69 protein-coding genes, 1 riboswitch and 1 other annotated feature (1 of these 71 only partly in view) are annotated in these 56595 nt (G+C 35.3%); of the genes, 21 read left to right on the plus strand and 48 right to left on the minus strand.

Features of this window, described 5'->3' with window-relative positions; genetic code table 11:
• From hisB to ilvE, 12 genes are all read right to left on the minus strand, one after another.
• On the minus strand, positions 1–434 hold the 5' portion of the coding sequence (hisB, locus tag M1D66_RS19850) for an imidazoleglycerol-phosphate dehydratase HisB (RefSeq protein ID WP_001249960.1). The gene continues 151 nt to the left of window position 1, outside the view; 434 of the gene's 585 nt are visible here — the first part of the coding sequence; its start codon is at positions 432–434; its stop codon lies off the left edge, out of view.
• A complete protein-coding gene (hisD, locus tag M1D66_RS19855; RefSeq protein ID WP_242554712.1) occupies positions 434–1723 on the minus strand; it encodes a histidinol dehydrogenase in 1290 nt (429 codons plus the stop codon). The genes hisB and hisD overlap by 1 nt, the downstream gene beginning before the upstream one ends.
• 11 nt (positions 1724–1734) lie before the next feature.
• Positions 1735–2370: an ATP phosphoribosyltransferase gene (gene hisG / locus M1D66_RS19860; RefSeq protein WP_242285232.1), complete on the minus strand. Its 636-nt coding sequence runs from the start codon at positions 2368–2370 to the stop codon at positions 1735–1737.
• Complete coding sequence (locus M1D66_RS19865; RefSeq protein WP_000170296.1) at positions 2346–3608, minus strand: ATP phosphoribosyltransferase regulatory subunit; 1263 nt, start codon at positions 3606–3608, stop codon at positions 2346–2348. Before M1D66_RS19865 ends, hisG begins: the two co-directional genes overlap by 25 nt.
• Positions 3609–3916: 308 nt before the next feature.
• Positions 3917–4498, minus strand: coding sequence for a 3-isopropylmalate dehydratase small subunit (gene leuD / locus M1D66_RS19870; protein ID WP_000433189.1), 582 nt, complete (start codon positions 4496–4498; stop codon positions 3917–3919).
• Positions 4476–5870 carry a 3-isopropylmalate dehydratase large subunit gene (leuC, locus tag M1D66_RS19875; RefSeq protein WP_000518097.1) on the minus strand — a complete coding sequence of 465 codons (1395 nt, stop codon included), beginning with the start codon at positions 5868–5870 and terminating at the stop codon, positions 4476–4478. Before leuC ends, leuD begins: the two co-directional genes overlap by 23 nt.
• Entirely contained in the window at positions 5870–6934 is a 1065-nt protein-coding gene (gene leuB, locus M1D66_RS19880; protein ID WP_242554713.1) for a 3-isopropylmalate dehydrogenase, read from the minus strand. Before leuB ends, leuC begins: the two co-directional genes overlap by 1 nt.
• Before the next feature lie 77 nt (positions 6935–7011).
• Positions 7012–8532 (minus strand): 2-isopropylmalate synthase, encoded by a 1521-nt coding sequence (gene leuA / locus M1D66_RS19885; protein WP_000815753.1) that lies wholly within the window; start codon positions 8530–8532, stop codon positions 7012–7014.
• A 1-nt stretch (position 8533) separates the two neighbouring features.
• A complete protein-coding gene (gene ilvC, locus M1D66_RS19890; RefSeq protein WP_001151741.1) occupies positions 8534–9544 on the minus strand; it encodes a ketol-acid reductoisomerase in 1011 nt (336 codons plus the stop codon).
• A gap of 26 nt (positions 9545–9570) precedes the next feature.
• Positions 9571–10080: an acetolactate synthase small subunit gene (gene ilvN, locus M1D66_RS19895; RefSeq protein WP_000822952.1), complete on the minus strand. Its 510-nt coding sequence runs from the start codon at positions 10078–10080 to the stop codon at positions 9571–9573.
• Positions 10077–11777 carry an acetolactate synthase large subunit gene (gene ilvB / locus M1D66_RS19900; RefSeq protein ID WP_086385523.1) on the minus strand — a complete coding sequence of 567 codons (1701 nt, stop codon included), beginning with the start codon at positions 11775–11777 and terminating at the stop codon, positions 10077–10079. The genes ilvN and ilvB overlap by 4 nt, the downstream gene beginning before the upstream one ends.
• Before the next feature lie 72 nt (positions 11778–11849).
• Positions 11850–12077 (minus strand) — a binding site (T-box leader).
• A gap of 15 nt (positions 12078–12092) precedes the next feature.
• Positions 12093–12989 (minus strand): branched-chain-amino-acid transaminase, encoded by an 897-nt coding sequence (gene ilvE / locus M1D66_RS19905; RefSeq protein WP_242554714.1) that lies wholly within the window; start codon positions 12987–12989, stop codon positions 12093–12095.
• Between the two features lie 414 nt (positions 12990–13403).
• Between ilvE and M1D66_RS19910 the strand changes: the two genes are divergently transcribed.
• On the plus strand, positions 13404–13643 hold the full coding sequence (locus M1D66_RS19910; RefSeq protein WP_086385521.1) for a DUF3911 family protein: 240 nt from the start codon (positions 13404–13406) through the stop codon (positions 13641–13643).
• Positions 13644–13730: 87 nt separating this feature from the next.
• Positions 13731–13970 carry a YkuS family protein gene (locus tag M1D66_RS19915; RefSeq protein WP_000101022.1) on the plus strand — a complete coding sequence of 80 codons (240 nt, stop codon included), beginning with the start codon at positions 13731–13733 and terminating at the stop codon, positions 13968–13970.
• A gap of 352 nt (positions 13971–14322) precedes the next feature.
• Here M1D66_RS19915 and M1D66_RS19920 read toward each other — a convergent pair whose 3' ends face one another.
• Together M1D66_RS19920 and ytfJ are read right to left on the minus strand one after the other, a co-directional pair.
• Entirely contained in the window at positions 14323–14412 is a 90-nt protein-coding gene (locus M1D66_RS19920; RefSeq protein ID WP_000608227.1) for a hypothetical protein, read from the minus strand.
• A 108-nt stretch (positions 14413–14520) separates the two neighbouring features.
• Complete coding sequence (ytfJ, locus tag M1D66_RS19925) at positions 14521–14988, minus strand: GerW family sporulation protein (protein WP_000204234.1); 468 nt, start codon at positions 14986–14988, stop codon at positions 14521–14523.
• 187 nt (positions 14989–15175) lie between these two features.
• Here ytfJ and M1D66_RS19930 point away from each other — a divergent pair, with 187 nt between their 5' ends.
• Entirely contained in the window at positions 15176–15550 is a 375-nt protein-coding gene (locus tag M1D66_RS19930; protein ID WP_000136546.1) for a hypothetical protein, read from the plus strand.
• Positions 15551–15585: 35 nt separating this feature from the next.
• Here M1D66_RS19930 and M1D66_RS19935 read toward each other — a convergent pair whose 3' ends face one another.
• The gene (locus tag M1D66_RS19935) at positions 15586–16929 is read right to left on the minus strand and encodes a TrkH family potassium uptake protein (RefSeq protein WP_000383526.1); all 1344 of its coding nucleotides are present in this window, start codon (positions 16927–16929) and stop codon (positions 15586–15588) included.
• 1278 nt (positions 16930–18207) lie between these two features.
• Here M1D66_RS19935 and M1D66_RS19940 point away from each other — a divergent pair.
• Positions 18208–19443, plus strand: a complete 1236-nt coding sequence (locus M1D66_RS19940; protein ID WP_000814812.1) for a dicarboxylate/amino acid:cation symporter — start codon at positions 18208–18210, stop codon at positions 19441–19443.
• A gap of 22 nt (positions 19444–19465) precedes the next feature.
• On the opposite strand, the gene M1D66_RS19945 is transcribed toward M1D66_RS19940, so the two are convergent.
• Positions 19466–19621, minus strand: a complete 156-nt coding sequence (locus M1D66_RS19945) for a hypothetical protein (RefSeq protein ID WP_000184928.1) — start codon at positions 19619–19621, stop codon at positions 19466–19468.
• A 154-nt stretch (positions 19622–19775) separates the two neighbouring features.
• Positions 19776–20195 (minus strand): MarR family winged helix-turn-helix transcriptional regulator, encoded by a 420-nt coding sequence (locus tag M1D66_RS19950; protein ID WP_000081432.1) that lies wholly within the window; start codon positions 20193–20195, stop codon positions 19776–19778.
• 160 nt (positions 20196–20355) lie between these two features.
• Between M1D66_RS19950 and M1D66_RS19955 the strand changes: the two genes are divergently transcribed.
• Together M1D66_RS19955 and M1D66_RS19960 are read left to right on the plus strand one after the other, a co-directional pair.
• The gene (locus tag M1D66_RS19955) at positions 20356–20787 is read left to right on the plus strand and encodes a regulatory YrvL family protein (protein ID WP_000544068.1); all 432 of its coding nucleotides are present in this window, start codon (positions 20356–20358) and stop codon (positions 20785–20787) included.
• A gap of 33 nt (positions 20788–20820) precedes the next feature.
• Entirely contained in the window at positions 20821–21408 is a 588-nt protein-coding gene (locus M1D66_RS19960) for a thioredoxin family protein (protein WP_002023667.1), read from the plus strand.
• A gap of 29 nt (positions 21409–21437) precedes the next feature.
• Here M1D66_RS19960 and uppP read toward each other — a convergent pair whose 3' ends face one another.
• Positions 21438–22229, minus strand: coding sequence for a bacitracin resistance undecaprenyl-diphosphatase (uppP, locus tag M1D66_RS19965; RefSeq protein ID WP_000796256.1), 792 nt, complete (start codon positions 22227–22229; stop codon positions 21438–21440).
• 186 nt (positions 22230–22415) lie between these two features.
• Between uppP and M1D66_RS19970 the strand changes: the two genes are divergently transcribed.
• From M1D66_RS19970 to M1D66_RS19980, 3 genes are all read left to right on the plus strand, one after another.
• Entirely contained in the window at positions 22416–23774 is a 1359-nt protein-coding gene (locus M1D66_RS19970) for an MATE family efflux transporter (RefSeq protein WP_000665544.1), read from the plus strand.
• 76 nt (positions 23775–23850) lie between these two features.
• Complete coding sequence (locus M1D66_RS19975) at positions 23851–24024, plus strand: hypothetical protein (protein WP_000341062.1); 174 nt, start codon at positions 23851–23853, stop codon at positions 24022–24024.
• An 18-nt stretch (positions 24025–24042) separates the two neighbouring features.
• The gene (locus tag M1D66_RS19980) at positions 24043–24192 is read left to right on the plus strand and encodes a hypothetical protein (RefSeq protein WP_000743742.1); all 150 of its coding nucleotides are present in this window, start codon (positions 24043–24045) and stop codon (positions 24190–24192) included.
• 81 nt (positions 24193–24273) lie between these two features.
• On the opposite strand, the gene M1D66_RS19985 is transcribed toward M1D66_RS19980, so the two are convergent.
• Complete coding sequence (locus M1D66_RS19985) at positions 24274–24798, minus strand: biotin transporter BioY (RefSeq protein ID WP_242554715.1); 525 nt, start codon at positions 24796–24798, stop codon at positions 24274–24276.
• 83 nt (positions 24799–24881) lie between these two features.
• On the opposite strand from M1D66_RS19985, the gene M1D66_RS19990 reads away from it, so the two are divergent.
• On the plus strand, positions 24882–25784 hold the full coding sequence (locus M1D66_RS19990; protein WP_113303946.1) for an aminoglycoside phosphotransferase family protein: 903 nt from the start codon (positions 24882–24884) through the stop codon (positions 25782–25784).
• 2 nt (positions 25785–25786) lie between these two features.
• On the opposite strand, the gene M1D66_RS19995 is transcribed toward M1D66_RS19990, so the two are convergent.
• The 5 genes from M1D66_RS19995 to amaA all read right to left on the minus strand — a co-directional run bounded on the left by M1D66_RS19995 (position 25787) and on the right by amaA (position 28941).
• Entirely contained in the window at positions 25787–25948 is a 162-nt protein-coding gene (locus tag M1D66_RS19995) for a hypothetical protein (RefSeq protein WP_000651086.1), read from the minus strand.
• A gap of 185 nt (positions 25949–26133) precedes the next feature.
• The gene (locus tag M1D66_RS20000; RefSeq protein WP_000544574.1) at positions 26134–26907 is read right to left on the minus strand and encodes a hypothetical protein; all 774 of its coding nucleotides are present in this window, start codon (positions 26905–26907) and stop codon (positions 26134–26136) included.
• 24 nt (positions 26908–26931) lie between these two features.
• Complete coding sequence (locus tag M1D66_RS20005) at positions 26932–27378, minus strand: flavodoxin (protein WP_000041153.1); 447 nt, start codon at positions 27376–27378, stop codon at positions 26932–26934.
• Positions 27371–27547 (minus strand): hypothetical protein, encoded by a 177-nt coding sequence (locus tag M1D66_RS20010; protein WP_000929023.1) that lies wholly within the window; start codon positions 27545–27547, stop codon positions 27371–27373. The genes M1D66_RS20005 and M1D66_RS20010 overlap by 8 nt, the downstream gene beginning before the upstream one ends.
• A gap of 224 nt (positions 27548–27771) precedes the next feature.
• Positions 27772–28941 carry an N-acyl-aliphatic-L-amino acid amidohydrolase gene (amaA, locus tag M1D66_RS20015; RefSeq protein WP_025688941.1) on the minus strand — a complete coding sequence of 390 codons (1170 nt, stop codon included), beginning with the start codon at positions 28939–28941 and terminating at the stop codon, positions 27772–27774.
• 337 nt (positions 28942–29278) lie between these two features.
• Between amaA and M1D66_RS20020 the strand changes: the two genes are divergently transcribed.
• From M1D66_RS20020 to dltD, 5 genes are all read left to right on the plus strand, one after another.
• Positions 29279–29425 (plus strand): teichoic acid D-Ala incorporation-associated protein DltX, encoded by a 147-nt coding sequence (locus M1D66_RS20020; protein ID WP_000440293.1) that lies wholly within the window; start codon positions 29279–29281, stop codon positions 29423–29425.
• Positions 29426–29437: 12 nt separating this feature from the next.
• Entirely contained in the window at positions 29438–30952 is a 1515-nt protein-coding gene (gene dltA / locus M1D66_RS20025; protein ID WP_000770505.1) for a D-alanine--poly(phosphoribitol) ligase subunit DltA, read from the plus strand.
• Positions 30949–32124, plus strand: a complete 1176-nt coding sequence (dltB, locus tag M1D66_RS20030; protein ID WP_242554716.1) for a D-alanyl-lipoteichoic acid biosynthesis protein DltB — start codon at positions 30949–30951, stop codon at positions 32122–32124. The genes dltA and dltB overlap by 4 nt, the downstream gene beginning before the upstream one ends.
• A 68-nt stretch (positions 32125–32192) precedes the next feature.
• Positions 32193–32432 (plus strand): D-alanine--poly(phosphoribitol) ligase subunit DltC, encoded by a 240-nt coding sequence (gene dltC, locus M1D66_RS20035; RefSeq protein WP_000807310.1) that lies wholly within the window; start codon positions 32193–32195, stop codon positions 32430–32432.
• A complete protein-coding gene (dltD, locus tag M1D66_RS20040) occupies positions 32429–33604 on the plus strand; it encodes a D-alanyl-lipoteichoic acid biosynthesis protein DltD (protein WP_001030268.1) in 1176 nt (391 codons plus the stop codon). The genes dltC and dltD overlap by 4 nt, the downstream gene beginning before the upstream one ends.
• Positions 33605–33625: 21 nt before the next feature.
• Here dltD and M1D66_RS20045 read toward each other — a convergent pair whose 3' ends face one another.
• Positions 33626–34714 (minus strand): NAD(P)H-dependent flavin oxidoreductase, encoded by a 1089-nt coding sequence (locus M1D66_RS20045; protein ID WP_006928844.1) that lies wholly within the window; start codon positions 34712–34714, stop codon positions 33626–33628.
• A 115-nt stretch (positions 34715–34829) separates the two neighbouring features.
• Between M1D66_RS20045 and M1D66_RS20050 the strand changes: the two genes are divergently transcribed.
• The gene (locus M1D66_RS20050; RefSeq protein WP_088344747.1) at positions 34830–35750 is read left to right on the plus strand and encodes a S66 peptidase family protein; all 921 of its coding nucleotides are present in this window, start codon (positions 34830–34832) and stop codon (positions 35748–35750) included.
• Between the two features lie 33 nt (positions 35751–35783).
• Here the strand turns inward: M1D66_RS20050 and M1D66_RS20055 are convergent, their stop codons facing one another.
• The 3 genes from M1D66_RS20055 to M1D66_RS20065 form a co-directional block, all read right to left on the minus strand.
• Positions 35784–36182, minus strand: a complete 399-nt coding sequence (locus tag M1D66_RS20055; RefSeq protein ID WP_000435265.1) for an SseB family protein — start codon at positions 36180–36182, stop codon at positions 35784–35786.
• A gap of 86 nt (positions 36183–36268) precedes the next feature.
• The gene (locus tag M1D66_RS20060) at positions 36269–36823 is read right to left on the minus strand and encodes a cysteine hydrolase family protein (RefSeq protein WP_000184429.1); all 555 of its coding nucleotides are present in this window, start codon (positions 36821–36823) and stop codon (positions 36269–36271) included.
• Positions 36824–36833: 10 nt separating this feature from the next.
• Positions 36834–37247 (minus strand): carboxymuconolactone decarboxylase family protein, encoded by a 414-nt coding sequence (locus tag M1D66_RS20065; RefSeq protein ID WP_012593181.1) that lies wholly within the window; start codon positions 37245–37247, stop codon positions 36834–36836.
• A gap of 123 nt (positions 37248–37370) precedes the next feature.
• Here M1D66_RS20065 and M1D66_RS20070 point away from each other — a divergent pair, with 123 nt between their 5' ends.
• Positions 37371–37823 carry an Lrp/AsnC family transcriptional regulator gene (locus tag M1D66_RS20070; protein ID WP_001175498.1) on the plus strand — a complete coding sequence of 151 codons (453 nt, stop codon included), beginning with the start codon at positions 37371–37373 and terminating at the stop codon, positions 37821–37823.
• Between the two features lie 100 nt (positions 37824–37923).
• Entirely contained in the window at positions 37924–38106 is a 183-nt protein-coding gene (locus M1D66_RS20075; protein ID WP_000707107.1) for a DUF3913 family protein, read from the plus strand.
• Positions 38107–38134: 28 nt separating this feature from the next.
• Here M1D66_RS20075 and M1D66_RS20080 read toward each other — a convergent pair whose 3' ends face one another.
• The 11 genes from M1D66_RS20080 to M1D66_RS20130 form a co-directional block, all read right to left on the minus strand.
• Positions 38135–39148 (minus strand): CPBP family intramembrane glutamic endopeptidase, encoded by a 1014-nt coding sequence (locus M1D66_RS20080; protein WP_000558812.1) that lies wholly within the window; start codon positions 39146–39148, stop codon positions 38135–38137.
• Between the two features lie 247 nt (positions 39149–39395).
• Complete coding sequence (locus M1D66_RS20085; RefSeq protein WP_000475428.1) at positions 39396–40172, minus strand: ABC transporter permease; 777 nt, start codon at positions 40170–40172, stop codon at positions 39396–39398.
• Positions 40172–41074: an ABC transporter ATP-binding protein gene (locus M1D66_RS20090; protein ID WP_242554717.1), complete on the minus strand. Its 903-nt coding sequence runs from the start codon at positions 41072–41074 to the stop codon at positions 40172–40174. The genes M1D66_RS20085 and M1D66_RS20090 overlap by 1 nt, the downstream gene beginning before the upstream one ends.
• Positions 41075–41088: 14 nt before the next feature.
• On the minus strand, positions 41089–41880 hold the full coding sequence (locus M1D66_RS20095; RefSeq protein WP_000080435.1) for an ABC transporter permease: 792 nt from the start codon (positions 41878–41880) through the stop codon (positions 41089–41091).
• Complete coding sequence (locus tag M1D66_RS20100; RefSeq protein WP_000137743.1) at positions 41877–42575, minus strand: ABC transporter ATP-binding protein; 699 nt, start codon at positions 42573–42575, stop codon at positions 41877–41879. The genes M1D66_RS20095 and M1D66_RS20100 overlap by 4 nt, the downstream gene beginning before the upstream one ends.
• The gene (locus M1D66_RS20105; RefSeq protein ID WP_000687512.1) at positions 42572–42952 is read right to left on the minus strand and encodes a GntR family transcriptional regulator; all 381 of its coding nucleotides are present in this window, start codon (positions 42950–42952) and stop codon (positions 42572–42574) included. The genes M1D66_RS20100 and M1D66_RS20105 overlap by 4 nt, the downstream gene beginning before the upstream one ends.
• Positions 42953–43168: 216 nt before the next feature.
• Positions 43169–44137, minus strand: coding sequence for a class 1b ribonucleoside-diphosphate reductase subunit beta (nrdF, locus tag M1D66_RS20110; RefSeq protein ID WP_001203028.1), 969 nt, complete (start codon positions 44135–44137; stop codon positions 43169–43171).
• An 81-nt stretch (positions 44138–44218) separates the two neighbouring features.
• Positions 44219–46303, minus strand: coding sequence for a class 1b ribonucleoside-diphosphate reductase subunit alpha (gene nrdE, locus M1D66_RS20115; protein ID WP_001215839.1), 2085 nt, complete (start codon positions 46301–46303; stop codon positions 44219–44221).
• A complete protein-coding gene (gene nrdI / locus M1D66_RS20120; RefSeq protein WP_000959447.1) occupies positions 46290–46649 on the minus strand; it encodes a class Ib ribonucleoside-diphosphate reductase assembly flavoprotein NrdI in 360 nt (119 codons plus the stop codon). Before nrdI ends, nrdE begins: the two co-directional genes overlap by 14 nt.
• A gap of 477 nt (positions 46650–47126) precedes the next feature.
• On the minus strand, positions 47127–47444 hold the full coding sequence (locus M1D66_RS20125) for a hypothetical protein (RefSeq protein ID WP_000502205.1): 318 nt from the start codon (positions 47442–47444) through the stop codon (positions 47127–47129).
• A 100-nt stretch (positions 47445–47544) separates the two neighbouring features.
• Positions 47545–47739 carry a hypothetical protein gene (locus M1D66_RS20130; RefSeq protein ID WP_000356684.1) on the minus strand — a complete coding sequence of 65 codons (195 nt, stop codon included), beginning with the start codon at positions 47737–47739 and terminating at the stop codon, positions 47545–47547.
• Positions 47740–48073: 334 nt separating this feature from the next.
• On the opposite strand from M1D66_RS20130, the gene M1D66_RS20135 reads away from it, so the two are divergent.
• Positions 48074–48652, plus strand: a complete 579-nt coding sequence (locus M1D66_RS20135; protein ID WP_000619542.1) for a GNAT family N-acetyltransferase — start codon at positions 48074–48076, stop codon at positions 48650–48652.
• A 35-nt stretch (positions 48653–48687) separates the two neighbouring features.
• Here the strand turns inward: M1D66_RS20135 and M1D66_RS20140 are convergent, their stop codons facing one another.
• The gene (locus M1D66_RS20140) at positions 48688–49290 is read right to left on the minus strand and encodes a histidine phosphatase family protein (RefSeq protein ID WP_242320615.1); all 603 of its coding nucleotides are present in this window, start codon (positions 49288–49290) and stop codon (positions 48688–48690) included.
• Positions 49291–49378: 88 nt separating this feature from the next.
• Positions 49379–49561, minus strand: a complete 183-nt coding sequence (locus M1D66_RS20145; RefSeq protein ID WP_002004691.1) for a hypothetical protein — start codon at positions 49559–49561, stop codon at positions 49379–49381.
• A 233-nt stretch (positions 49562–49794) separates the two neighbouring features.
• Between M1D66_RS20145 and M1D66_RS20150 the strand changes: the two genes are divergently transcribed.
• Positions 49795–49980, plus strand: a complete 186-nt coding sequence (locus M1D66_RS20150) for a YkvS family protein (protein ID WP_001165082.1) — start codon at positions 49795–49797, stop codon at positions 49978–49980.
• Positions 49981–50028: 48 nt separating this feature from the next.
• On the opposite strand, the gene queF is transcribed toward M1D66_RS20150, so the two are convergent.
• The 4 genes from queF to queC are packed head-to-tail and all read right to left on the minus strand — an operon-like array spanning position 50029 to position 52407.
• A complete protein-coding gene (gene queF / locus M1D66_RS20155) occupies positions 50029–50526 on the minus strand; it encodes a preQ(1) synthase (protein ID WP_001986050.1) in 498 nt (165 codons plus the stop codon).
• An 18-nt stretch (positions 50527–50544) separates the two neighbouring features.
• Positions 50545–51261 carry a 7-carboxy-7-deazaguanine synthase QueE gene (gene queE / locus M1D66_RS20160; protein ID WP_242555035.1) on the minus strand — a complete coding sequence of 239 codons (717 nt, stop codon included), beginning with the start codon at positions 51259–51261 and terminating at the stop codon, positions 50545–50547.
• On the minus strand, positions 51254–51745 hold the full coding sequence (gene queD, locus M1D66_RS20165) for a 6-carboxytetrahydropterin synthase QueD (protein WP_242554718.1): 492 nt from the start codon (positions 51743–51745) through the stop codon (positions 51254–51256). The genes queE and queD overlap by 8 nt, the downstream gene beginning before the upstream one ends.
• Positions 51745–52407 carry a 7-cyano-7-deazaguanine synthase QueC gene (gene queC / locus M1D66_RS20170; protein ID WP_242554719.1) on the minus strand — a complete coding sequence of 221 codons (663 nt, stop codon included), beginning with the start codon at positions 52405–52407 and terminating at the stop codon, positions 51745–51747. The genes queD and queC overlap by 1 nt, the downstream gene beginning before the upstream one ends.
• A gap of 93 nt (positions 52408–52500) precedes the next feature.
• Positions 52501–52544: riboswitch (PreQ1 riboswitch) on the minus strand.
• 206 nt (positions 52545–52750) lie between these two features.
• On the opposite strand from queC, the gene kinB reads away from it, so the two are divergent.
• Positions 52751–53959, plus strand: coding sequence for a sporulation sensor histidine kinase KinB (gene kinB / locus M1D66_RS20175; protein ID WP_048655979.1), 1209 nt, complete (start codon positions 52751–52753; stop codon positions 53957–53959).
• Positions 53960–53970: 11 nt separating this feature from the next.
• On the opposite strand, the gene M1D66_RS20180 is transcribed toward kinB, so the two are convergent.
• The 3 genes from M1D66_RS20180 to M1D66_RS20190 all read right to left on the minus strand — a co-directional run bounded on the left by M1D66_RS20180 (position 53971) and on the right by M1D66_RS20190 (position 56554).
• Entirely contained in the window at positions 53971–54087 is a 117-nt protein-coding gene (locus tag M1D66_RS20180) for a DUF6254 family protein (protein ID WP_000038355.1), read from the minus strand.
• Between the two features lie 101 nt (positions 54088–54188).
• Complete coding sequence (locus M1D66_RS20185) at positions 54189–54722, minus strand: DinB family protein (RefSeq protein ID WP_000941961.1); 534 nt, start codon at positions 54720–54722, stop codon at positions 54189–54191.
• Positions 54723–54859: 137 nt separating this feature from the next.
• On the minus strand, positions 54860–56554 hold the full coding sequence (locus M1D66_RS20190) for a M3 family oligoendopeptidase (RefSeq protein ID WP_242554720.1): 1695 nt from the start codon (positions 56552–56554) through the stop codon (positions 54860–54862).
• Positions 56555–56595 lie beyond the last annotated feature (41 nt).

A 56595-nucleotide genomic window follows, 5' to 3' on the forward strand; every position in this document is an offset into this window, starting at 1 on the left:
GCAGCATGTGCAACTGCTCTAAAAAATTCTTCCGTCAATTCTGTATCAAAATCCCCGAGCTTCGGATTTGTTAATTCCCCTTGAAATACACAATATGAGCGTCCACTTATATCAATTGCGACAAATCCTAAAGATTCATCCATCGGTACATACGCAGAACCGTAACGATTAATTCCCTCTTTGTTTTGCAATGCTTCTTTCAAGCAATTTCCGAGTACAATTCCAACATCTTCAACGGTGTGATGTGCATCGACAAATACATCACCTTCTGCTTCAACTTGCAATCCAAATCTTCCATGTCTAGCAAATAAAGTAAGCATATGATCGAAAAAACCAACCCTCGTTTGAATAGATACATTTGTACTTTCATCAAGCTGCAAACTTAATTTAATTTTTGTTTCTGTCGTCTCACGTACTTGACTGGACTGACGCATTATTGTTCCTCCTCAAACCTTATTTGGATTGCTCTCGCATGTGCATGTAACCCTTCTTTATTTGCAAGCTCTACAATATGATGCTGTACATTTTTTAATGCTTCCTCCGTATAAGAAATAAAACTTGATTTTTTCACGAAATCATCGACTGATAACGGAGAAAAAAATCTTGCCGTTCCGCTCGTTGGTAATACATGATTCGGTCCCGCTAAATAATCCCCGAGCGGTTCAGGTGAATATGACCCAAGGAAAATAGAGCCTGCATGTTTCACATAATCTAGAGCATTCATTGGTTCTTTTATATGTAACTCTAAATGTTCTGGAGCAATTTCATTTGATAACTTTAGTGCCTCCTCTAAAGAAGGAACGATAAAGATGGCTCCATTTCTATTTATTGATTCACGTGCAATTTCACTTCTTGGTAACGTTTCTAACTGTCTTTCTACCTCTTTTTCTACTTCTTTAGCTAGTTCTATATTCGTTGTAATACAAATCGCCGTTGCTCTCTCATCATGCTCTGCTTGCGATAATAAATCCGCTGCGATATATTTTGCATTACCTGTTTCATCCGCGACAACTACAATTTCTGATGGACCAGCAATCATATCGATATTTACTATTCCGTATACTTCTCGTTTCGCTAGAGCGACGTACAAATTTCCCGGTCCAACTATTTTATCCACTTTCGGAATCGATTCCGTCCCGTATGCTAAAGCAGCAATTGCTTGTGCGCCACCTATCGTATAAATTTCATCTACTCCCGCAAGATCTGCAGCAGCTAATATATGCGGATCAATTCCTCCTTTCCTCGGCGGTGTTACCATTACAATCTTTTTCACACCTGCGAGTTTCGCCGGCAATACATTCATTAATACTGAAGAAGGATATGAGGCTGTCCCACCCGGTACATATACACCTACATTTTCTAACGGCCGAATGAGTTGCCCTCTAATTATCCCTTTACTTTCACAATCGAATATTGAGTGCTTCTTTTGCTTTTCGTGATACGAAACAACGTTTTTCTTCGCCTCTTTTAAAGCTTCTAAAAATGAATTCTCTACAAACATACTCGCTTGCTGTATTTCTTCTTCACTTACACGAAAATCTTTCATCTCTACACCATCAAACTTTTTTGTATAGAAAGATAAAGCCTCATCTTTCCCTTCCCTTACATGTCTAATGATTTCTCTTACACTTCTTTGAACAGTTTCTTCTATTATATTAGCGTTTTCTCTTAGCACTTTTATTTTAGATAATGCCTCCTTAAATTCTTCATAAATGATTTCCATTTTAAATCCTCCTATTTCCTTGATAAGATTTCTTGCTCCATCATATTTATAATGCTGAATATTTCGTCTTTTTTAGTTTTTAAGGCTGCCTTATTTACAATCATCCGAGCCGATATACAGTACATTTCCTCAAATACAATGAGTCCATTCTCTTGTAATGTTTTTCCTGTTTCAACAATATCTACAATCGCATCTGCCAATCCAAGAAGAGGAGCGATTTCTACAGAACCTTCTATCTTAATAATTTCTACATCCTCTCCCTTATCATGATAATAAGTAGAAGTAATATGGGGGTATTTCGTAGCGATTCTTTTCTTCCGGTAACTCTTCGGATTATACGTAGGAATAGAAGCAACACAAAACTTACAAATCCCCACTCCTAAATCCAGCATTTCATAAATATCTTTCTCGTTTTCCATTAAAATATCTTTTCCAACGATGCCAATATCAGCTACCCCATGTTCTACATAAGTAGCAACATCAATCGCTTTTACTAAAATAAATGAAACATTTGTATTTTTACTTTGAAATACAAGCTTCCGACCTTTATTTTTGAGCTCGGAACAATCAATTCCAATCTGCTCAAAAAGTGGAATGACATGTTTTTCTAATCTTCCTTTCGTTAACGCAATTTGAATGTTACGCATGAAGCCTCTCCTTCTTTCTGGACTACCCATTTCTCATTCCATACATATTCCACTAAGTATTCATTCTTTGCCTCAACGACCGTTCCTATTTTATTTTTTCTTGCAAATTGAAAGGTATCGCTTAAATTAGAGAATAGAGATAACCAAGCATTTTTCCCATCCTTTCGAAGTAAATTTCGTAGCCTTTCTGCTTCCGCTAATCTATTTAACTCATAATGAATCACAATATCAATTTGATTTCGTTCATATGGTTCTTGCTGCTCTTGCAGCGCCTTCACAATTTGATTTACTTGTACCGCGAGTCCAACAGCTGGCAGCATTTCTCCAAAATTCCCAATTAGCTCATCGTACCTTCCGCCACTAACGATTTCTTCTCCAATTTCATATATATATCCTTTGAAAATAACACCCGTATAGTAATCTAAGTGTTGAATCATGCCCAAATCAATTGATATGTAAGAACCATATCCTAACATTTCAATTGTTTCATACATTTCTTTTACTCTTGCAATTGCCATTTTCATTTCATTACTTGAAGCAAGCTTTTCTGCTTCCTCAATAACTTCTAAATTTCCAAATAGCCTTGGCAATTTCTCAAGTAATCTTACTGTCTCATCGCATCGATCTAATTTCTTTTCTCCGATAAAATTTGAGAGGGCTGCATAATTTTTACTTTCTATATACGTTCTAAGTACCCTTTCTTCTTCATCCTGGATGGAGAGTTTTTTTACAATACATTTATATAACTGTACTTGCCCAATCTCAATTGTAAAAGATTGCACCTTCAACTTTTGAAGTGCTTGAATGACACTTATTACACATTCAATTTCAGCTCTTACATTATCAATACCGATAACTTCAATACCACTTTGTACGATTTCATTATATTTTCCAGAATGGGATTCATTCGCTCGAAATACATTCCCGCTATACGTCACTTTAAGTGGCGTATCCCATCTCTGTGTTCCAATAACTCTCGCTAAAGGAATTGTCATATCTGGACGTAAAACGATAATCCTTCCCTTTTCATCAAAAAATTTATACATCTTCTCTTCATCTATCGGTCTATTTTGAAATGCAAAAACATCATAAAATTCAATTGTAGGTGTTCTTATTTCCTCATAACCTCTCTCTAAAAAAGTAAGCCTTAATTTTTGTTCTACTTCTTCAATTAACGTACATTCTTCGAATAAATAATCTCTCGTTCCATTCGGGTTTGCTCGTTTCCATTTTGTCATCTAAATTTTCACACCTTTCCCCTTCTAATGTATGCCTATTTCATTCCCCTAAGCCGAAAATAAAAAGAGCCTTGTAGACAAAATACCTACAAGGCTCTTCAGTAGAGTGTAGGTACAACGGGAATAACCCTTGTACCTACACGTTTTCACGCTAGGTTCAAGGGTTTCATGTATGATGATGTAGTTGTGTAAGCATTGTAATAGATTGCACGATATTCATAATACTTACTCCCTTTCTCCTCTGATTTTCACATAGTATATAACAGTTAATTTTGAATGTAAATACTTTTTTAATATTCCGTCATTTTTTAATGTAAAGCCACTTTTCTTTCATACTCTTTTATTTCTTGTTCATATTGCATTGTAATACTAATTTCATCTAAACCATTTAATAACTTCTCTTTCCACATTTTCTCGATCGTAAAATGGAATCTATGCGTATTCGTTGTCATTATTTCATTTTCTAAATCAACTGTAATTTGTTCCCTCGCATCTGTTTTAGCAAGTTGTTCACGCATATCTTTATCCATTACAATCGGTAACATGCCATTCTTCATACAATTCATATAAAAGATATCGGCAAATCCTCCAGCGATAATAACGCGGAAACCATAATCAGCAAGTGCCCATGGAGCATGTTCTCTTGACGAGCCACATCCAAAATTATCACCTGTGATTAATATGCTGGCTCCTTTTCTTTCTTGTGCATTAAGCGGGAAATTAGGGTTTTCTTGGCGATTATTATCATATCGCCACTCATCAAATAAAAACTTCCCAAACCCAGTTCTTTCAATTCTCTTTAAATATTGCTTCGGAATAATTTGATCTGTATCAATGTTATCATTCATCAGTACTGCGGCAGTACCTTTATGAATACGAAATGGCTCCATCATAACTCTCCTTTCTAATATCAACAAAATGACCATATAACGCAGCGGCTGCCGCCATTGCCGGGCTAACTAAATGCGTTCGTGCTCCCTTTCCTTGCCTTCCTTCAAAATTGCGATTGGACGTAGAGGCACAATGTTCTCCTTCAGGCACTTGATCTGGATTCATACCTAGACACATTGAGCATCCGGGCTCTCTCCATTCAAATCCAGCTTCTTCAAATATGCGATGTAATCCTTTATGCATCGCTGCTTCTCTTACCCTTTGAGATCCAGGTACAACAAGTGCTCGCACACCTTCTTTTACTTTTTTACCTTTCACGACAGATGCAGCAATTTCTAAGTCAGAAAGCCTGGAATTTGTACAAGATCCAATGAAAACATGTTGAACTGGAATGTCATACGTACTTTGTCCGGGACTCAATCCCATATAAGAAAACGCTCTTTCATCATTTGCATCATGCTTTTCTGGCAATTTCTCATCGATCCGAACACCCATACTAGGATTTGTTCCCCACGTAACGTACGGCGCTAAATCCGTAACATCTACTAGAATATGTAAATCATAAACTACATCTAAATCTGTATAAAGTTCTGACCATTTTTTCTTAATAGATTCATAGTCTTTCGGTGCATATTTACGCCCTTTTACGTAAGCAAACGTTTTTTCATCTGGTGCAATAATGCCAGCCTTTGCTCCCCCTTCAATTGCCATATTGCAAAGCGTCATCCTCTCTTCCATATCCATAGCATGAATGGCCTCTCCGTAAAATTCCATTACGTAACCTGTTCCAACTGCTACTCCGTACTTTGAAAGAAGGTGTAAAATAATATCTTTCGCATAGACACCTTGCGGTAACTTTCCTTTTAACTCAATGCCCATCGCTTTCGGCTTTCGTTGCCATAACGTTTGCGTTGCCAATACATGTTCCACTTCACTCGTACCAATACCAAACGCTAGTGCGCCAAAAGCACCGTGTGTTGCTGTATGACTATCACCACAAACAATCGTTTTTCCTGGCTGTGTGAGTCCAAGTTCTGGTCCTATTACATGAACGATCCCTTGCTCTTCATCTCCGATATCCGCTAATGGCACCTGAAATTGTTTACAGTTTTCCCGAAGTGTATCTAGTTGCTGCTTCGCAATGCGGTCGGTAATATTCCAAACATCTTTCGTTGGAATATTATGATCCATCGTTGCAAATGTTAAATCTGGTCTGCGGACTGTTCGATTTGTAAGCCGCAAGCCTTCAAAGGCTTGCGGTGACGTTACTTCATGAACAAGATGTAGATCGATATATAATAAATCCAATCCATTTTCATTAGTCGCAACTACATGTCTTTCCCAAAGCTTATCTAGTAACCTTTTCCCCATTATCTCCCTCTCCCTACTAACGCTTGCTCTTCCATTTCTTGAATAACTGCCTTTGTAAATGAAGTTGTCGTTTCAGTCCCCCCGATATCTGCTGTACATTTTCCTGATTTAAGGACTGCAGAAACTGCTTCTTCAATTGCATATCCTTCTCTCGTTAATCCGAACGATTGCCCAAGCATCATTGCAACAGAACGCATCATCGCAATTGGATTTGCCTTATTTTTCCCCGCAATATCCGGTGCCGATCCGTGAATAGGCTCGTATAATGAAGGGCCCTTTTCAGCGTGACTTGCTGATGGAAGCATTCCTAATGATCCAGCTAATACTGAGGCCTCATCACTTAAAATATCACCAAATAAATTTTCCGTTACAATAACGTCAAATCTTCCTGGATTCCGAATTAATTCCATAGCCGCTGCATCTACTAAAATGTGTTCTACTTCCACATTTGGGTAGCGAAGTGCTACCTCTTCTGTCACAGTTCTCCATAATTTACTAGACTCTAAAACATTTGCTTTATCAATAGATGTTACTTTTTTCTTCCGCTTATTTGCTAATTGAAAAGCATACGAAACGATACGTTCAATTTCATGGCGATGATACGTAAGTGTATCTGTCGCCACTTCTTCCGTTCGCTCTTTCGGATAAGAAAAATAAATTCCGCCTGTTAATTCACGAACGACAACGAAATCAATTTCATCAGCGTTTTTTAATGGTGATAAATGTGCAGTTGCACTTTCTACCGTTACAGGGCGAACATTCGCAAATACACCGAGTCCTTTTCTTAATGCTAATAATCCTTTCTCAGGCCTTTCTTTCGCACTATCCCACCTTGGTCCACCTACTGCTCCAAGTAAAACCGCATCACTCGCTAAACAGGCGGCAAGTGTTCGCTGTGGTAATGGTTGCCCAGTTAAATCGATAGCAACACCACCAAAGTACTCATCTTGCAAATGAAAATGATGTCCATATAGCCTTTCTACCATATGCAATACTTCCTTCGCACTCCCCATTACTTCTGGACCGACACCATCACCAGCTAAACAAACGATACGTTTTTCCATTTTTAACACTCCTTTTAACCGAATTTTCAGAACTTTAATTTGATAGGTGAGGAAAGCTTCTCTCACCTATCAATTATTTATTTCACAAGCGCTATAAGAGATTTTAATTTCCCTGCTGCATGGACATAAGCTCTCGCCGACGCTTCCAATACGTCTTGCGCAACTCCGAAACCTGATATTTGGTGACTACCTTCTTTTAATTCAACATGAACGTGAGCAAGTGCATCTTGACCTTGTGTAATAGATTGTATGCGATAATCTGCCAATTCACATTCTAATCCTAAAATCCTTTGAATCGCATTGTATATCGCTTCAATACTACCAGAACCAGTGGCTGCATCTTCATATACATTTCCTTCCTCATCCTTCAGCACAACTGTTGCGCATTGTGTACTATTTGATACGAAATGCACTTGTAATTGCGTAATGTTATATTGCTGAGCTGCAAATGCTGCTTCACCAAGCATAAGTGCGCGTAAATCTTCTTCAGTAATTTCCTTTTTACGATCAGCCAATTTTTTAAATGCTTCGAATGCCGCATCTCGCTCTTCATTTGTAAATTCATAACCAAGCTCTTTCATTTTTTCCGTAAACGCATGACGGCCAGAGTGTTTCCCAAGTACAAAGAGATTTTGAGATTCTCCTATAAGCGCTGGTTCGATAATTTCATAAGTTGTTACTTCTTTTAAAACCCCGTCTTGGTGGATGCCCGATTCATGAGCAAATGCATTCGCTCCAACGATTGCTTTATTTTTCGGTACAACCATACCCGTTAACCTGCTTACTAATATACTCGTCGCCTTAATTTCTTTTAAAGTCATCGAAGGCTCTGCTTTATAAAAATCTTTTCTAATATGAAGAGCTACCGCAACTTCTTCTAACGCTGCATTCCCTGCTCTTTCTCCAATGCCATTAATCGTTCCTTCTACTTGCAATGCTCCCCCTTCAACCGCAGCTAACGAATTTGCTACTGCCATACCAAGATCATCGTGACAATGACAAGAAAAAATCGCTTTTTCATATGATGGAACGGATTCTTGTAAGTATTTAAAAAGAGAATAATACTCTTCCGGATTTGTATATCCAACTGTATCGGGAATATTAATTACATTCGCTCCTGCTCGAATCGCAATTTCTACTGCTTCAGCTAAAAATGCTCTCGATGTTCTTGTCGCATCTTCTGCAGAAAATTGTACTGTCGGAAATAATGATTTTCCGAGCGTAACCGAGCGATGAATACTATTTAACACATCTTCTTTTGACATACAAAGTTTATATTTCATATGAATATCACTCGTAGCTAAAAATACGTGTAGACGAGGAGATACAGCGCCTTTCACAGCTTCATATGCTCTTCGAATGTCACTTTCTTTCGCTCTAGCTAAACTCATAACCGTAGCATTTTGAATTGTATTCGCAATACGTTTTACCGATTGGAAGTCGCCTTCGGAAGCTGCCGCGAATCCAGCTTCCATTACATGAATACCAAGCCTCTCTAATTGTCTAGCAATTTGTAATTTCTCTTGTTCATTTAAATTTACTCCTGGTGATTGTTCGCCATCACGAAGCGTTGTATCCATGAACAAAACCTGCTTCATATTATTTAACCCCTACCTTTACTCGCGGCTGTACGAAAGGCATCATTTCACGTAATTTACGTCCAACTACTTCGATTTCATGTTTATTCTCTTTCTCATTTGTCGCATGGAAATTTGGTCTTCCTGCTTTATGTTCTGCAATCCACCCTCTTGCAAATGTACCATCTTGAATTTCTGCTAATACTGCCCCCATCGCTTTCTTCGTATCTTCAGTCACAACGCGTGGTCCTGATACGAAGTCTCCCCACTGCGCTGTATCTGAAACTGAATATCTCATATTTTCAAGTCCACCTTCGTACATAAGGTCAACGATTAGCTTCAGTTCATGTAAACATTCAAAATATGCAAGTTCAGGCTGATATCCCGCATCAACTAACGTTTCAAACCCTGCTTTTACAAGTGCAGTCACTCCGCCGCAAAGTACAGCTTGCTCTCCAAACAAATCTGTTTCTGTTTCTTCTTTAAACGTCGTTTCTAGTACACCAGCTCTCGTTGCTCCAATTCCGTCAGCATAAGAAAGTGCTTTTTCAGTCGCAACTCCTGTTGCATCTTGATATACTGCAAATAATGCAGGAACAGCCCCGCCCTCGGCGAACGTACGGCGTACGAGATGCCCTGGTCCTTTTGGCGCTACTAGAAATACATCTACATTAGCTGGTGGTTTTACTTGATCAAAGTGAACATTAAATCCATGTGCGAACACGAGAGAGTTTCCAGCCTGTAAATTTGGTGCAATTTCAGCTTCATATACTTCTGGTTGTAATTCATCAGGCAATAGAATCATTACTACATCAGCTTTTTCCGCAGCTTCTGCTACTGTATATACAGAAAACCCATCTTCATTCGCTTTATCCCAAGACTTACCTTTTCTTAAACCTACTACTACATCAAATCCGTTATCACGTAAATTTTGCGCATGCGCATGACCTTGCGAGCCATATCCGATGATTGCTACTTTCTTTTCCTTTAATACATTTACTGTTACATCTTTCTCATAATAAACTTTTGCCATTTTCATTTCCCCCTATATTTAAATGATTATTGAATTAACATAACTTGCTTATCTTGTTTTTTCATACTACGTGTAAATGCTGTTACACCTGTTCTAGCAATTTCTTTCAAACCGTATGGACGAAGTAATTCAATTAACGCTTCTACTTTGTCTTGCGTACCTGTTACTTGCACAACTATGGAATCCTTCCCAACATCTATTACAGCGGCTCGAAACGGTTCAATTAAACTATATAATTCTGCCCTCGCTACAGAAGTTGCTACTTTAATAAGAGCAAGCTCTCTAGCAATCATCGCTTCTTCTGTAATATCTGATACTTTCAGAACATCAATTTGCTTATGCAGTTGTTTAATTAACTGCTCCACTTGCTGTTCACTTTCAACGTGTACAACAATCGTCATTCGCGATATATCTGATGATTCTGTATGACCTACTGAAATACTTTCAATATTAAAATGTCTTCGTGTCATAACCCCTGTAATTCGGTTTAACACACCACTTTGATTTCGAACTGTCGCTGTAACAATTCTCTTCACCCTTTTTCCACTCCCTCCATTTGGTGAACACCTTTTCCTGGCGCAACCATCGGCATAACCTTCTCTGATTGAAGTACACGACAATCAATTACGACTGGCTCTTGTAATTCGATCGCATGCTGGATTTGCTTCTTTGCAAGAAGTGGATCGTCAATACGAACACCTTTTATGCCATATGCATTTGCAAGAGCGACGAAATCTGGTTGGCATGGTAATAAAGAATGTGAATATCTTTGATTGTAAAATTCATCTTGCCATTGTCTTACCATTCCTAAAGCTTCATTATTTAAAATAAATACTTTAACGGGTAAAGCGTGTTCTTTTAATACACTTAATTCTTGCAGAGTCATTTGAAACCCAGCATCACCAACAATTGCAATAACTAATTCTTCAGGCTTTGCAATTTGCGCACCGATTGCTGCTGGAAATCCGAACCCCATCGTTCCTAATCCACCAGAAGTTACCCATTTATCTGGATTTTTCAGTGGATAATATTGCGCTGCCCACATTTGGTGTTGCCCAACGTCTGTTGTTACAATCGCTTCTCCCTTCGTAATTTCATATAGCATATCAATCGCATATTGAGGTTTAATACTTTCAGAATTTCTTTTATAAGAGAATGGATATTTTTCTTTTCTATTCTTTAATAAAAAGAGCCATTCATGATGATTTTCTTTCTTTCCTTCTGATTGAAGCAATACTTCTAACGCCTGCTTAGCACTTGCAACAATAGGAATCTCTGTTGGCACATTTTTCCCGATTTCTGCTGGATCAATATCGATATGTGCAACAGTCGCCCCTTTAGCAAAAAAAGCTAAATTTCCAGTAAGACGATCATCAAATCTCGCGCCTATATTAATGAGTAAGTCGCATTCATATAATGCCATATTGGCTGTATAAGAACCGTGCATTCCCCCCATCCCTAGAAATAGTTCATCATCTGGTGGAAAACCACCAAGTCCAAGTAATGTATGCACAACAGGGATTTCATATTTACGAGCAAAACTTGTCAATTCTTTCGAAGCTTTCGCATGCAATATACCCGCTCCAGCTAAAATTAATGGTTTTTTTGCGGTTTCAATTACTTTGAGTAATTTGTTTATTTGAAGTAGATTCGGTTCATAATTAGGGTTATATCCTGGTAAATCCATTTGTACATTGCTACATCGCTCACCTTTCTCGACTACCATATCTTTCGGAAGGTCAATAACGACTGGTCCTGGTCTTCCTGTTTTAGCAATATGAAATGCTTCTTTAATAATTCGAGGTAAATCTGAGGCCTTTCGCACTTGATAGTTATGTTTTGTCACTGGCATCGTAAGTCCCATAATATCTGCCTCTTGAAAAGCATCGCTCCCAATTAACGTTGTTGCTACTTGGCCTGTAAATACTACAAGTGGCAATGAATCAATCATCGCATCAGCTAGACCCGTAATTACATTTGTAGCACCTGGTCCACTCGTTGCAATTACAACCCCTGGATTCCCTGTAATTCTGGCATACCCTTCAGCAGCGTGAATTGCCCCTTGCTCATGCCTTGTTAAAATATGCGGAATTTCACAATCATACAATGCATCATAGAGAGGTAGAACGGCACCACCCGGATAACCGAAAATCACTTCTACGCCTTCCGTTTCTAGCGCTTCTAACAATAGCTGTGCACCAGTTTCCAGTTTCTCTTCCGTTTTTGAAGACATTGTTCTTATAAGCCCCCTTTTTCAACCTTTTATACAATAAAAAAATCCTACGTCCACACTCCAGCTATGTGCTGAAGGGACGAAAGATTTCGCGGTACCACCCTTCTTTGCAAGAATACTCTTGCCTCAGTGATCCATAAATGGATCTAGCTAATAACGGAGCTACCGTCTAAGCCTAGACAAATGCTTTAGCTTAGCACTCAAGGGCGATGTTCGTCGACGTGAACCATCGGTTTTCAGCAACCACCGACTCTCTGTGAGGCTTCACAATCAACTACTCCTCCCTATCAACGCTTTCTTATGTTAAAAAAGTTGTTATCCAACTTTATTTTCTTCGTAAATTTTCTCTCCATCTTCTACAACTAACTTACGAAACACTTCTAATAAACGGTTCGTATGTGGACCTGTTCGCCCTAAGCCAATCGTTCTACCATCTACTGTCGTAACAGCAATCACTTCAGCAGCTGTTCCTGTTAAAAACACTTCATCAGCTACATATACATCATGTCTTGTAAATAACTCTTCTCTTACGTCATACCCAAGTTTTTCGCCGATTTCTAAAATGGCGTTTCGTGTAATACCTTCTAATGCTCCAGCAGAACTTGGTGGTGTAATTAATTTATTTCCTTTAACAATAAACACGTTATCTCCTGATCCTTCAGCTACATATCCTTGATCATTTAACATAAGCGCTTCTTGTACTCCAGCTAATTTCGCTTCAATACGAACTAAAATATTGTTTAAGTAATTTAAAGATTTTACTTGAGGGGATAAAACATCGGGACGATTTCGGCGCGTTGCAACTGTTACAACTGGAATCCCTTTCTCATAATATTCTTGTGGGAATAAAGATAATTGTTCTGCAATTACTACTACATTCGGCTTCTTACATGAATCGGGATCCAATCCAAGATTTCCTGCTCCTCTTGATACAACAAGGCGAATGTATCCATTAGATAATTTATTTTGTCGAATCGTCTCAACAACAATATTTGTTACTTCATCTAATGAATATGGAATTTCTAAAAGGATTGATTTTGCTGATTCATACAACCGGACAAGATGCTCTCTCAAACGGAAAACATTACCGCTATAAACTCTAATTCCTTCAAACACTCCATCGCCATATAAATAGCCATGATCATATACTGAAACTTTTGCCTCATCTTTTGGAACAAATTCTCCATTTAAGAAAATCCATTGCTCATTCACTAGAAGCGCCTCCTATGTTCTATGAATTTTTTATTGTTTCCTAGTTTACTCTCCTTTCTAAATAAATCAAGTGAATTTTTAGAAAATTTATAATTTTTAATCATACGTACTTCTTTACTTATACTGATTTAACAACATTGTTAACGTTTACAAAAAGTCAAAAAATTTTTTTCGCCAATTTCCACTAAAAAAATATTTGTTTAAAAGAAGGATTTTCATCAATTGATACGAATCTATTGTATTCAATAAACGGACGTCCGATTTTATAAATCCGGAAATATATAACGACTTTTGCTGAAAAAGGGGGAAAATAACAAAAATAGCGCTGTCTAAAAATAACATTCATATTTTTCATTTCGTAATCATAATCCTATTTTTAAAAAACAATTTGTCAAAATAAAGGAGGAAATAAATATGGCGTGTGTACAAATTAAAGGAACGAGACAAGAGGTAGTAGAAATGCTGCAATTATTTGATCTAATGGATACGAAAGGTTTTTGTAAATTCGATAATTACGTAGAGGTAGAACCAAATATGAAAGAACATAATCATTTTATTGCTTCAATCGACATCCATTCAAATACTTCTTCAACACAAGATACATTAAACGATCAATTCGTTAGTCAAATGCTTACTGGCGTATATAACGACTAAACAAAGATTTACTTCCTACCGTCTTTTCATAAATATATGCAGTGAACTTGAGCATACTAGCAATTAGATGGTAGGGAGGTGAGAATTATGGCTAGAATTGGCGTTGAAAACTCATTAACAGACGTTCAACAAGCTCTTCAGCAACAAGGTCATGAAGTTGTTACACTTAACTCAGAACAGGATGCACAAGGGTGTGATTGTTGCGTTGTAACTGGGCAAGATTCTAATGTGATGGGCATTGCAGATACATCAATTAAAGGATCAGTCATTACAGCTCACGGTTTAACAACGGATGAAATTTGTCAACAAGTTGAAAGTCGCACTTAAAAAATGAAAGAGGACTCCTTTTAAAAGGAGTCCTCTTTTTTATATTCACCTAACGGGAAAGTAACATATACTGGATGAAAGCCCTACCTCTCTCTCATCATTACGGTTCCACTGACCGCTCCTTGATTCACTAGTATACATATATAGCTTACAAATACAATTTATAGGGTTTGTTCACAAAAGTTGTTGATAAAATTACCCGATCTTTCGCAAACTTTTCGTATTGCATTCATAAGAGATATTTACTTTACACTAGCTGTAACCGAGACACGAATTAAAATTCTAACACCAATACAATAACTTGTCAACTTTTTTCCGCAAATTAAAAACAGACATTAACGGTTTGTCTGTTTTAGAATGGAGCTTTTTCTTTTATTACATATACAACAAAGCCGCTTACTAACATAAATAAGCCAACTACTAAGTTTTTGATATTAATCATAAATTCCTCTCCCTTATTCCACACATCATATATATTTACATTTCAATTATTCCGATCATCCTAAAGCGCACTTTTTCTAATATATCATAATTCCTAAAAAATGCAAGTTCACTTTTGACGACCATTCACAAATTTATCTACAGTGCTTGGTACAGTATTTAAAGCCTTTTCAATTAAATGTGTACTGCTGTTGAGATGTAATACTTGCACCCCATTAGAACCAACTACTAAAAAAGCTACTGGACTAATGGAAACCCCAGCCCCGCTTCCTCCTCCAAATGGATGCCCTTGTTTGTTCTCTTTATGCTGATTTTGCCCACCGTTATGTTTTTCAGTAATGAAATCCCCTTTAAAATCACTTCCACCAGCTCCAAAACCAAAAGCCACTTGAGATACTGTTAATACTACATTTCCGTCAGCTGTTGAAACCGGGCTCCCAACAATTGTATTTACATCTACCATCTCTTTTAAATTTGTCATTGCCGTTTTCATTAAATTTTCAATTGGATGTTCCATTATGTATTGCACCCTTTCCTCATTATTCCTTTTTATATTTTCCAAAATAGAGGAAGTCATACTAACTTTTCCTATTTCAAGAAAACATTTTCCTCCTTTTAAAAGATACTACTCCCTGTAATGCTCCGGTATAGTGAAACTTTAATCAGTGGGATGTGCACGTTTCTCGACTCCCACAAATAGCGGGATAAAAAAGAAAAAGAGATACATACTACTATTGAACCTTGTTATGAAAGGAGTCATGACTTTGACTGAGAAATTTGATGATTATAAAAGAAGAGATAGAATAGATAGTGATTATAGTGACTATAAAGAAGAGTACGCCGCTGAGGTTGCACCACAACGCATTGATTATGATTACGATGATAAAGACGATAAAGATGTTGTAAAATCGTCCGCTGCTGGATCAACTGCTGGTTTTATCGCTCTTGCGCTATCTATCTTATCGCTATTTACATTTCCAACACTATTTGGTCTTGTTTCTGTTTTACTCGGTATTTACGCTTATAATCGCGGAGCTACTGTAACTGGCGGTATCGCTGCAGTTGTCGGTGGAATTGCTGCACTTATCGCAATTTTATTCCGAGTAGCACTTATTGGTCTATTGTTCTCCCTGTTCTAAAAAAGAAAAAGGTATCTCGCTTAACGCGGGATACCTTATCCTGTAAACACATCTTCCGATGGATATTTTATTTTTTGTTTTGCTGGTCGCGCTAAAGAGAACACAAGTGTTAATGGTCCAATTAATCCGCAGAACATAACAAACATAATAATACATTTTCCGAATGCCGATAGCTTTGCAGTAATTCCCATCGTTAATCCGACTGTGCCAAACGCTGATATTGTCTCAAATAATAATTGAATAAAGCTGAAGTTTTCTGTAAGCATTAATATGAATACCGCTGCTAAAATAAGTATTTGACTGGCAACAGCAATCGCTAAGGCCCTCGTTACTGTCGACATTTTAATTGTACGCTGAAATAAAACAATTTCCTCCTTTTTTCTAAAGAAAGAAAGGACAGATGTAATTAAGATAACAAACGTCGTTAATTTAATTCCTCCACCTGTCGATACACTTCCTGCACCAATAAACATTAAAATCATCGTAAATAATATAGATGATTCTTCCATACCTCCATAGTCAACCGTATTAAATCCAGCTGTCCGCGGAGTAATACCTTGAAAGAAGGAAGCCCATAGTTTTTCATTTAAAGATAAATTCCCTAACGTCTTCACATTATTATATTCCAATACAAAAATTACAATCATTGCTATAACATTTAGCACTACTGTTCCAATAATCATTATTTTTGAGTGAAGTGATAATTTTCGAAAACTGCGGCTATACCATATATCAATTAATACGGTAAAACCGAGTCCCCCAATTACAATTAAAGAGCAAATCCCAATATTAATAATGGGATCCCCTACATATCTTGTTAAATTATCTGGCCATAAAGCAAATCCTGCATTATTATAAGATGCAATTACATGAAAAATACTATAATATAAACCTTTTCCAAAACCAAACTCTGGAATAAAGCGAAACGATAAAAAGATGACCCCAATAAGTTCAATACAAATCGAAAATATAAAGACACGCTTTACTAATTTTACAAGACCACCTATATTTGTTTGATTAAATGCTTCTCCAATTAATAAACGATGGCGTAATCCGATTTTTTTACCTAGTACCCAAACAATTAAAATGGCAATTGTCATAAGGCCTAGACCACCTGTTTGAATTAAAAACATAATAACAATTTCGCCAAACATCGTAAATGTACTTGCTGTATCCACTACTCCCAAACCAGTTACGGTCGCTGCTGACGTTGCTGTAAAGAAAGCATCTACCCAACTAATATGTACTTTCGTTGCGAATGGTAATTTTAATAACAAACCGCCAACCACAATTAAGCAGAAAAAGCCTAATGCTAATATTTGTGGTGGGTTTAATCGTATAAGACGATTATACAGCCCTTGTTTTTTTGTTACGTCCATATCACTAACTCCCTTATTAAAGTGAAGCTTTCCCCTCATACAATAAAAAGCTTTTTAAAAGCCCTTAAATAATTGGGACAAACCTTATATTCTCATAATATAGTTGAGCATAATCCTTTTTTTCATAGATTACAACTTTTATTTATATTCAGATTCCTTTTCGTTTTATGCTGGAAAACTCTATATCCTAACTCAATATTGCTAGCAATAACAATTTCATATGTACTATTTTTCAAATCCCCATATCTTTCACTCTATGTTCACATAGAGGTCACATCCACCTTTTATAGTATGTGTATCGAAGCTGTTCCTCCCTAATTTATAAGACATTCCCCAGTGTCTTTGAATAGCTTCCATCCCTAATTAAATTGACATAAATTGTCCCCTTCCTTGACCATCTTATATATGATGGTCTTATTTTTTTGTTTTCTCTATCTTTTATTCCGCTATTTGTGGGCAATAAACGCCCGATTGGTTAAGGCTAATAATCAACAGGGGATGAACAAAAAACACTCATTAAATTTTCATTTTATTTAAAACTCCCTCTCTCTTTCACTCTATATTCACACAGAGGTCACATCCACCTTTTATAGTATATGTATCGAAGTTGTTCCTCCCTAATTTATAAGACATTCCCCAGTGTCTTTGAACAGCTTCCATCCCTAATTAAATTGACATAAATTGTCCCCTTCCTTGACCATCTTATATATGATGGTCTTATTTTTTTGTCTTTCTATCTTTTATTTAAAACTCCCTCTCTCTTTCACTCTATGTTCACACAGAGGTCACATCTACCTTTTATAGTATATGTATCGAAGTTGTTCCTCCCTAATTTATAAGGCATTCCCCAGTGTCTTTGAACAGCTTCCATCCCTAATTAAATTGACATAAATTGTCCCCTTCCTTGACCATCTTATATATGATGGTCTTATTTTTTTGTCTTTCTATCTTTTATTTAAAACTCCCCCTCTCTTTCACCCTATGTTCACATGAGAGTCACACCTATCTTTTATAGTATATGTATCGAAGTTGTTCCTCCCTAATTTATAAGACATTCCCCAGTGTCTTAAAGCAACTTCCATCCCTAATTAAATTGACATAAATTGTCCCCTTCCCTTGACCATCCTATGTGATGGTCTATTTTATTTTCCAAACACAAAATCGGTCTATCTACACTTAAACAAAAATGAAAAATTCAGAAAATATTGTCAAATTAGGTATTTTTTCGGTATAATTACTTTAGAAAGAAATTTCGCAAAAACAAAAGGGGGGATTTTATTGAAACAAACAAAAGCAATCTTAATCGCATTATTTCTAGGTCTAGTTGTTGGACTCACTCTAAATTTAGCTGCTCCATCTATCTTTGAGCCACTAAATCAATATGTGTTCAACCCAATTGGTCAATTGTTTATTCGACTTATTAAAATGCTAGTTGTTCCTGTTGTGTTCATTTCTATCGTACTTGGTGCTGCCGGCCTTGGAGATCCGAAACAACTTGGAAGAATCGGTTTAAAATCAATTTCATTCTTTCTCGTAACAACTGCGGTTGCCATCTCTATAGCGGTTACATTTGCACTTATTATAAAACCAGGAGCTGGCGGTAGTTTTAAAACAGAAGGTCTTAAGTATGAAGGTGCAAAAACTGAAACATCTTTCGTCGACACATTGCTAAATATCGTACCAGATAACCCAGCAAAAGCGATGGCTGACGGAAACATGTTACAAATCATTGCCTTTGCCGTATTGATTGGACTCGGTATAGCTATTTTAGGAAAACGAGTTCAAGGTATCCATTCATTACTTGAACAGGGCAACGAATTAATGATGTATCTTGTTAATCTCGTTATGAAATTAGCCCCAATTGGAACATTCGGTTTGCTCGCTTCATCCGTTGGTAAAATGGGGCTTGCAGGCGTCGCTGCGATGTTCAAGTATATGATTGTCGTTATGTTAGTACTCATTATTCACGGGGTCTTTGTATATGGCGGCTTATTAAAGGTATTAGCAAAAGAAAGTATTGTTCGTTTCTTTAAACATTTCGGACCAGTAATGGCAATTGGATTTAGTACATCTAGCTCTAATGCATCGCTTCCATTTGCAATGAAAACAGCACAAGATAAGCTTGGCGTTCCAAAAGCGATAAGCTCATTTGTACAACCACTAGGGGCAACTATTAATATGGATGGTACTGCCATTATGCAAGGGGTAGCAACTGTATTTATCGCTCAAGTATACGGAGTTGAACTTACATTACCGCAATTAGCTATGGTCGTATTAACCGCTGTACTAGCTAGTATCGGTACTGCTGGTGTACCTGGTGTTGGACTTGTAATGCTTACAATGGTTTTAAATCAAGTAAATCTACCAGTAGAAGGTATCGCTTTAATTATCGGTATTGACCGTATTTTAGATATGTCTAGAACAGCTGTAAACATTTCTGGTGATGCAATTTGCGCAATGATTGTCGCAAAATCAGAAGAAAAATATAATACGGATCAATCGGCAGCATCGTAAATCAAAAAAGGAGTGAATTATTTCACTCCTTTTTTGATTTACTCCCTTTTTTAGAACGATATTCTTTCCCTTTATTATCATTACCAGTTTCAAATTCAGTGCTAAATTCCTGATTAAACTGGCCGGACTTTGGTGATCCTTGATTACCGCTCCCTTTACTACCGTTACGATTCGTCATATTTCTCCCTCCTTCCTTGTATTAGTAGTATGGCGCTCTATCTTTTTTCATACACATTTTATTTATTAACATCTATTACACACGAAAGAAGATCTCCCATCTATAAGGAAGACCTTCTATTTTATCACGTAAGCGTTTTCTTGTTTATAATCACTTAAATAAGTTTTTTGGAAATTGAAATCATTACATTCATTTCATCTTCTGAAAGTGCAGAGAATCTTTCTTGTAAATATTGTTTTTTCGCATCTTCCATTTTCGCAACTAAATCTTTCCCTTGTTCTGTAATCTCTAAATACACAACTCGGCGATCTGATGTAGAACGTGAACGAGTTACAAAACCCTTATTAATTAATTTTTCTGTAACAGCTGTAATATGACTATTCGACACATTTAATTCATTTGCTACACGCGATACCATTTCTTTATTCGTACGATTTAATATTCTTAGGACGATGAATTCATTCCACGGTATGTAACCACCAAATATTTTTCCGATATCATTACGCAACGTGCGAAACATAGCAAACACATTTGTCGATAGTTCTTCCATTAATTGCTCTCGATTTTGAGACAACATTGACAGCTCCTTTTATTTCATTTAGTTAAATAAAAACCTTATTAATAATTTTACATGAAATCTTACTTTTTGTCACCTTATTTTCCCATAATTCGTAGTTTTTTAATATGTATTTCATGATAAAATGAAGTCAACTTCCAGAAAAAGGGGTATTTTAATGCATGAGGAGGATAGGTTCTCAAATCTCAGCCTAAAAGATAAAACAATTATCATTAGTATTATTGCTCTTTTTCTCATTATAGTTTTTACATTTATATTTTTTGTATATGTAGGAATCTTTCAAATTACAGGTATAGCGTATAGTTCACGTACTGCTTTACTTCTCTTTTTTTTATTAATCACTTTCTTAGATGGTATTACATTATTTATTTTCAGTTTCTTCAAAGCGCTGCTATATCCATTGACTCAAAACATGCCAAATTGGATTTCTCTCACTCTTTTCTCATTCATTGAAATTACACTAGATTGGTTCGTCATTCATACTGCTGATGATTGGATAGAAAGCGTACAAATGTCCAACTTAACTGAATTATGTGTCGTACTATTCTTTTTTCTATTAAATAAATTATTAAGTGACAAGAAAGAGTAAGAATACAAGCTTTTCTATATAAAAATTGGTACAATGAAAGCAAATCTTACTAAAGAGGTGTTAATTATGAACTTACAACAATGGGCTGATAAAGGTATGTCCTTTGATACATATGTGAATGAAATGCAAGTAAACCAATACGAGCTACTACACATTTACAATAATTTTTTAATTCCAAATGAATTACTTCCTGTATTAGAAGAACGTCAAAATGATGGCTGGCGTGTTATCGTATTAACTGCTGATTGGTGTGGCGATGCTCTTTTATGCGTACCTGTTATGAAACGAATTTCTGAAGTTGCAAATATTGATATGAGTTTATTAATTCGCGATGAAAACTTAGAATTAATGGATCAATATTTAACAAATGGAACAGCACGTGCGATTCCAATCTTTATTTTCATTGATAAAGATGGAAATGAACAAGCTGTTTGGGGACCACGCGCTCCAAAAGTACAAGAATTAGTAACTTCAATGCGCGCTACATTACCTGAAAAAGAAGATCCAACTTTCGAAGAAAAACAAAAAGAAATGTATGCTAATTTCCGTGCTACATTAGCTGATGATACTTCTCTTTGGGAACATGTAATGGAAAACATGATGGAAAAAGTAGTAAAATAAAAACCTGCCGAACTCGGCAGGTTTTTATTTTACATAATGAAGAAATAGAATACCGCAGCTAAAATGAAACGATAATAAGCGAACGGTGTTAGTTTTACACGAGATAATAATTTCAAGAATGAAACAATTGCAAGCATCGCAACAACGAATGCAGTTACAAATCCTGTTACAAATAGCGTTATATCTGCTGAGCTTAATACATCCCAGCTTTTAATTAAATCTAAGCCACTTGCAGCTACCATCATCGGTACCGCTAAAATGAACGTATATTCAGCTGCCGCTGTATGCGACACGCGAGCTAATAAACCACCACTGATTGTAGAACCAGAACGAGAAAATCCTGGCCAAAGAGCTAAACATTGGAACATTCCAATTGTAAATGCCTGTTTATATGTGATTTCATCTAACGTTCTTGCTGTACTTGGTTTCGAAAACTTCTCAGCAACAATCATTAAAATACCACCGGCTACTAAGCTAATAACAACTGGTCCTGGACCAAATAAAACCTCTTTAATAGTGCTATGGAATAATACGCCAAGTACCCCGGCAGGAATCATCCCGATAATAATATGTAATAAATTTAACGATGGTCCGTCTGTTACTTTACCTATTCCAACTAACGACCATAGACGCTTCCAAAATATAACAACAACTGCTAAAATCGATCCCAATTGGATAACAACTTCAAAAACTTTCGCTCTCTCATCGTCAAATCCAATTAAATGTCCTGTTAAAATCATATGTCCTGTTGATGATACTGGTAGAAACTCTGTTAACCCTTCAACAGCACCCATGATTAAACCAATTAACCAATCAGCCACAAGTAGTGCCTCCTTAATAACAAATAATATGTAATTTTTTCACACCTTATCATAATACCTTATCCCTTTTCAAAGTGCATCCTTTTTTTATTGGCTTCATATGTTATAGGCGCGTATTTCTTTTCTAATCTTTGATTAAATTGTATGATAGTAAGAGTTTGTTTTTTTATACGGAAAGGGGATTTTATGAAAGAAACTACTTCATTCTCACAAAAGTTAAAGCAATTTGTATTACTATTTTTTCCGATTTTCGTAACGCAAATGTCATTATTTGCGATGAGTTTTTTTGATACAACGATGTCAGGACATGCAAGTCCAACTGATTTAGCAGGTGTTGCAATTGGAACAAGTATATGGATTCCAGTTAGTACGGGGTTAACAGGAATTTTAATGGCTACTACTCCCATTGTTGCACAGCTCGTTGGATCCAAGAAAAAAGAGGACGTTCCCCACGTTGTCATACAAGCAGTTTATTTAGCAATTTGTGCTAGCTTCGTTGTTATCCTCATCGGTTTTTTCGTCGTTTCACCTATTTTAAATGGCATGCGCTTAGAAGAACCTGTGGAACGTATTGCAGCGCAATTTTTAAGTATTATTGCAATAGGAATTATACCTTTATTCACTTACACTGTTTTACGTGGATTTATTGATGCATTAGGAAAAACTCGAACAACGATGATTATTACATTATTATCATTACCAATTAACGTAATATTAAATTACCTATTAATTTTTGGTAACTTCGGTTTCCCAAAGCTTGGTGGTGTCGGAGCAGCAATTGCTTCCACTGCAACATATTGGTGCATTTTAATTATTACAGTCATTATTATTCAGACGAAAGAGCCTTTTGCCTCTTTCAACATTTTCAAACAATTATACCGACCTTCTCTTTCGAGTTGGATAGCATTCTTAAAACTTGGCGTTCCTATCGGATTTGCTATCTTTTTTGAAACGAGTATTTTCGCTGCGGTAACGCTCATGATGAGTAATTTTAGTACGACAACTATTGCAGCTCACCAAGCAGCTATGAACTTTGCTTCCTTGTTATATATGACTCCGCTAAGTTTAGCAATGGCAATGACTATTGCGGTTGGATTCGAAGTTGGAGCAAAACGTTACGATAATGCAAAACAATACGGACTGATTGGAATTGGATTAGCCCTTGCCTTTGCTTTATTATATTCGATTCTTCTCTACTTCTTTGATGATCAAATTGCTTCTATTTATACGATAGATGCAAAAGTTCATCATTTAGCAAAAGAATTTCTTATCTTTGCAATTTTATTTCAAATTTCAGATGCAATTGCAACCCCTGTACAAGGAGCTTTGCGTGGTTATAAAGATGTAAATGTTGCTCTAATTATGACTTTAATTGCTTATTGGATAATAGGTCTACCACTAGGTTACATATTAGCGACGTATACAGAATGGGCCGCGAAAGGCTATTGGATCGGTCTTATTATCGGTCTAGCATTTGGCGCTGCCTTCCTACTTATCCGTCTCTTTCAAGTACAACGAAAATATACAACACAAAACAGCCGCTAATAATAAAGCGGCTGTTTTCTTTATGCATATTTTTTCTTGTAACGTATAATATAATGAAAAAGAAAGGTGGGTACATATGGACGACAAAGAAAAAAAGCAATCATTCGATGAAGAATTTGCTCCTGAAATTTCACCTGGATATCGGCAAGATGTACATAAGCCACCTAAATATAAAAACACTTCGTTTTTAATGGGCATTACCATTTTCGCTGCTGTATTACTCATACTTATCATTTTCGTTTATTTTTGATGAAAGGTGGCCTATTATATGAAGAAACAAGATTCCAATCGTTCAAAAAGAACTGTTAAAACACAAAAAGGATATGCAGGAGATTCTGTTCATACTCTTAAACAAGTCGAGCAAGGGAATTTATATATTGCTCAAAAAGAACTTGGTCAACAAAATGAAAATCTTTAAAGGCCCTTTATTCCTTGAGGGCCTTTTTATTCCGCATTAAGTAATACACCCTCAAATGTTCTATTGAGCAATGAATTTCCTTTATTGTACACGCTGCTTTTGTTCTAGCACCATAAATATATTATTAACCTTTACAATTTTCACTTCATAATTCAATTTCATTTCGCTTCTCTTACTCTTACCATTTTCAATACCCGCAACGTACGCTACAGCTTGATAAAGAAAACTCTCATTGGTCTCTTCATGTATCTCCTCGTTTGTAAATTTATACTCTAAATCTTGAAAACGATTTGGATAATAATTTCCCATTAATTGTTCATACCCTCTATTTAAAAATAGTTCTTCACCTTTTCGTTTCACATCTTCTTTATTAGTAGACCCAAACACTGATAGTTGCTCGGTCACAAAATGCTCTCCTACCTTTTTCATTTCATTATGAGTTAAGTTTTCTATACTTTTGTTCTTTAACTCCTTATTTAATTCGTACTGATCAATCGGTTTAAAGGTAGCAAAAACCTCCTCTTTATATGACCAAAACAATACAAAAGCGATACATAGAGAAATGATTAACAGTCTTTTTTTCGTAATACTCCCGCCCTTCTTCATAATAATAGATATATTTTAACATATAGAAAGAAAATTCTGATATCATAAAATAGAATAACTTAACTCAGAAACGAGGAACAATTATGGACTCTTACAAACATTATATAAAAGAAGCTTTGCCTAATCTTTCTATACATTCATATAAACAAAATGAAGAAGGATGGGATAATGTAGCAGTTATAGTAAATGATGAGCTACTGTTTCGTTTCCCGCGAAAACAGGAATATGCGATGCGAATTCCGTTAGAAAAAGAACTATGCGCAATTCTCACTCAATCACTACAAGAAATCGAAGTTCCACAATATCACCTAATTTATAAAAATGAATCTGATGAGGTTCCTCTTTGTAGTTACTATACTCTCATTCATGGTGAACCATTAAAAACAGAAACAGTTGCCACGCTGGAGGATCCAGAGCTGAAAGCAATTATTACACAATTAGCTACTTTCCTTGCGGTACTACACAGTATTCCTTTACACCAAGTTACAACGCTATGTTTCCCTATTGAAAAAACATGTACCTACTGGAAAGAGCTACAAACAAAATTAAACCAATATCTCACTACTAGCCTTACTTCATTACAGAAACTAGCCTTAAATCGCTTATTTGAAAATTTCTTTGCATGTTTAGCTACATCCACTTTTCAAAACACAATCATTCACGCTGATTTTACTCATCATCACATTTTATTTAACAAGCATAACAAAAGCATTTCAGGTGTTATCGATTTTGGTGATGCGCAAATTGGCGATCCTGCTTTTGATTTTGCAGGACTATATTATGATTTCGGAGATGAGTTTACTACATCTGTATATGAACAGTACAGTACACTTATTTCTCATCATGATCCATTACTCATTCATCGTATTACTACCTTTTATCAATACAGTCCTTTACTACATAATATTATTTATAATTTTGAGTCAGAGAATGAACTCGAATTCATTACAGGCACAGAACAGCTAAAAACGATATTACAGGGATGAGATTACATTCTCTCCCTATATACTCTCTCCTCATACATCATTAACTTTTTATCCATTTCAACAATAACTTTATACAATTGAAACGCCTGTAAAATTTGCAGTTGAATTTCAAAAGGAGCATTTTGTTCTTTTAACCATTGAAATACTTTTGTTTCATCTTTCATTGATTATTCCTCCCTTTATTCTGCTATTTGTGGGTAGCCCGATTAATGAGGGCTGATAATCAGTGGGTGATTGACAAAACCCCCACTGATTAAAGTTTCACTTTATTAAAATCTGCTACAAATATACCGTAAATGATGAAAAGCTTTTCATGTCAATAACAAAAAAGGATGCAAAGTTGCATCCTTTAATGAACTATATTTTTCTTCTGTTTCGCTTCTGTCTTTACTTCTTCCCCTTGGCATTCACTACGAAACGCACAACTTATACACTCAGAACGAAAATGACGCTCTGTATAATGCTCAGGTTGCTCTAACATTTCTTTCATTCTAGATAAATCAGCCATTCCAGTTATAATATCTTCCTGTTTCGGAATGTACTCATACTTAGTTCCTTCTATTAAATTAATAACTTCAATTTTTCCTGGAAGAACTCCGAAAGCTTTATAACTGAATACTGTCATTAGCTTCTGACAAAGAGCAAGCATTTCCTCATCTGCATCGACAACATACTTTTTAATTACAAACGACTCAGCACTCCACTCACCAACTTCAAATGTCAATGACATGTGGACACCTAACTCTTCCATATATGTTTGAAACTTCTCGTATAAAAATAATGGTGGTGTCTGACTATCATCCTTTTCAACGAACTGTAATAAGTGATCCGTTAGCTTCGCTAATACAATATAGTATTCCGTCTTCGAAGCAAACATATTAATCCTTACTTTTTTCCAATACTTTTCTATTAATATTAAAAGTACAATTTTCGTTTGTTGACCCGCAGGTAGCGTGTAATACTCGTTAATAATTTGATTGACAATCATTTGTGCTATTTGTTGCCATTCAAATGAAGAAGGTTCTCTTCTTTTTATGTGACGAAAATAAAATTTATGCGGACAACGCATAAAATCATACAAATGATAATCTGTCATCGTTTTGATTGAGATTTTCTCATGCACTTGCTCTTCATCTCCCTTCTGCCATTAAGAAAGGTGTTTTACAAATTCAGCTCCAAACTGTAAACATTTTTCTACATCTTCATCTTCTGGCGTTAATTCTACTTTTAGTCCTTCTAACACAACTGCTGCCCCGCGCTCTTGTAGCTTTTCTATTAAAATGTCAACTGCCACTCCGTATTTCGGATAAGCCGAATCACATGATCCGAATACTGCCGCTTTTTTCCCAGTTAAATCAATAGAATCCATTGCATCATAAAAATCTAAGAAATCATCAGGAAGATCGCCATCTCCCCAAGTGTATGCACCTAAAATAATTCCATCATACTGTTCTAATATAGAAGCTTCTGGTGAATCCATAATATCAATAACTTCAATTTCATTTTCTGTTTCACGAATTACGCCGGCAATATGGTCAGCCATTTCCTCTGTATTTCCACTCATACTTGCAAAAATCATTACTAACTTACTCAACTGAACCTCTCCCTTTACTTTGTATCTCTTTTTCTGTTTGAATGCTCTTCTTCTCATCTACATATTCAGACCGAATTACATTTCTTTGCCATTCCATATGCTGATCAACATCTTTATTTTTATCTTTTAATCCCCTCCGCAGAAGGTGAAAATTCTTTCTCATTAACATGTCGCATCCATCCTATTGATAATAATTATCAATTTCAACTATATTTAGATTAATTGACATTGATTATCAATGTCAATAACTATTTTTAAAAAAATGATTAAAATGTACAAGCTTGTCCGTTAGCTATTCATATACTATGAATGAGCATAGTTCTTTCTCAGCCCTCTCTGACGGAAAGAAATAAAAGCAACTGCAATAGAGTGCAGTTGCCTTTTTTTGTTTTTCTATGATTTTAGTAATCTTATAGTCGTCTCTAAAAATAGCTCCACTCCACAAATTAATGCTGATTCATCCACGTCAAATTTCGGATGATGATGTGGATAACAAGTATATATATTTTCATTACCTGTTCCTAATTTAATGAAACAACCAGGTGCTTTTCTTAAATATGCTGAAAAATCTTCTCCACCCATAGAAGGTTCAAGCTTCACAACACGCTCATTCCCAAACAAATGTAGTGCACTTTCTTCTACTATTTTCGTAATATATTCATCATTAATAACCGGATCATATCCATATCGATACGTATATGTATACGATCCTCCATGTGCTTCTGTAATTCCTTTCACAATTTTCTCGATTTTCCCTTCTGCTTCCACCCTCAATGCTTGATTAAATGAACGAACAGTTCCCATTAAAGTTGCTGTACTAGGAATAATATTGTCAGCCGTTCCCCCATGAAATTGTGTAACTGAAACAACCCTTTGCATAAAAGCACTTGTATTTCTTGATACGATATGTTGTAGATTTGTAATAATCTGTGCTCCGATAGCAATAGGATCTATCGTTTCTTCTGGTCGCGCCGCATGTCCTCCTTTGCCTTGAATCTCAACTGTAAATACGTCTGGAGCTGCCATCATCGGTCCATATGCAATTCCTATCTTTCCACTCTCAAGTCCTGACATAACATGTAAACCTATTACATAATCAACACCGTCCATTACACCTGCCTCAACCATTTCTTGTCCCCCACCGGGATACACCTCTTCTGCGTGCTGAAAGAATAGACGAATCTCACCTGCAAAATCTTCCTTTATATTTGATAACACCTCTGCTGTACTTAATAAAATAGCTGCGTGAGCATCGTGCCCACATGCATGCATCATTCCTTTATTCACAGATGTATAAGATTTACTTGTCTCCTCTTGAATTGGCAAAGCGTCTATATCAGCTCGAATCGCAATTACTTTCCCTTGCTTCACACCTCTTTTAATTGCTAGTACACTATACTTCGTCGGTCTCGTTACTTCAAAAGAAGAAAATGAGCATAATGTATCATATATAAATTGCGAAGTTTCTTTTTCATGAAATGATAATTCCGGATACTTATGGAAATGCCTTCTCCATTTCACGATATTTTCTTCCGAAATTAGATTCTTCCACACTCTATTCATGATAATTTCCTCCTTTTCAAAAGAACTAGAAATTTAAAAGTTTACTCCGTCTTAAATGATTAATAAAAACAAACACTGTATTTTTACGTATTCTTATAGTCCACTTTTATGTATTCACACAATCCACTTTCTATTTACATGTCAAACCCATTACAAATTCATGCTGAATGTAATATAATTGCTAAGTTAGGGATTTTCTTTTTTAGTATTTAGTGCTAATATCAAAAAAGAGCCTTTTGACTTATTTTTACCTAAAATGTGGGATTTTGTTTTTTTCACAATAATGTAGGACATGATACCTACAAAGAGCTATTATTTCATTAAGAGAGGGAAAGACATGGAAAGATTAAAAGAGATATGGTCTCGACCACTCACACAATGGGTTGCAAAGACGGTTTATTATCTTGCAATTTTATTTGCATTACTTTGGTTGTATGGATTCCATGATACAAACACAAGTACATTTATTTACAATGAATTCTAGGGTGGGAACGTTATGAAGTTATTAGAACAAATTGAAAAGTGGGCTGCAGAAACGCCTGATCAAACCGCTTTTGTTTGGCGAGATGCGAAAATTACGTACAAACAATTAAAGGAAGATTCTGATGCGTTGGCACATTGGATTTCTTCTGAGTATCCAGACGATCGTTCACCAATTATGGTGTATGGCCATATGCAACCTGAAATGATTATTAACTTTTTAGGATGTGTAAAAGCTGGACATGCTTACATTCCTGTAGATTTATCTATCCCAGCTGATCGTGTACAACGTATTGCTGAAAATTCTGGTGCGAAATTACTTTTATCGGCAACAGCAGTAACTGTAACTGATTTACCAGTTCGCATCGTAAGTGAAGACAACTTAAAAGATATTTTCTTTACTCATAAAGGGAACACTCCAAATCCTGAACATGCGGTAAAAGGTGATGAGAACTTCTACATTATTTACACATCAGGAAGCACAGGTAATCCGAAAGGGGTTCAGATTACTTATAACTGCCTTGTTAGCTTTACAAAATGGGCTGTAGAAGATTTCAACTTACAAACAGGGCAAGTATTCTTAAACCAAGCACCTTTCTCATTTGATTTATCTGTAATGGATATTTACCCATCATTAGTAACAGGTGGTACACTTTGGGCAATCGATAAAGATATGATTGCGCGTCCAAAAGACTTGTTTGCTTCTTTAGAGCAATCGGATATTCAAGTATGGACTTCCACACCTTCTTTCGCTGAAATGTGTTTAATGGAAGCATCTTTCTCTGAGAGTATGCTACCGAACATGAAAACATTCTTATTCTGCGGTGAAGTGTTACCAAATGAAGTAGCTAGAAAATTAATTGAGCGTTTCCCTAAAGCAACAATTATGAATACGTATGGTCCAACAGAAGCTACTGTCGCTGTAACAGGTATTCACGTTACAGAAGAAGTGCTTGATCAATACAAATCACTTCCAGTTGGCTATTGTAAATCAGACTGTCGCCTTCTTATTATGAAAGAAGATGGCACGATCGCACCTGATGGTGAAAAAGGTGAAATCGTAATTGTCGGTCCAAGCGTAAGCGTTGGATATTTAGGAAGCCCTGAATTAACAGAAAAAGCATTTACTATGATTGACGGTGAGCGCGCCTATAAAACAGGCGATGCTGGCTATGTTGAAAATGGTCTTCTATTCTATAATGGTCGTCTTGATTTCCAAATTAAGCTGCATGGTTATCGAATGGAATTAGAAGAAATTGAGCATCACCTTCGTGCGTGTTCTTACGTAGAAGGAGCAGTTATCGTTCCAATTAAAAAAGGTGAGAAATACGATTATTTATTAGCGGTTGTTGTTCCTGGGGAGCATTCGTTTGAAAAAGAATTCAAATTAACATCTGCAATCAAAAAAGAACTCAATGAGCGATTACCAAACTACATGATTCCACGTAAATTCATGTATCAATCTTCTATTCCAATGACACCAAATGGAAAGGTAGATCGCAAAAAATTATTGAGTGAGGTTACAGCATGACCGCATATGGATCATTTTATTTTTTCGCTATAGTGGGCATTTTATTAATACCTACTATCATAGCTGGATTAAAAGGTAAAATGTTGCGCAAATATAATGCCGTTTTAACATTAGTCATGATTGCTATTATCTTCTCAGATAAACCAAAGCAAGCAATGATGCTAGCTGCATTTATTATTTGGCAATATGTCCTTATTAAAGGCTATTTAATTTTAAGAAAACAAAATAATAGTACATTCACATTTTGCATAGCTGTTATTTTATCGATTTTGCCTCTTATTTTGGCAAAAATCGCGCCGTTTGCATCGTTTTTACCTGAGTTAAAACTTGTTGTTTTCCTAGGTATATCTTACGTAACATTCAGAGCAGTTCAAATGGTATTTGAAGTTCGTGATGGTTTAATTAAAGAGCTTTCTTTCTTTAACTTCTGGGAATTCGTTTTATTCTTCCCTGCGATTTCAACAGGACCTATCGATCGTTACCGAAGATTCCAAAAAGATATTCAAAAGCCACCTAGCGCTGAAGAATATCAAAATTTACTATATACAGGACTAAATCGTATTTTCCAAGGTTTCTTGTATAAATTTATTATTGCTTACTTAATAAAGCAATATTGTATGGATCCAGCATTCGCTCAACACGATACAATATTTTCAAATATGATTTACATGTATAGCTATAGCTTATATCTATTCTTTGATTTTGCTGGTTATAGCTCTTTTGTAATTGGTGTAAGTTACATGATGGGAATTAAAACGCCAGAAAACTTCAATAAGCCATTCCTTAGTCGTAATATTAAAGACTTCTGGAACCGCTGGCACATGAGTTTATCATTCTGGTTCCGTGATTTTATTTACATGCGTTTCGTCTTTTTTGCAACGAAGAAAAAGTTAATTAAGAACCGTTACACTATTTCGTATATCGGGGCATTTTTAAACTTCTTCATTATGGGAATTTGGCACATCCAAGGAAGCGCTGTTGCGCAGTATGTTATTTATGGTCTATACCATGCCGCACTGTTTATTTTATTCGATATTTTCGAACGAAAAAACAAGAAGCATAAGTTTTGGCCAAACAATAAATTTACACACGCCCTTGCGATTGTAATTACGTTCCACGTTGTATGTTTCGGTTTCCTAATCTTCTCTGGACACCTTAACAGATACTTTTAATGCACCCTTCTTATTCCATTAAGAAGTTGCACATATAATATATTTCGGATATAAAGGAGATTTTAAAAATGGCAGAATTCAAAGAGCAAGTATTAGATATTTTAGAAGAAGTATGTGAAAACGATATTGTGAAAGAAAACTTAGATGTTCAATTATTTGAAGAAGGTATTCTTGATTCTTTTGCTGTAGTATCTTTATTAGTTGAATTCCAAGAGCGTTTAGATATTGAAGTTTCTATTTCTGATTTTGACCGTGACGAGTGGGCTACACCAAACATGGTTATTAAAAAGTTGGAAGAAATCCGATGAACAAAGCAAAATTTGGTCCGATGCTTTTAGCATTGGCCCTTTTTGCTGTATTCTTACTTATTCCAACGCGCTTCCTACTTCCACTTTTAAGTGATGAAAAAGTAGAACAAGCTGCTACTTCTTTAAAAGAAGAAAAAATTCAAAGTATGATTTTACAGCAAAAGATGTTAGCAGATCCAAAATATCTTCCGATGTACGGTTCATCGGAATTCGCACGTATGGATGCTTTCCATCCATCTAATTATTTTAAAGTAAAGCCTGAAGGATTTACGCCATTCCTTCTTGGACGCGGCGGAACACAAGACCTTGTACATGTATTAAACTTCGCATCTACAATGGATCAATTGAAAGATAAGAAAATGGTATTCGTTCTTTCTCCGCAATGGTTTGTACCACAAGGTATTGACGAAACGCACTTTGCACCTAACTTTTCAAAACAACAAGGTTACCACTTCATTTTCAACAATGATTTAAAACCTGAAATGAAAAAACAAATTGCAAAGCGTTTATTAAACTTTGAGATTGTAAAAAAAGAAACTTTATTAAAAATTTCGCTTGAAGGTATCGCTTATGATGATACGAAGTATAAAGTAAAAGCACTTGCTGCTAAACCTTTCGCTTATATTTACCGTAACATTTTAGATCGTAAAGATTTATTTACAGCTATGTTTAATATTAAACCGCATAAAGAGAAGCTCGATCCTTCATTAAAACAAATGAACTGGGAAGAGGCTCGTAAACATGCGGATCAAACAGGTGCAGCAGAATCTGGATCTAATGAATATGGTATCGAAGATGGTTACTTCAATAGCAAAATTAAGAAAAAATTAAAGCAACGTGAAGGTTACTTAAAAAATGATGCTTATGACCAATCGCCAGAATATGAAGATTTACAAATTGTACTTGATTTATTAAAACAATCTGGTGCAAAACCACTCTTCATTTCTGTTCCTGTCAAAGGTCCTTGGTACGACTACGCTGGCTTCCCGAAAGAACGCCGCGAAGCATACTATAAGAAAGTTCATGAGCAAATTGAAAAAGCTGGTTATCCAATTGCCGACTTCTCAAATCATGAATACGATAAATACTTCTTAAAAGATCATATGCACTTAGGTTGGAAAGGCTGGGTTTACATCGACGAAGCCATCCAACAATTTTATAAAGCAAACTAACGAAAAGACCGCTTGAATTACTCAAGTGGTCTTTTTGTATATATTTTGTAATTGCTCGATTGCATTAGCCGCTTCTTTCATAACTCGCTCCACTACATGCTGAGCTGATTCGATTCGTGCCAATGATGCTGCCTGTCCTGCCCAAAGTGACATATATTCTTCCTTATTTTGCTTCGCTGCCTCTTGGCGTATTTTAGAAGTTAATACGTTTTGCACTGGATATACCGGAAGCCCTTCTTCTTTTCCTTCATGTCTCTCTATAAATTCATTCCGAATACCGCGTGCATATTTCCCGGAAAACGCACGAGTTACAGTTGTGCTCGTATCTGTACTATGTAAAACCGCTTCTTTATACACATCGTGCGTAATACTCTCTTCACTTGTTAAAAAGGCTGATCCCATTTGAACACCTTCTGCTCCTAGTGCCAATGCCGCAACAAGCCCTTGTCCGTTCATTACACCACCTGCTGCGACAATTGGGATATGCGGAACAGCCCCTACTAACTGAGGTATTAACGCAAACGTACCAATCATAGCATCTCGTTCTTTCCCAATAAACGTTCCTCTATGCCCTCCTGCTTCGCTACCTTGCCCAATAATAATATCTACTCCTAGCTCAGCAAGTACTTTCGCTTCCTTCACATGGGTAGCTGTTCCGATAACTTTTATTCCACTTCTTTTTAAATCATTTATTTCTTCTTTTTCTAACGTTTGAAATGCAAAGCTAACGACCGGTACTTTTTCATCTAATAGCACTTGTAATTGTTCCTTATAGCTTTTTGGAAGCTTTAACGTTCCTTCTACTTCTATACCTAATTCTCTATTCACTCCGCTTAGTAATACTTTCGCCTCATCTACCTTCTCTTCTTCTATTTCTATCTCTTTCGTTACAAGTAAATTAACACCGAAAGGCTTATCTGTTAGTTCTCTTATTCTATAAATCGCTTCACGAATTTGTTCTGGGCTCATATAGCCCGCTCCAAGCGTCCCTAATCCTCCACTATTACTTACTGCTGCAACAAGTTCTGGCGTCGTAATCGCGCCTGCCATACCGGCTTGAACAACGGGATACTCAATTTTTAATATGTCTGTTACTCGACTTGTAAACATCATTTTCCCTCCTATTTCCTTTATATCTTCTTTATTTGATAAGCTTTCCCCTGCTTTTGCAAGGGTTGCACTTCATATGAAGCGAATATATTGAAAGAGAAGGAGGCTGAGCTTAATGATTTATCCAAATGCATTAAAACAAGGTGATACAGTAATGATTATTGCACCATCTGGTCCACCTACAATCGAAAATGTATTAAAAGGTGTGAATGTATTACAAGAGATGGGGTTATCCGTAATAATCGGGAAGAGTGTTTACGAGAAATATGGATTTTTAGCCGGAAGTGATCAAGTTCGGCTTGACGATATACATGAAGCATTTACAAATAATGAAGTGAAGGCAATTTTTTGTGCACGAGGTGGTTATGGAAGTGCTCGTCTTCTTCCTCACATTCAATATGAAGTTATTAGGCAGAATCCAAAAATCTTTTGGGGATATAGCGATATTACAGCTTTACATACTGCTGTTTCACGTTATGCAAAGCTTATAACATTTCATGGTCCGATGATTGAAGAACTAGGAAAAGGCATTGATTCCCTATCTTTATCCTCTTTTAATCAGCTATTCCATCCGTATTCAACCATTTTATCTGCATCAGAATGTATCGTACCTAGCTCTCACAGTACAGTTACAGGTACGTTAGTTGGAGGAAATTTAGCTGTGTTAACAAGTATAATTGGCTCGCCCTACGAGATAATTACGAACAATACACTTTTATTACTTGAAGACATTGGTGAAGAACCGTACCGCATTGACCGTATGTTAAATCAGCTACTTTTATCTGGAAAGTTTAATGAATGCAGGGGCATTATTTTCACAAGTTGTCACGACTGCACTCCTTCAAAGCCCTCTCAATCATTGCAAACAATATTATATGAATATTTCGCGCCATATCATATACCTGTCCTATTCGATTTACCAATTGGACATATAAGTCCAAACATCGGTATTCCACTTGGAGCTACAGCAACAATAAACACGAATAATAAAACAGTCTCTATTTCTTCTGGTATAGCCACTCCATATTCAAATTAAAAAGTAAAAGGAAAAGCGATTACGCTTTTCCTTTTACTTATAATAATTAAAAATTCGTCCAGATGCGATATCTGCAATTTCTTCTGGAATAAATGTTTTACTTATATCAGTGCCAACATTTAATACAGCTGTAGCATCTTTCTCAATGCTACCAAATAACTCTTTCCCACGTATCGTAATAAGGGGCGTTCCTTCTGGCAACACATCTTTTACAAATTCCATTTGTGTAAAGAACGGAACGATCCATCTACCTTCTCCTTGGAAATGACGCAAACGAAGTATTCCTTCTGTTGCCCCGTCCTCTGCTTCTAGTGAACCAGCAACATAAAACTCAGTAGATAAGAGCAATTCATAAAATTCCTTTTGCTTCTGTTTATCATCCCCTGCTACAACAAGTACCTCTTCTAATTTCTTTACTGAAATTTGCTCCATATGATGCCACCCCTATTTTCAAAATGATTGTACTTAGATTATACGAAATATTCTTATTTTTTTCTACATAATTCGCAATTATTTTCTTAAAATAATTTTAACACTTCTTTTGTCGTCACAATCGTAGCAAACTCTTCATGTAAATTTACAAGTGTCATATTGTGAATATCTTCTGCACTATACTCTTTACCATCTAAACCTATACGGTTAAAAGTAGCCGTTGCATCACTCACTAAATATGTTGTAAATCCTAAATTCCCTGCCATTCGTGTCGTAGTTTCCACGCAATGATTTGTCGTTAATCCTACAACCACTACTGCATTACATTTGTTCTTTCTTAATTGCTCTTCTAAATTTGTCCCAATGAACGCGCTGTTAACGAATTTCTGAATAACCACTTCACCAAGTAGTGGTTGCACTTCTTCTTTAAAGTTTACCGTTTCCGCTCTCTCATAAAACATTGACTGAGCATTTTCTTTATTTACATGTTGAATATGAAAAACTGGTCGTTCCCTTTTTCTCCATTCTTCTAACAAAATTCTCATGTTTTCTTCAGCAAAAATATTATTTCTCTCGCCCCAATCTGGTAATTGAAATGCCTTTTGTACATCGATTATGATAAGTGCTATTTGATTTGTCATCATTTCCCCCTTAATTTGGCTGTAATTGAAATAGAAAACCAAGTTGTTGTGACGCAGTAATAAAGCAAACATAGGCGCAAAGCTCTACAATTTCTTTTTCTGTCCAATATTGTTTTAATACGTGAAACATAGTATCATCTATTGCTTTTCGGTTATGAACAAATGTATGCGCAAAAGTAACGGCTACACCAATCTCCTCTGCCTTTTGCACATCATCAGGTCTTCCCTTTGCCATACAGTACGGACATTCATTCCCATACGCTAATGTTCTTCTCACTTGCTCCTTCAACTCTGCTGAAAGAGTTCCTTTATTGTACAGTGTATCTTCTAACTTACTCCACGAGTGTAATATATCCGAATTATGCCCTAATAACTTTTGAAACTTTGTATCTCCTACATTTGATAATGAAATTCTCTCCATCATTTTCCCTCCTATTTCCTTCTGTTTTATTGTAAAATAAATAACGTTCACTTTACATTTCATATGAATCTTAATTTATATTTTTCCTTTACAAAAATCATTATTTTAATGGAGGTATATTTACAAATGCAACTAGACCGTGTTGATCGAAAAATTTTAAATGAATTATATAATGATAGTCGCCTTTCTATGCGTGAATTGGCGAAACGAGTAAACTTATCTGCTCCGTCTACTGCAGAACGTGTTCGTAAACTTGAAAGTGAAGGCGTTATTCAAAAATATACAATCGATATCGACTATAAAAAAGCAGGACTAGTTTTAGATTGTATTTTAGAAATCACTTTAAAAAATGGTGATACAACACGTATGCAACAGTTTATTCAGTCTTATCCATCTGCAAGTTTTTGTTACCGAGTGACAGGAAGCTTATGCTACATTGTAAAAATTTCTGTTCCTTCACTCGTTGAACTTGAAGAATTTATCAATGATGTTTCTTCATATGCAACGACAGTTTCTCATATCGTATTATCAGAAGTATCTCTTACTCCTGATATAGAACATATCTTCCCAGAAGATTAATTTATTTTTATTCATAAATTATAAAAAAACCCCTTACAATAAGAATAAAAATAATATATTATGTATTAAAATACATAAAATTCAAGAAAGGGGCTTTACATTGAAAATCTGGTTTTATGAAAAAACGGCACAATTAGATGACTTGCTTGGTATTTGGGACAATGTTCCGACCATCCCGCGAATTGGTGAAAAAGTGGAGATTTTAAAGACAGTCCGCACTGTTACAGATATTAAATATGTAAAGAATGGTAATAATTTTCGTGTAGAAATTATTACAAATTAAAAAGTAGCTCCTAAGAGCTACTTTTTAATTATCTATTATGTGCTTTCTTTATAACGATTTTATCTTCTTCTACAGCTACTGTTACATAATCATTTTCTTCTAACCGAAGCTTATTTACAGCCTCATCTGGTAACTCTATGGCCATCAATCTATCGGTTACGATCACTTGACTATACACTTCATTTTCTTGTGATGAATTCACTACTTTTTGCTCATTTATAAAACGTACTGGTGGCACGCCAACTTCTTTTACTGTACGCCATTGTTTCCAAACATACGGAATTAACCATAGTAATCCAACAACTGTAAGACCGATACCAATCCATAAATTACTTTGCGCTTGTAATTCAGTAATTGAGATTGTACCACTTTCTTCTCCACCGAAAAATTGCATACTTGTTGCAATCAAATTATTTAGAGCGTGCACAGCTATATTCGTCCATATATTTTTTGTCTTTATGTATAAAAGACACATAACGACACCAAACATGAACGCACCAATAACATCAAAATGTCCTAGGCCAAAAATAATTGAAGATATAATTACAGCTTTTTTAATTCCCCATTTATGAGCCATTCGCTGTAAGAAAAATCCCCTAAAAATAACCTCTTCCATAATAGGTGCTAACACACATGCTGAAATGAAAGTAAATATCGTCATATATACGTTACTCGTATTAATAACATTTCCGTCTTCTAGCATAGTAACTAAGAAATTCGGTAACGTATGTGCTAATATGTAAAATTGAATCTGAGATATGCCAACTGAAAAAATCATCCCCATTATCGTTGCTAATACAATTAATCCCCAAGATAAACGTCCTGGCTTATCAAAAAAACTGTTAAATACAACATTATTTTTATTTGTTTTTACGTATAGCCAAAGTAACGGAAATACAAAAAATACAGTTATTTGTGAAATAACCTCCATCGTATTCTCAGAAACATTTGCTAGACCTAATGGTATCATTATAAGGAACACCCCTATAATCATCCATCCAAAAAAGCTACGTAGCCTTATACGTGAAAATGCATAGTGCATATAGAACACCCCCAAAGATAGTAAAAATAAAATAAAACTTTAATCAGTACTTTATAGGCAATCCTTTCCCTATAAATAGCAGGATAACTAAATCATAATATGAATATAGTTGAAATCCCGCCTATTTTTCTCAAATCATTTCAAACAGCATAGCTCTTAAAATACCATATCGTTGTTCTTCAAGTTGCAATCCAAGTGAAATTTATGTAATAAAAATCCCCGTTTTTACAAGCGGGGATTTCTTTTATTATAATACGTCACGTTTTTGGAATAATGCACTTGATGCTACAAGTAACACAACAAAGTATGCAACTACAAGTAATAATGAAGTTGTAAACGTAAATTCTGTAAATGTTGGTTCCATTCCACCATTAATTAATTTATTACTATCGTAAGCTCTTAAATCCAAATGGTTGAATACTACAAACTTCGCTACACCTTTTGCAAACATTATTAATACCATGTTAATTGCACCTTGTAAGAAGAATAGGAACATCGTAATAATTAATGGTAATACAGACTTTCTAAAGACATTTGCTAGGAAAAATGCAAGTGTTGCAAAAAAGAACGGTGAAAGTAGTTGATATAAAGTGGACTTCATTACGATTCCTAACGTTAATTCTGTTTTACTACCATCCATTACAATACCGCCAATAATCATTGCAATTAGCATACCAGCTAATACGATAAATAACATTGCTAATAACACTGTAATATATTTAGAAAATAAAACTGCAAGTCTTTTTCTTGGACGGATTAACAATTGTTTAATTGTACCTTTTTGGAACTCATCAGTAAGAGTACGGGCAGCAAGTGTAATCCCAAAAATCGTTGTAAATAAAACAATTAAGCCAATCTCTGAGTTTGCATAATCTAAATATGATCCCTTAAACTCATCACCTTTTCCCCACTTCAACATTGCTAAAGTACCTAAAATTTCGAGTGCCGCAATGACACCAATTAAAATATACATACCTTTTTTCGCATGCAACTTTAAAAATTCATTTTGAATTAATTTAAACATTACGCTTTCACTCCCCCAGTAATCGCTAAGAACTCATCCTCTAACGTTTTATTTTGAACAGTAACTCCGTATACAAGCACATCAGCATGAACAAGCTTTTTCACAAGTTGCGGAATGTTGTCTTTTGTTACAGATGCTACAATTACATTCCCTTTTGCTTTACCTTTAATGATTTCATTTGCTTTCTGAACTTCATCTACTTCAAACGCTACAACGACTGCCTCATCATGTTTCACTTTTTCATGTAAGTTGTACTCTTGTACAAACTCACCTTGTTTAATAATAACGACGCGATCACACATTAATTCAATTTCACTCAATAAGTGACTTGATACGATTACAGCAATATTCTCTTCTTTCGCTAAACTTTGTAAATAATCACGAATTTGGCGAATACCAGCTGGATCTAATCCATTTGTCGGTTCATCTAAAATTAAGATTTTCGGCTGATGCAGTAATGCCTGTGCAATTCCTAAACGTTGTTTCATGCCAAGTGAATATGTTTTCACCTTTTTATGAATCGCATGCTCTAACTCAACAAGCTTTACAATCTCAGCAATGCGCTCTTTACTAATTGGTGTAATGGCCATGTTCGCAAAATGCTTTAAGTTTTGCATTCCTGTCATATAATCATATAGTTCAGGATTTTCTACAATCGCTCCAATTTGCTCTAGTGCCTTTTCACGCTCCGAGCGAATACTATGTCCACAAATTGTAATATCGCCCTCTGTCATTGAAATAAGACCTGTCATCATACGGATTGTCGTCGTCTTACCGCTACCGTTCGGTCCAAGGAATCCGTATACTTCTCCTTCACGAACCTCAAATGATAAACCACGAATAATTTCCGTTCCACCAATCTTTTTTCGAACATTCTCTAACTTTACTACTACGTTTCCCAATGCTGATTCCTCCTTTAGACTTCTAGTTTTTTATCGACTATGTGACCTGTAACTACTAGTAATATAATTGTTAATAAACAATTAAAAAATAGATTTAAAATTGTAACCTCTGTACCAGAATAAAATGATGTATTTAAAAAACCATTTTGATCTATAAATCCAATATTATTTATAGCAAACACATACTTTTCTATTTGCTGAAAAATATACGTTATTCCTCCATTAAATGCGGTAAAAATGACGAATAAAACTAAACAAGCAACTTTATTCATCGATGATTTCACATTTAATAGTTTTACAATTACTATAATGAAATAAATAGAAACTAGCATATTAAGAAAATCTAGTCCCCATAAGAAAATAGATAACATATGATGTAATATTCCATAATTATATAAACTGTGTATTGCTTGCTGAATACCTAAATTAGTTTTTCCATTGTAAATATTTAAAGAAAAATAGTATAGAAAAATGAGTCCTATTCCTAGCAAAATCATAAAGAGTAGTACACAGAATAAACTATTTGCACATATATACTTTTTTGCTGAAATAGAAGTATAACGTAGCATAGAGTTTTTTAACATTTTCCGAAAAGACGATATACCTGTTAAAAGAATTGCAAATCCATTTATACCTAGTACGATAAAGAATATAATAATAATTATATCTTGCCTACCTGAAATTCTAACTCCTGAAACTCCTTTCATATTAAATAAAAGAATTAATGAAACTGTAATAAAACCAAAGTAAATAATGGCTATCTTTCTCTTATTACAATTATATAGATAAAGAAAAAGCTGACTCATTTCTCATAGGCCTCCTTAAACAGCTCATGTACTGCTTTACCTTTTTGAAATCGTAGTTCTTCCACATTTTCATGCAATATTATTTCTCCATCTTTCAAAAAGATTACTTCATCGAATATATTTTCGATTTCTCTTATTAAATGAGTCGATATAAGTAGCGTACAATCTTCACGATAAAATTTAAGTATTAACTCAAGTACATGTTCTCTAGAAACAAGATCAATCCCGCCCAATGGCTCATCCAGTACATATAGCTTCGCTTTTCGAGAAAACGTTAAAATAATCTGCAGCTTCTCAACCATACCTTTTGACAATGCTGTAATTTTTTCTTCTAACGGTATTTTAAATTCTGCAATCGTATCTACCGCTTTTTGAATATCGAAGTCTTTATAAAAATCTCGATAGAAAAATAAAGCGTTTTTTACAGTCATCCAATCATCAAAGATTGGCTTATCGGACATAAATGAAACAATTTCTTTCGTCTGTAACCCTACCTTTTTACCGTCTATTGTAATACTACCTTCAGAAGGGTGTTGCAAGCCTGCAATCATTTTCAATAACGTCGTTTTCCCGCTCCCGTTATCTCCAACAAGCCCAACGATTTTCCCTTCCGTAATCTCTATGTTTAATTCACGGATCACTGCTTTTAATCCGTATCTCTTCCATAAGTTTTCTATTTTCAATAGCTCTGTCATTGGCTCTCCTCCCTCTTATCATGTAATGAAGAACGAAGAATTGTAAGAATTTCTTCTTCTGAAAAACCTAAATTGTCCATTCCATCTATAAAAGAATGAAGTAATTCTTTCGCCATCTCTTTTCGCAGCTCCATAATTTTCTCCCCTTCATTCGTTACATACCGTCCCATTCCTCTACGTGTGACAACAACTCCATCCCGTTCTAGCTCTTGAAATGTACGCTGAATCGTATTTGGATTCACTTGTAATTCACTCGCTAATTCACGGACAGAGGGAATTTTATCACCAGGTAATAAATGTCCTGTTACGATCTCTTTTTTTATGTATTCCATTACCTGAATGTAAATTGGTGTATTTGGAGAAAACTCTATTTTCATTTCTTCCCTCCTTTTGTATCAGTGTACTAGTTAAATAATACACCGATACAAAAATTTTGTAAATACCCATTTAATTACAAAAAAGTTCTATCCGTTAAACGAATAGAACTTCCCAAATATAAATCGCTATACAAAAATAATAGTGTTATGTAAACAAAATTATAAAGAAAAACTGTCTTATCAATGAATAAGACAGTTTTTCTTTATAATCCTATATTAAAAGTTAAACACGAAGTCATCGTCAGCTAACTTTTCAACGTTCGTTGCTTTTACGTAACCATTTCCTTTTACAGAGAAGAAATCATGGTTTTTCGTATCTGTACGTAAACCATTTAAAACGATTGGGTTAATTTCTTCTTCTTCAAACTTCGGCTCAAGTCCTAAGTTCATAAGCCCTTTATTCGCATTGTAACGAACGAAACGATTTACATCTTCTACAAGACCGATAGAAGTGTAAATTTCTTCTGTATAGGCCATTTCAATTTCATATAGTTCCATTAATAAATCTTGTGTTTCTTTTTGCACTTCTTGTTGCTCTTCTGCAGAAAGTTCTGCGAAGATTTGTTGTGCTAAAATACCGACGAATACGCCGTGAATTGACTCATCACGAATTATCAAGTTGATAATCTCACCACTTGCTGTTAGTTTTCCTTGACCAGCTAAGTAAAGTGGATAGAAGAATCCGCTATAGAATAAGTAACTTTCTAAGAACACACTTGCTACCATTGCCATGTATAACTCTTTTTTTGTTACTTCAGGCTTTAATAAACGACGATAGTAACTAGTAATAATACCAGCTTTTTTCTCAAGTAACGGATGATTGTCTACCCAGTCAAAAATATCATCAATCTCTTCTTCTGTAGCTAATGTTGTGAAAATGTGACTATAACTTTTCGCATGTACTTCTTCCATAGCTCCCATGAAAGCTAATACACTTTTCGCTTGTAAATTTTCAAGATGAACAAGTACAAGTGGCATTCCTTCGCCACCTTGTTTCGTATCTAAAAGTGTTAAACCACCTAATACACGCTTATAAGCAATTTGCTCTTCTTTCGATAATTGCACCCAAGTATTTTTGTCAGACGAAACCGCAATTTCTTCTTCTGTCCAAAACTGAGCGATGTTTTGCTTCCAAAACATTAAACTAAAATCATCTTCTTTTTTGTTCCAGTTTACCGCACGCATTAAATCGCCCCTTCTCTAAATATGATAACTAAGCATGAGCAGGGTTCAGAAAACCCTGCTCATCATGTCTCACTTTTTATATTAAACGGTACAAGCCACACACTCTTCCACGCTTAATTTACGTGTTCTCGTATAATACAGACTCTTTAAGCCTTTTTTATGTGCATAGATGTAGTAACGTGCTAATTCACGTGTTGAAATATCACTATTAACGTAAAGAATTGTACTAATTCCTTGGTCAATATGTTCTTGAATTTCTGCGATTAAATCAATTAATTTAAACTGATTCATATCGTAAGAAGATTTATAGTACCAGAACGTATCTTTTGATAAATACGGCATTGGATAATATGTTGTCGCATTCGCATATGTTCTTGATTCGATTTGACTTACGATCGGCATTACGCTTGAAGTTGCATTTTGAACGTAACTGATTGATTGTGTTGGAGCAATGGCAAGACGATATGAGTTGTATAAACCATTCTTCTGTACTTGCTCTTTTAAACTTGTCCAATCTTCTTTTGTTGGAATATGAATTCCTTCAAATAGTTGCTGAACTTTTTCAGTTACTGGGCTGTAATCTGTCGTTTCATACTTTTCGAAGTATGTGCCATTCGCATAATCAGATTTATCGAAGTCCTTAAATGTCTCGCCTTTTTCTGTAGCGATTTCCATACTTTTCTCAATAGAGTAGTAATTTAACATCATAAAGAATGTACGAGCGAATTCTTTCGCTTCTGCACTTTCATAAGCGATTTTATTTTTTGCTAAATATCCGTGTAAGTTCATTGCTCCAAGTCCAACTGAATGAAGCTCGTCATTTGCTTTTTTCACAGTTGGTGCATTCGGAATAATCGTCATATCAGAAACAGCTGTTAAAGCTTCCATTCCCGCATGAACTGCTTCACGAATTTCTTTATTTTCCATTACGTTTACGATATTTAACGATCCTAAGTTACAGTTAATATCACGACGGATAATGTCATCTGTACCGTAATCATTTATTTCTGAAGTTTCTTGAAGCTGGAAGATTTCTGTACATAAGTTCGACATCTTCACAGTTCCAATATCCTTCAATGGATGTTGATTATTTGCATTTGATTTAAACATTAAGTATGGGTAACCAGACTCAAGCTGAATCATAGCGATTTTAATAAGCATATCACGTGCACTAATATCTAGTGGCTTCTTCTTCACTTTCGGATTGCTCATTAATTCATCGTACATTTCATCAATGTCAATATCATCTAAATGCTTGCCATATTCTTTATAAACCGTATAAGGCGCGAAAACATGGAAAGGTTCGTTTTTCTCAGCAAGCTCAAAGAACTTACTTGGAACGATAATTCCGATTGATAGAGACTGAATACGGCTCTTCTCATCGGCATTTATTTTTTTTGTATCAAGGAATTCAATAATATCCCAATGGAAAATGTTTAAATATACTGCACCGGCACCTTTTCGTTGGCCAAGCTGATTCGCATATGAAAACGAATCTTCAAGCAATTTCATAACAGGTACTACACCACTTGCAGCGTTGTCGATACCTTTAATTTGCTCACCGCGTGCGCGTAGCTTAGATAAGTTTAAAGCTACTCCCCCGCCGATTTTCGATAATTGCATCGCAGTATTAATGTTAAAGCCGATCGAATTTAAGCTATCGTCCATCTCTAACAAGAAACAAGACACCATTTCTCCTCTTCTGCTTCTTCCCGCATTTAAAAAGGTTGGTGTCGCTGGTTGGTAGTTTTGTTTTACAATCATGCTTGCGAATTGTCTTGCCTTCGAAACATCACCGCGTCCTAAGTATAATGAAACAATTGCTACACGATCTTCATAGCTTTCTAAGTATTGTTTTTGATCATTCGTTTTTAACGCATAATCTTTGTAGAACTTAGATGCTGCCATATAAGATTGGAACTCGAAGTTTTCACCATAAGCGATGTTATATACTTCCTCTACTTCCTCCAAGCTATACTCGTCCAGAACGTTGTAATAGTAATCATGTTCTTTCATATACTCCATTCGCTCTGCCACGCTATTAAAAGGAACGGTATTCTCTCTAGCTTCTTCCATAAAGACTTCTAATGCCTCTTTATCTTTATGAAGCTGATAAAAACCGTCCTGCATTTGCGTGATTTCATTATTCAGTTCAATGTGTCGCAATCTCCCGCACCCTTTCCTTAAAATATTCTACATCGTTATTTGTTCCAGATAACTCAAATTTTGATACAATAGGCACTTCATATTTAGTAGAAATCTTGTCAGCACTTGCACCGAACATGTCTCCCCAGTTACGATTGCCGCTTGCAGATACGCCTTTTAATTTTTCATTATTGCGCTCTAAAAAGTCTAAAACACGTTCTGGTACATTGCCAAAACCTGTTGTATACGTAATAAGAATAAAGTCTTCATCTATTACTAGATCTTCATCAATTTGAACGGCCGGCATATTTAATTTGTGAATGAAACGCTTCACGTTTCCTGTCATAGAATCATATGCAACTAACATTTCCGACCCTCCCTCTCAAATCTATATTCTCTATATGTTGTTCTTGATTTCTCTATATATTGTATTACGTTTCAAAATAAGACACAAGATATATGTATAAATTCTTTCTTTTTTTAACTTTTACTTTTCGACATGATAGCCGTTTTTTTTCAATACAATGACTATGAAACAACATTCTAAAACTCATGTCAATAAAGTGCTTTTCAAAAAAGTTGTCAACGAATTTAACCTTATTTTTAAAAAAGTTAACAATATATTTTGTCATAAAACGGTAGATGCTGAAGAAATATATTTCTCCAGCATCACGCAAAAAAGAACAGATATGAAACTATAATCTGCTCTAAAAAACGATTACATTTATCAAATTTACCTTATTAAATATATTATACATATACTTTCGTTTCTCGTTACATACTAAAAGATAACTATTATAGAAAAAGATTATTATTATGGAACTTCAATTTATTTATGAAAGGTTTATTCAGAGTGCTCAATGCGCAAAATATCTTTTACAAATATATGATGCGGATTTTCATCTTTATCAATCATTGTACATACCGGAGCCTCTTCATCAAAGTATACAATCATTCCTTCTACGTACTGATATGTATGTCGAACTTGTACAGTTACTTTAATTTCTACTGCTTCTTCATATGCTCTTTTTATTTTCTGAAGCATTTTTGCTGAACATTTTCGTTTCTCTGGATACATAACCATTCCCATAAATCGATTGCCGGCTCTATCTTTCCACATATAATCCCAATGTGGTAAAATGCCTTGTTTAAAATCGCCCATAATTCCCCTCTCCTTTATCTTTTATTTATCCCGCATTAAACGTCCGATTGGTGAAAGGCTACTAATCAGTGAGAGATGCCCTGCTGATCAAAATTCCCCTTTATGAACGTGGCGTTTCTGAATATGTATAAATCACTTGCCCGCCTCGCTGTGCGTTACCAATGAAATGCTTAAAGTCTTCTCTATTTACAACAACTTCTCTGAACGTATAAAATACATCTTTCGTAACAACATACTCCTTTATTTCACCATTTTTTAGCTGATCTAAAATTGTATTTGCTAATTCTTTATCCATGTATTTCACCTCTCTGCAATATTTTATTTTATCGTATATTCTATAGGTCAACAACTGTAAATTTATCCCGCTATTTGCAGGTAGTGCGATTGGTGTTGACTACTAATCAGTCGTGGAATGAACAAAAAATCTTACTGATTAACGTTTCACTTTATCTCGTTGTTATGCCATGATTTTATTTTCGTTATTTCGCAAACAATATCGTTTTACTATATGTCCACTAAATATCATATACTAACATAGCTACTTCTCTATATCAAACATTTCGGCATTCAATTATGCAAAGTTCCATACCACTATGCTACAATATACAAATAGAACTAGGAGGGATACTATGATTCGGAAAGCAAAAAAGACAGATGCAATGGCAATAGCTCCTTTATTGTATAATGCTCTGCATGAAATTGCTGAAAAAATCACAGGTAGCACAGATGAAGCAGAAGTATTACTAGGACTTGAGACATGGTTCTCAAAAGAAAATAACCGTCTGAGCTACGAAAACTGTTTTGTCTATGAACAAGACGAGAGTGCAGTTGGAGTTATTGTCGCTTATCACGGTAGTGAAGCAACACAGCTTGACGCACCAATTGTACATCACTTAAGAGAATTACATAAAGATGAATCAATTACGTTAGAAAAAGAAGCTGAGCTTGATGAGTATTACATTGATACACTATCAGTTTCAAGTGCACACGGCGGAAAAGGTATCGGTTCTAAATTAATTGAAGCTGCCGAAATCTATGCAACTGAAAAAGGGCATGAAAAAATCGCTTTACTTGTTAATTTAGAAAACACACGCGCCTATTCACTTTACGAAAAGTTAGGTTATAAAAAAGATGAAATTGTTATGCTAGTAGGCGAACCTTATGCTCATCTCGTAAAACCATTAAACGTCAAAATTTCTGTATCTTAAAAAGAAAGCACACGATTTATATAAATCGTGTGCTTTTATGTTAAATTCGTATTTAATATATTTCCATCCATCGCCTCGTGAAACGTATATGTTGTACATCCCCATGGCTTTCTATGCAAAATAGGCGAACCAGACCATCCTATTGCCCTCAGTTCCGTTCCAATCATCGAATTAAAATAATTATGACCTACAAGAGCAATACTTCCATGTACGAGAGCATAACGATGTAATACGTAAGCTGCTTGCCTTGCCCTCTCTCTTACTTCCTTATAAGATTCAACATTTTTATGGTAACCAAGTATCCATAATGCTCGTCCAATACACATCCATACGTTAAGTTTACACTTCAACCATTTTGGCGCATAAAAGCTCGCCGGAACTGCCGCTTCCCTAAAAAGAGAATTTTGTATAAAACATAAAGAATCCATTAATTCAGCTGCTGACTGTACAGCACACTTTTGATCACTCGTTACAATCAATTTCGCTACTTCAACCGCTTCTCTTGTTTCCAATGGTATAGGTTGTTTTTCTGTTATAGTATGTAAGTCATATCCTTTTATCCATTCATGAAAGGATGTAACCGTCATTGGTTCTATAGTACAATCTAAGCGACCATGACGAATAAAAGAAATCTTCATTCTTTTCACTCTCCATTCATCACTTATGAACTCTATTATGCACTAGTTCTAAACATCATGCCACGCAAGAAAATAAAGTTATATACCTTTACATCTCCCCACCACTATCATGTGTTATCGAAGCATGGATACCATCCATCCCATCAAAATATGTACTCGTATCATATTGACGAATCTTTTTTAAATGCATATAAGAAAATAAAAATAAAATTAAAGCTATAACACTCCCCACAAATTCAAACATCATTTTACCGCCTCTAATTTCTCCCACTTCAGCAGGTTATTCTACTTTTTCATTATACCTCGATATAAAGATTCTCGCATTTTTGCTATTTTTTTCAAAAAACATGGATTTTCTACATATTTTCTTACAAAAAGTGAATATTTTTCGAATTTTTACTTTGGAAACATTTACAAAGTAGGAAATATGGTTCAAAATAGGAGGAAATAAAAAAACCCAAATTTATTCTTTTTTTGGGAAAACTGTAACAAGGAGAGTTGCTTATGCAGATCGCAGAAACTGGAGATATCATCGAATTTAAAGGTGGAATGCAAGGCCGTGTTCAAAAAGTAAATCAAAACTCTGTTATTGTTGATATAACAATTATGAAGAATTTTAGAGAACTAGATATGGAACCTCTTACAGTTGTAAGTCATAAAAACTATACTGTCATTAATCAAAATGCATAATATAATAGAAAGAAAGGGCCTGTATACTATACAGGCCCTTTCTTTCTATTAACGATTATCAATTGTTTCCGGATATAGATCGTGGTTCATCATGCGGTAATCAGCCATTTGTTCATACTTCGTCCCTGGGCGCCCGTAGTTGCAGTATGGATCAATTGAAATGCCACCACGTGGTGTGAATTTCCCCCATACCTCAATATAACGTGGATCCATTAATTTAATTAAATCGTTCATAATAACGTTCATGCAATCTTCATGGAAATCACCATGATTGCGGAAACTAAATAAATACAACTTTAAAGATTTACTCTCTACCATTTTTTGCTCTGGAATATAGCTAATATAAATTGTTGCAAAATCTGGTTGTCCTGTTTTCGGGCATAAACTTGTAAATTCAGGACAATTGAATTTTACAAAATAATCACGGTTTGGATGATTATTATCAAATACCTCTAATATTTCTGGGCTATATTCAAATAAATATTTTGTATTTTGATTCCCTAGTAATGTTACATCTTTTAAATCTTCATCTAATCTTCCTGTCATTTTAAACATCCCTTCTCGTTATACGCCGCGCTTATTTCCCCATACTAACGCATGAAGCTGAGGCAATACTTTTGCATCATTCATCGCTTTACAATTTACAGCTTTATCAATCAGCCATTCATACTTATCTAATAATTTTTTTATAAGCATCGCATCATCCACTGTTTTTGTATCATCGTTTCCTACTTGTAAGAAAAATGGTACCTTTGGATAACGTTCGTGCATCTTAACTGCATATTCAAAATCATGATCATCGAATACTACTACTTTTAAACTAATATCTTTTCCTGCTAGTTTCTGAATAATAGCATCTAACCTCTGAAAATCTGTTTTCATCGTTGAACTTGGTGGTTTTGGAGAAATTGTTATCTCATCAATTTGAAGTAACCAATCTTGCCATTTACTCCCTTGCGTTTCAATTGCCGTTCGCATTCCATTTTCTTTTAATACAGAAAGAAGAAACTCAATATTTTTTAGTAATGCCGGATTTCCACCTGAAATCGTAACATGAGAAAAATTTTCTCCTCCAATTGCAACAAGCTCATCCCAAATATCTTCTGGTGTCATCTGTCTAATTTGATCTTTAGCTGATCCATCCCACGTAAAAGCAGAATCACACCAAGCACAGCTATAATCACAACCAGCTGTACGGATAAACATTGTCTTTTGCCCTACAACCATTCCTTCACCTTGAATAGTCGGACCGAATATTTCTAAGACAGGGATTTTACTCATCAAGCATCCACTCCCGTCTTACTTCCGCATAACTAGTCGGCGTCTCAAATAGACGAACAAATTCAACGCGAGCTCCTTTATATTCGTTCACTCGATTCTCTTTTGTTAGTGCTTCTGCCATCTTTTCATAAATCCAAACGACCATATTTTCAGCAGTCGTATTCATTGCAGGTAACGTTTCGTTTAAATAACGATGATCTAGATAAATTTCTATTTCATTCTTCCAAATTTCTTTTATATCTCCAAAGTCAATTGCAAGACCTATTTCATTTACATATCCACTAATTCCAAATACAACTTTATATGTGTGACCATGTAAGTTTTTACATTTCCCTTCATAACAGTGTAAATGGTGTGCTGCATCAAATGTAAATTCCTTGCTGACCATTACTCTTTTATTATGGTATTTGAGTTGTTTACGCCGAATATCCTTTTCCATTTTTTGCAAATTCTCTACGATGCGAAATCCAAAAAAGTTATCCATTAGTTGTTCGCTCCTTCGCGTTCTTGTAGGTACGTATCTAATCCTGCTTTACGAAGTTGACATGCTGGACATTCACCGCAACCATCACCAATGATTCCGTTATAACATGTTAATGTTTTTTCTCGAACAAACTCAAATGCTCCAAGTTCATCTGATAATTTCCATGTTTCAGCCTTATCAATCCACATAAGTGGCGTGTGAATGACAAACGGGTAATCCATAGATAAATTTAAAGTAACATTTAACGATTTCACAAACACGTCACGGCAGTCTGGATAACCACTGAAATCAGTTTCACATACACCCGTTACAATATGACGTGCTCCAACTTGTTTTGCTAATACAGCAGCAAATGATAAGAAGAGTAAATTTCGTCCATCTACAAATGTCGATGGCAATTCACCTTCTTCATGTGTAATCTCCATATCCTTTCTCGTTAACGCATTTGGAGCAAGTTGATTTAATAGACTCATATCTAGTACCGTATGCTTTATTCCTAGTTCTTTTGCAATTTCCGCTGCACAATCAATTTCTAGCTTATGACGTTGATTGTAATTAAACGTTACAGCTTCTACCTCTGCAAACTGCTCTATTGCCCAAAATAAACATGTCGTACTATCTTGTCCTCCACTAAAAACAACAACTGCTTTTTCTTTTTTCATTTCACTCATTCTCCTTCTCTACTATAAATAAGAAGAAAGAACGTTCTTGAACTGTCACAATAAAAAAACAAAACAATACCTAAGGATATTGTTGTTTCCATAGTTTTTTATAGAGGGAGTTCGCGAACCTCTCCCGCGCGGTGCACGGAATTTCTTCTTTCATTGACACAGCTTATTGTAACATATTGTATACTAGCGTAAAAATTTCTGATTTTTCAGCTATTTATTATTTCATTTCTTTCATTTTATAGTATGATTAATTTAATATAAGAAGAGAGGAGGCATCCCACTGAAATCCTTTATTATTTATCTCTTTTTAAATATATTATTCATCCTGATTACAATGCTCGTATATCATTTATTTTGGAATCAAAAAGGGAAACGCTCTCCTAAATTAAATTCAGCTATATTCATTGTACTCTGTTGCCTTGCTACCGTACTCTGTATTACATTTGCAGCAAAAACAAATAATGGTTTTCAATTTGATATGCGCCATATTGTATTAATTGTCGGTACATTAACGGGAGGGCCTATTGCTGGTGGTTCTATCTTAGTTGTATTAAACATATATCGCTTATTATTAGGTGGGGTAGGTGTTTTCCCATCTCTTATCGGTTCTGTTCTTCTATTTATTGTTCTATTATTAACATATAAATTTTTCAATCGAACTTCTAATCGTATAAAAATAACACTTGCTATTATCTACAGTCTCACATACGGATTTAGTTGGATACCCTTCTTCCTTTCAAAGGTTACAAATAAGACTGATTATATACCGCATATTATTGTGTATGAATTATGTTCAATGCTTGGTACGATTCTAATTTTATATTTACTACACATATTACAAACTCAAGTTCGTCTCCAAAATGAACTTATAAATGCTGAAAAGTTTCATTTAATTGGTGAAATGGCAGCGTCTATCTCTCATGAAATTCGCAATCCATTAACTTCAACGAAAGGTTTTTTACAACTATTACAATCAGATACATGCACTGAGCAGGAACGAAAATTATATATCGACATTGCCATTAATGGCATCGAACAAGCAAATCATGTTCTTACAGATTATTTAACCTTTGCTAAACCAAGCATTGAAAAAGAACAAACATTACAGTTAGAAGAAGAATTACTACATGCATTGTCGTTAATTACACCGCTTGCTAATTTAACAAATGTACGTACTCATTATATAAAGCAAAGCACTTCTTTTTTTATCGCTGGAGAAAAGCAAAAACTAAATCAATGTTTATTAAATATTTTAAAAAATTGCATTGAGGCTATGCCAAAAGGCGGTGATCTTTATTTCACATTAGTTCCTGATCATAAGCATATTCAGTTATATATAAAAGATACAGGAGTCGGTATGGATTCAGAACAAGTAAAACGTCTTGGTTCGCCCTTTTATTCAACGAAAGAAAAAGGTACTGGACTTGGAATGATGGTCGTATTCAGTGTTGTTCAAGCTATGAATGGAAAAATTGATATTATAAGTGAAAAAGGAATCGGTACAACCTTTTTATTAACTTTTCCACTCATACAAAAAACGTGATGAAATACTCATCACGTTTTTTCTGTTCCTTCAACTAATTCAGCAAAAGCTTTCACTTTTCCGTGCGGTTGTTGATTTTCTTTACGTGCTTTCCAGGCGCGCTCTTCTTCTCGCTTCTTCTTAGACATGTTTTTTCAACTCCTTCTTTTCTTTCTCCATGTAGTATTCCAAAATAAGAAAGAAAACTATGCACGTATCAAAAAAGAAGTGGTTTCCCACTTCTTCCACTTTAGCGTTGCAAAATTGCATGTTTCGCCTCTTTTAACTGCGTAAGATGTCTTTGTTCATGCAAATCAAGAAATTGAACCCATTGATACAAATTCAGATCATTAAAAACAGGATGCTTTAATCCATTTTCAAATAAATCTTTTTCATCTATAACACTATGAAGCGCGTGTAATAGTTCTTGGCGTGAATGTTCTAGCAATTGAATTCCTTGCTGTTTTTTCATTAAAGTTTCTGTTGGTTGCATTTGCTGAGGAGCTTCTCGTTTATGTGTGCGATCAAGCGTAAGTTGGAGGTCTTTAAATGGAGTCATGTTTCTTTCATTTTTTTGTAAAGCATATACAAGGGCAGACGTGACAGATTGTTCAACTAAATGCAAGTGGTGTAAAATTTGAATAATACTCCATTTATCACGGCGTGGCTTTACATTCACTTCTGTGTCATTTAACATTTCAATTTCTGATAATAGCGTGCTTCGAGTAGCCTGTAATGAATTTACTAAACTTTCTAAACTTACATCCATATTAGATTGAAGCATACTTGTTCCCCCCTTTTGTTGGTGAAAAGAGGTGCTCCTTATTAGAAACACCCCTTTAGTATTCTGAATTTTCTTTTATTATCTCATCATTTTCCCATTATGTCGATGTTAAACATGTGAAAAAAATCGCATGTTTTTTACAATTTTGTGTCGTCAATCGCATGTAACCATGCTTCAATTTCTGTAATAACACTTTTCACACAGCCTTCAGCAAATGGTGATGTTAAATTTGCAACCTCTACTAATTCTAAGAACGATTTACTTCCACCTTGTTGGCACAGATTCACATAATCTTCCCACGCCTCTTGTCTATTATCTCTTGCACGTTTCCAAAATTGTAGCGCACAAATTTGAGCAAGCGTGTAATCAATATAATAGAACGGTGAGCTATAAATATGCCCTTGACGTTGCCAAAAACCACCGCGCTCTAAATAATCATTCTCCTCATAATCACGATGTGGTAAATATTTCTTCTCTATGTTACGCCATGCTGTCTTACGCTCTTCAGGTGATGCTTCAGGATTTTCATATACATAATGTTGATATTCATCAACAGATACACCATAAGGTAAAAACAGAAGTGCTGAACTTAAGTGAGAGAAGTAATATTTATCTGCATCTTCTTCAAAGAATAGCTTCATCCATGGCCATGTAAAGAATTCCATACTCATAGAGTGGATTTCACACGCCTCATATGTTGGCCAATTATATTCTGGAATTTCAAATTTACGACTTTCATATACTTGGAAAGCATGACCTGCTTCATGTGTTAATACATCAATGTCACCAGATGTTCCATTGAAGTTTGAGAAAATAAATGGCGCTTTATAATTCTCAATATATGTACAATATCCGCCACCAGCTTTTCCTTTTTTCGCAACTAAATCTAATAAATCATTATCTAGCATGAAATTGAAAAATTCATCTGTTTCAGCCGATAACTCTTTATACATTGTCTTTCCATGATCAACAATCCAATCCGCATCTCCTTTTGGAGTTGGGTTACCTGTAGCAAACTCAAAGTTTTCGTCGTAATAAGCTAACTTCTCTACACCGATACGTGCTTGTTGTCGCTTTCTTAATTCCGTTGTAACGGGAACGATATAATCTAGCACTTGCTGACGGTAATTAGCCACCATCTCCGCATTATAATCTGTACGGTACATTCTTGCATATCCAAGTTCAACAAAGTTTTTGAAACCTAAAGATTTTGCGATTTTCGTTCTCACTTTAACAAGCTCATCATAAATACGATCTAGTTCTTCCTCATTTCCAGCTAAAAATCCGTAGTATGCTTCACTTGATGCTTTACGTTCGCTTCTTTCTTTTCCTTGCATAAACGGAATCAGTTGCGATAACGTTCTTTCTTCTCCAGCAAAGTCAATTTTTGCAGATGCTAATAACTGTGTATATTGCGATGATAATTTATTTTCTAATTGTAAATCTTTCACGACTTCATCTGAATATGTTTTTAAATCACATTCTGCTAGAGCAAATAATTGTTTTCCATAATACGCCTCTAATTCTTCACGAAATGGAGAATTAATGAGTGCCTTATAATATTTTGTACCATATCCTTGTACAACTGGAGAGAATTCATCAAAGAAATCCTGCTCCTCCTTATAAAAAGTATCCGTCGTATCAACAGAATGGCGAATGTAACAAAGGTTTCCCATTGTACCAAAATCGTTGCGAATCTCATTAATTGAATGAATGACTTGTTTTTGTTCTTCTACAGTTTTTGCGTTATCAAACTTCTCTAAAGCAACAGTAAATTTCTCTTTTAACTCTTCAATATTTGGGCGTTTATATTCATAGTCTTTAAATGACATGAACGAGCCTCCTCTCCATTACATACCTTTATTATAATTCA

Source organism: Bacillus sp. PK6-16 (genome assembly GCF_056530295.1).

Excerpts from the sequence above, each read along its gene's own strand:
- ilvC (WP_001151741.1), bottom strand. The coding sequence starts at position 9,544 with ATGGCAAAAGTTTATTATGAGAAAGATGTAACAGTAAATGTATTAAAG.
- M1D66_RS20060 (WP_000184429.1), bottom strand. The coding sequence starts at position 36,823 with ATGACAAATCAAATAGCACTTATCATAATCGATGTACAAAAGGCATTT.
- M1D66_RS19985 (WP_242554715.1), bottom strand. The coding sequence starts at position 24,798 with ATGAAGAAGGGCGGGAGTATTACGAAAAAAAGACTGTTAATCATTTCT.
- M1D66_RS19975 (WP_000341062.1), top strand. The coding sequence starts at position 23,851 with ATGGACGACAAAGAAAAAAAGCAATCATTCGATGAAGAATTTGCTCCT.
- M1D66_RS20095 (WP_000080435.1), bottom strand. The coding sequence starts at position 41,880 with ATGAGTCAGCTTTTTCTTTATCTATATAATTGTAATAAGAGAAAGATA.
- M1D66_RS20045 (WP_006928844.1), bottom strand. The coding sequence starts at position 34,714 with ATGTTTACAAGTCGAGTAACAGACATATTAAAAATTGAGTATCCCGTT.
- leuD (WP_000433189.1), bottom strand. The coding sequence starts at position 4,498 with ATGGAGCCATTTCGTATTCATAAAGGTACTGCCGCAGTACTGATGAAT.
- amaA (WP_025688941.1), bottom strand. The coding sequence starts at position 28,941 with ATGAATAGAGTGTGGAAGAATCTAATTTCGGAAGAAAATATCGTGAAA.
- queD (WP_242554718.1), bottom strand. The coding sequence starts at position 51,745 with ATGGATAACTTTTTTGGATTTCGCATCGTAGAGAATTTGCAAAAAATG.
- M1D66_RS20190 (WP_242554720.1), bottom strand. The coding sequence starts at position 56,554 with ATGTCATTTAAAGACTATGAATATAAACGCCCAAATATTGAAGAGTTA.
- M1D66_RS20130 (WP_000356684.1), bottom strand. The coding sequence starts at position 47,739 with ATGGATAAAGAATTAGCAAATACAATTTTAGATCAGCTAAAAAATGGT.
- M1D66_RS20180 (WP_000038355.1), bottom strand. The coding sequence starts at position 54,087 with ATGTCTAAGAAGAAGCGAGAAGAAGAGCGCGCCTGGAAAGCACGTAAA.
- M1D66_RS20070 (WP_001175498.1), top strand. The coding sequence starts at position 37,371 with ATGCAACTAGACCGTGTTGATCGAAAAATTTTAAATGAATTATATAAT.
- dltD (WP_001030268.1), top strand. The coding sequence starts at position 32,429 with ATGAACAAAGCAAAATTTGGTCCGATGCTTTTAGCATTGGCCCTTTTT.
- dltB (WP_242554716.1), top strand. The coding sequence starts at position 30,949 with ATGACCGCATATGGATCATTTTATTTTTTCGCTATAGTGGGCATTTTA.
- M1D66_RS19915 (WP_000101022.1), top strand. The coding sequence starts at position 13,731 with ATGGCTAGAATTGGCGTTGAAAACTCATTAACAGACGTTCAACAAGCT.
- M1D66_RS20050 (WP_088344747.1), top strand. The coding sequence starts at position 34,830 with ATGATTTATCCAAATGCATTAAAACAAGGTGATACAGTAATGATTATT.
- leuA (WP_000815753.1), bottom strand. The coding sequence starts at position 8,532 with ATGAAGCAGGTTTTGTTCATGGATACAACGCTTCGTGATGGCGAACAA.
- M1D66_RS20065 (WP_012593181.1), bottom strand. The coding sequence starts at position 37,247 with ATGATGGAGAGAATTTCATTATCAAATGTAGGAGATACAAAGTTTCAA.
- ytfJ (WP_000204234.1), bottom strand. The coding sequence starts at position 14,988 with ATGACTTCCTCTATTTTGGAAAATATAAAAAGGAATAATGAGGAAAGG.
- dltC (WP_000807310.1), top strand. The coding sequence starts at position 32,193 with ATGGCAGAATTCAAAGAGCAAGTATTAGATATTTTAGAAGAAGTATGT.
- leuB (WP_242554713.1), bottom strand. The coding sequence starts at position 6,934 with ATGGAAAAACGTATCGTTTGTTTAGCTGGTGATGGTGTCGGTCCAGAA.
- nrdF (WP_001203028.1), bottom strand. The coding sequence starts at position 44,137 with ATGCGTGCGGTAAACTGGAACAAAAAAGAAGATGATTTTAGTTTAATG.
- dltA (WP_000770505.1), top strand. The coding sequence starts at position 29,438 with ATGAAGTTATTAGAACAAATTGAAAAGTGGGCTGCAGAAACGCCTGAT.
- M1D66_RS19955 (WP_000544068.1), top strand. The coding sequence starts at position 20,356 with ATGCATGAGGAGGATAGGTTCTCAAATCTCAGCCTAAAAGATAAAACA.
- hisD (WP_242554712.1), bottom strand. The coding sequence starts at position 1,723 with ATGGAAATCATTTATGAAGAATTTAAGGAGGCATTATCTAAAATAAAA.
- M1D66_RS19945 (WP_000184928.1), bottom strand. The coding sequence starts at position 19,621 with ATGACGAATCGTAACGGTAGTAAAGGGAGCGGTAATCAAGGATCACCA.
- kinB (WP_048655979.1), top strand. The coding sequence starts at position 52,751 with ATGCTCGTATATCATTTATTTTGGAATCAAAAAGGGAAACGCTCTCCT.
- M1D66_RS20100 (WP_000137743.1), bottom strand. The coding sequence starts at position 42,575 with ATGACAGAGCTATTGAAAATAGAAAACTTATGGAAGAGATACGGATTA.
- M1D66_RS20185 (WP_000941961.1), bottom strand. The coding sequence starts at position 54,722 with ATGCTTCAATCTAATATGGATGTAAGTTTAGAAAGTTTAGTAAATTCA.
- M1D66_RS19920 (WP_000608227.1), bottom strand. The coding sequence starts at position 14,412 with ATGATTAATATCAAAAACTTAGTAGTTGGCTTATTTATGTTAGTAAGC.
- M1D66_RS20140 (WP_242320615.1), bottom strand. The coding sequence starts at position 49,290 with ATGAAGATTTCTTTTATTCGTCATGGTCGCTTAGATTGTACTATAGAA.
- ilvB (WP_086385523.1), bottom strand. The coding sequence starts at position 11,777 with ATGTCTTCAAAAACGGAAGAGAAACTGGAAACTGGTGCACAGCTATTG.
- M1D66_RS20085 (WP_000475428.1), bottom strand. The coding sequence starts at position 40,172 with ATGTTTAAATTAATTCAAAATGAATTTTTAAAGTTGCATGCGAAAAAA.
- M1D66_RS20105 (WP_000687512.1), bottom strand. The coding sequence starts at position 42,952 with ATGAAAATAGAGTTTTCTCCAAATACACCAATTTACATTCAGGTAATG.
- queC (WP_242554719.1), bottom strand. The coding sequence starts at position 52,407 with ATGAAAAAAGAAAAAGCAGTTGTTGTTTTTAGTGGAGGACAAGATAGT.
- M1D66_RS20080 (WP_000558812.1), bottom strand. The coding sequence starts at position 39,148 with ATGCACTATGCATTTTCACGTATAAGGCTACGTAGCTTTTTTGGATGG.
- M1D66_RS20135 (WP_000619542.1), top strand. The coding sequence starts at position 48,074 with ATGATTCGGAAAGCAAAAAAGACAGATGCAATGGCAATAGCTCCTTTA.
- queF (WP_001986050.1), bottom strand. The coding sequence starts at position 50,526 with ATGACAGGAAGATTAGATGAAGATTTAAAAGATGTAACATTACTAGGG.
- M1D66_RS19970 (WP_000665544.1), top strand. The coding sequence starts at position 22,416 with ATGAAAGAAACTACTTCATTCTCACAAAAGTTAAAGCAATTTGTATTA.
- M1D66_RS19990 (WP_113303946.1), top strand. The coding sequence starts at position 24,882 with ATGGACTCTTACAAACATTATATAAAAGAAGCTTTGCCTAATCTTTCT.
- M1D66_RS19910 (WP_086385521.1), top strand. The coding sequence starts at position 13,404 with ATGGCGTGTGTACAAATTAAAGGAACGAGACAAGAGGTAGTAGAAATG.
- M1D66_RS19980 (WP_000743742.1), top strand. The coding sequence starts at position 24,043 with ATGAAGAAACAAGATTCCAATCGTTCAAAAAGAACTGTTAAAACACAA.
- M1D66_RS19865 (WP_000170296.1), bottom strand. The coding sequence starts at position 3,608 with ATGACAAAATGGAAACGAGCAAACCCGAATGGAACGAGAGATTATTTA.
- M1D66_RS19960 (WP_002023667.1), top strand. The coding sequence starts at position 20,821 with ATGAAAGCAAATCTTACTAAAGAGGTGTTAATTATGAACTTACAACAA.
- nrdI (WP_000959447.1), bottom strand. The coding sequence starts at position 46,649 with ATGTTAGTTGCATATGATTCTATGACAGGAAACGTGAAGCGTTTCATT.
- M1D66_RS19995 (WP_000651086.1), bottom strand. The coding sequence starts at position 25,948 with ATGAAAGATGAAACAAAAGTATTTCAATGGTTAAAAGAACAAAATGCT.
- M1D66_RS20150 (WP_001165082.1), top strand. The coding sequence starts at position 49,795 with ATGCAGATCGCAGAAACTGGAGATATCATCGAATTTAAAGGTGGAATG.
- M1D66_RS20020 (WP_000440293.1), top strand. The coding sequence starts at position 29,279 with ATGGAAAGATTAAAAGAGATATGGTCTCGACCACTCACACAATGGGTT.
- leuC (WP_000518097.1), bottom strand. The coding sequence starts at position 5,870 with ATGGGGAAAAGGTTACTAGATAAGCTTTGGGAAAGACATGTAGTTGCG.
- queE (WP_242555035.1), bottom strand. The coding sequence starts at position 51,261 with ATGAGTAAAATCCCTGTCTTAGAAATATTCGGTCCGACTATTCAAGGT.
- M1D66_RS20010 (WP_000929023.1), bottom strand. The coding sequence starts at position 27,547 with ATGTTAATGAGAAAGAATTTTCACCTTCTGCGGAGGGGATTAAAAGAT.
- hisG (WP_242285232.1), bottom strand. The coding sequence starts at position 2,370 with ATGCGTAACATTCAAATTGCGTTAACGAAAGGAAGATTAGAAAAACAT.
- M1D66_RS20055 (WP_000435265.1), bottom strand. The coding sequence starts at position 36,182 with ATGGAGCAAATTTCAGTAAAGAAATTAGAAGAGGTACTTGTTGTAGCA.
- M1D66_RS19935 (WP_000383526.1), bottom strand. The coding sequence starts at position 16,929 with ATGGACGTAACAAAAAAACAAGGGCTGTATAATCGTCTTATACGATTA.
- M1D66_RS20125 (WP_000502205.1), bottom strand. The coding sequence starts at position 47,444 with ATGGGCGATTTTAAACAAGGCATTTTACCACATTGGGATTATATGTGG.